Annotated in this window: 50 protein-coding genes (2 of these 50 only partly in view); 27 read left to right on the top strand and 23 right to left on the bottom strand. The window is 60.6% G+C overall.

The window, feature by feature from the left end:
- On the top strand, window positions 1-515 hold the 3' portion of the coding sequence (locus ACEWMW_RS07525; RefSeq protein WP_409413267.1) for an SDR family NAD(P)-dependent oxidoreductase. The gene continues 232 nt to the left of window position 1, outside the view; only the last 515 of its 747 coding nucleotides appear in the window; its start codon lies beyond the left edge, outside the window; the stop codon is at window positions 513-515.
- On the opposite strand, the gene ACEWMW_RS07520 is transcribed toward ACEWMW_RS07525, so the two are convergent.
- From ACEWMW_RS07520 to ACEWMW_RS07495, 6 genes are read right to left on the bottom strand one after another with little or no spacing between them, the layout of a single operon-like run.
- Window positions 512-1,129, bottom strand: coding sequence for an isochorismatase family protein (locus ACEWMW_RS07520; RefSeq protein WP_409413266.1), 618 nt, complete (start codon window positions 1,127-1,129; stop codon window positions 512-514). The two genes, ACEWMW_RS07525 and ACEWMW_RS07520, sit on opposite strands and share 4 nt — an antisense overlap.
- Window positions 1,129-2,328 carry a CaiB/BaiF CoA transferase family protein gene (locus ACEWMW_RS07515; protein ID WP_409413265.1) on the bottom strand — a complete coding sequence of 400 codons (1,200 nt, stop codon included), beginning with the start codon at window positions 2,326-2,328 and terminating at the stop codon, window positions 1,129-1,131. Before ACEWMW_RS07515 ends, ACEWMW_RS07520 begins: the two co-directional genes overlap by 1 nt.
- Entirely contained in the window at window positions 2,325-4,223 is a 1,899-nt protein-coding gene (locus ACEWMW_RS07510) for a hydantoinase B/oxoprolinase family protein (RefSeq protein WP_409413264.1), read from the bottom strand. The genes ACEWMW_RS07515 and ACEWMW_RS07510 overlap by 4 nt, the downstream gene beginning before the upstream one ends.
- Before the next feature lie 3 nt (window positions 4,224-4,226).
- Window positions 4,227-6,284, bottom strand: a complete 2,058-nt coding sequence (locus ACEWMW_RS07505) for a hydantoinase/oxoprolinase family protein (RefSeq protein ID WP_409413263.1) — start codon at window positions 6,282-6,284, stop codon at window positions 4,227-4,229.
- Window positions 6,284-7,228 carry a hydroxymethylglutaryl-CoA lyase gene (locus ACEWMW_RS07500; protein ID WP_409413262.1) on the bottom strand — a complete coding sequence of 315 codons (945 nt, stop codon included), beginning with the start codon at window positions 7,226-7,228 and terminating at the stop codon, window positions 6,284-6,286. Before ACEWMW_RS07500 ends, ACEWMW_RS07505 begins: the two co-directional genes overlap by 1 nt.
- Before the next feature lie 8 nt (window positions 7,229-7,236).
- Window positions 7,237-7,905 (bottom strand): GntR family transcriptional regulator, encoded by a 669-nt coding sequence (locus tag ACEWMW_RS07495; RefSeq protein ID WP_409413261.1) that lies wholly within the window; start codon window positions 7,903-7,905, stop codon window positions 7,237-7,239.
- Between the two features lie 164 nt (window positions 7,906-8,069).
- On the opposite strand from ACEWMW_RS07495, the gene ACEWMW_RS07490 reads away from it, so the two are divergent.
- From ACEWMW_RS07490 to ACEWMW_RS07470, 5 genes are all read left to right on the top strand, one after another.
- Entirely contained in the window at window positions 8,070-8,825 is a 756-nt protein-coding gene (locus tag ACEWMW_RS07490) for an aspartate/glutamate racemase family protein (RefSeq protein ID WP_409413260.1), read from the top strand.
- Window positions 8,822-9,253: a nuclear transport factor 2 family protein gene (locus tag ACEWMW_RS07485; RefSeq protein ID WP_409413259.1), complete on the top strand. Its 432-nt coding sequence runs from the start codon at window positions 8,822-8,824 to the stop codon at window positions 9,251-9,253. The genes ACEWMW_RS07490 and ACEWMW_RS07485 overlap by 4 nt, the downstream gene beginning before the upstream one ends.
- Window positions 9,253-9,651, top strand: coding sequence for a nuclear transport factor 2 family protein (locus ACEWMW_RS07480; protein ID WP_409413258.1), 399 nt, complete (start codon window positions 9,253-9,255; stop codon window positions 9,649-9,651). Before ACEWMW_RS07485 ends, ACEWMW_RS07480 begins: the two co-directional genes overlap by 1 nt.
- Window positions 9,652-9,669: 18 nt before the next feature.
- Window positions 9,670-10,059 (top strand): nuclear transport factor 2 family protein, encoded by a 390-nt coding sequence (locus ACEWMW_RS07475; protein WP_409413257.1) that lies wholly within the window; start codon window positions 9,670-9,672, stop codon window positions 10,057-10,059.
- A gap of 83 nt (window positions 10,060-10,142) precedes the next feature.
- Window positions 10,143-12,662 carry a TonB-dependent receptor gene (locus ACEWMW_RS07470; protein ID WP_409413256.1) on the top strand — a complete coding sequence of 840 codons (2,520 nt, stop codon included), beginning with the start codon at window positions 10,143-10,145 and terminating at the stop codon, window positions 12,660-12,662.
- A gap of 73 nt (window positions 12,663-12,735) precedes the next feature.
- Here ACEWMW_RS07470 and ACEWMW_RS07465 read toward each other — a convergent pair whose 3' ends face one another.
- The 4 genes from ACEWMW_RS07465 to ACEWMW_RS07450 are packed head-to-tail and all read right to left on the bottom strand — an operon-like array spanning window position 12,736 to window position 16,402.
- The gene (locus tag ACEWMW_RS07465) at window positions 12,736-13,632 is read right to left on the bottom strand and encodes an alpha/beta fold hydrolase (RefSeq protein ID WP_409413255.1); all 897 of its coding nucleotides are present in this window, start codon (window positions 13,630-13,632) and stop codon (window positions 12,736-12,738) included.
- A 1-nt stretch (window position 13,633) separates the two neighbouring features.
- Window positions 13,634-14,956, bottom strand: a complete 1,323-nt coding sequence (locus ACEWMW_RS07460; RefSeq protein WP_409413254.1) for a spinster family MFS transporter — start codon at window positions 14,954-14,956, stop codon at window positions 13,634-13,636.
- Between the two features lie 2 nt (window positions 14,957-14,958).
- A complete protein-coding gene (locus tag ACEWMW_RS07455) occupies window positions 14,959-15,633 on the bottom strand; it encodes an NADPH-dependent F420 reductase (protein WP_409413253.1) in 675 nt (224 codons plus the stop codon).
- 16 nt (window positions 15,634-15,649) lie between these two features.
- Entirely contained in the window at window positions 15,650-16,402 is a 753-nt protein-coding gene (locus ACEWMW_RS07450; protein ID WP_409413252.1) for a DUF3108 domain-containing protein, read from the bottom strand.
- 51 nt (window positions 16,403-16,453) lie between these two features.
- On the opposite strand from ACEWMW_RS07450, the gene ACEWMW_RS07445 reads away from it, so the two are divergent.
- A complete protein-coding gene (locus tag ACEWMW_RS07445; protein ID WP_409413251.1) occupies window positions 16,454-17,701 on the top strand; it encodes an MFS transporter in 1,248 nt (415 codons plus the stop codon).
- 66 nt (window positions 17,702-17,767) lie between these two features.
- On the opposite strand, the gene ACEWMW_RS07440 is transcribed toward ACEWMW_RS07445, so the two are convergent.
- From ACEWMW_RS07440 to ACEWMW_RS07420, 5 genes are all read right to left on the bottom strand, one after another.
- The gene (locus ACEWMW_RS07440) at window positions 17,768-20,311 is read right to left on the bottom strand and encodes a TonB-dependent receptor (protein WP_409413250.1); all 2,544 of its coding nucleotides are present in this window, start codon (window positions 20,309-20,311) and stop codon (window positions 17,768-17,770) included.
- Window positions 20,312-20,449: 138 nt separating this feature from the next.
- On the bottom strand, window positions 20,450-21,415 hold the full coding sequence (locus tag ACEWMW_RS07435) for a quinone oxidoreductase family protein (protein ID WP_409413249.1): 966 nt from the start codon (window positions 21,413-21,415) through the stop codon (window positions 20,450-20,452).
- Complete coding sequence (locus tag ACEWMW_RS07430; protein WP_409413248.1) at window positions 21,415-22,671, bottom strand: MFS transporter; 1,257 nt, start codon at window positions 22,669-22,671, stop codon at window positions 21,415-21,417. The genes ACEWMW_RS07435 and ACEWMW_RS07430 overlap by 1 nt, the downstream gene beginning before the upstream one ends.
- The gene (locus ACEWMW_RS07425; protein ID WP_409413247.1) at window positions 22,668-23,693 is read right to left on the bottom strand and encodes a VOC family protein; all 1,026 of its coding nucleotides are present in this window, start codon (window positions 23,691-23,693) and stop codon (window positions 22,668-22,670) included. The genes ACEWMW_RS07430 and ACEWMW_RS07425 overlap by 4 nt, the downstream gene beginning before the upstream one ends.
- The gene (locus ACEWMW_RS07420) at window positions 23,690-24,622 is read right to left on the bottom strand and encodes a VOC family protein (RefSeq protein ID WP_409413246.1); all 933 of its coding nucleotides are present in this window, start codon (window positions 24,620-24,622) and stop codon (window positions 23,690-23,692) included. Before ACEWMW_RS07420 ends, ACEWMW_RS07425 begins: the two co-directional genes overlap by 4 nt.
- A 138-nt stretch (window positions 24,623-24,760) precedes the next feature.
- Between ACEWMW_RS07420 and ACEWMW_RS07415 the strand changes: the two genes are divergently transcribed.
- Genes ACEWMW_RS07415 through ACEWMW_RS07405 form a run of 3 tightly spaced genes read left to right on the top strand, consistent with a single transcriptional unit; the run spans window position 24,761 to window position 26,518 of the window.
- Entirely contained in the window at window positions 24,761-25,330 is a 570-nt protein-coding gene (locus ACEWMW_RS07415) for a hypothetical protein (RefSeq protein ID WP_409413245.1), read from the top strand.
- The gene (locus ACEWMW_RS07410) at window positions 25,327-25,983 is read left to right on the top strand and encodes a tetratricopeptide repeat protein (RefSeq protein ID WP_409413244.1); all 657 of its coding nucleotides are present in this window, start codon (window positions 25,327-25,329) and stop codon (window positions 25,981-25,983) included. The genes ACEWMW_RS07415 and ACEWMW_RS07410 overlap by 4 nt, the downstream gene beginning before the upstream one ends.
- A 40-nt stretch (window positions 25,984-26,023) precedes the next feature.
- On the top strand, window positions 26,024-26,518 hold the full coding sequence (locus ACEWMW_RS07405) for a c-type cytochrome (RefSeq protein ID WP_409413243.1): 495 nt from the start codon (window positions 26,024-26,026) through the stop codon (window positions 26,516-26,518).
- A gap of 18 nt (window positions 26,519-26,536) precedes the next feature.
- Here ACEWMW_RS07405 and ACEWMW_RS07400 read toward each other — a convergent pair whose 3' ends face one another.
- The 3 genes from ACEWMW_RS07400 to ACEWMW_RS07390 all read right to left on the bottom strand — a co-directional run bounded on the left by ACEWMW_RS07400 (window position 26,537) and on the right by ACEWMW_RS07390 (window position 29,788).
- Window positions 26,537-27,685, bottom strand: a complete 1,149-nt coding sequence (locus ACEWMW_RS07400; protein ID WP_409413242.1) for an SO2930 family diheme c-type cytochrome — start codon at window positions 27,683-27,685, stop codon at window positions 26,537-26,539.
- The gene (locus ACEWMW_RS07395) at window positions 27,685-28,920 is read right to left on the bottom strand and encodes a parallel beta-helix domain-containing protein (RefSeq protein WP_409413241.1); all 1,236 of its coding nucleotides are present in this window, start codon (window positions 28,918-28,920) and stop codon (window positions 27,685-27,687) included. The genes ACEWMW_RS07400 and ACEWMW_RS07395 overlap by 1 nt, the downstream gene beginning before the upstream one ends.
- Window positions 28,921-29,029: 109 nt before the next feature.
- Complete coding sequence (locus ACEWMW_RS07390; protein WP_409413240.1) at window positions 29,030-29,788, bottom strand: SDR family NAD(P)-dependent oxidoreductase; 759 nt, start codon at window positions 29,786-29,788, stop codon at window positions 29,030-29,032.
- A gap of 161 nt (window positions 29,789-29,949) precedes the next feature.
- Here ACEWMW_RS07390 and ACEWMW_RS07385 point away from each other — a divergent pair, with 161 nt between their 5' ends.
- Window positions 29,950-31,650, top strand: coding sequence for a solute:sodium symporter family transporter (locus ACEWMW_RS07385; RefSeq protein ID WP_409413239.1), 1,701 nt, complete (start codon window positions 29,950-29,952; stop codon window positions 31,648-31,650).
- On the opposite strand, the gene ACEWMW_RS07380 is transcribed toward ACEWMW_RS07385, so the two are convergent.
- The 3 genes from ACEWMW_RS07380 to ACEWMW_RS07370 are packed head-to-tail and all read right to left on the bottom strand — an operon-like array spanning window position 31,643 to window position 34,596.
- On the bottom strand, window positions 31,643-32,569 hold the full coding sequence (locus ACEWMW_RS07380; RefSeq protein ID WP_409413238.1) for a TauD/TfdA family dioxygenase: 927 nt from the start codon (window positions 32,567-32,569) through the stop codon (window positions 31,643-31,645). The two genes, ACEWMW_RS07385 and ACEWMW_RS07380, sit on opposite strands and share 8 nt — an antisense overlap.
- Window positions 32,562-33,515 (bottom strand): aldo/keto reductase, encoded by a 954-nt coding sequence (locus ACEWMW_RS07375; RefSeq protein WP_409413237.1) that lies wholly within the window; start codon window positions 33,513-33,515, stop codon window positions 32,562-32,564. Before ACEWMW_RS07375 ends, ACEWMW_RS07380 begins: the two co-directional genes overlap by 8 nt.
- The gene (locus tag ACEWMW_RS07370) at window positions 33,508-34,596 is read right to left on the bottom strand and encodes a Gfo/Idh/MocA family protein (protein WP_409413236.1); all 1,089 of its coding nucleotides are present in this window, start codon (window positions 34,594-34,596) and stop codon (window positions 33,508-33,510) included. The genes ACEWMW_RS07375 and ACEWMW_RS07370 overlap by 8 nt, the downstream gene beginning before the upstream one ends.
- A gap of 294 nt (window positions 34,597-34,890) precedes the next feature.
- Between ACEWMW_RS07370 and ACEWMW_RS07365 the strand changes: the two genes are divergently transcribed.
- Complete coding sequence (locus tag ACEWMW_RS07365) at window positions 34,891-37,785, top strand: TonB-dependent receptor plug domain-containing protein (protein WP_409413235.1); 2,895 nt, start codon at window positions 34,891-34,893, stop codon at window positions 37,783-37,785.
- A gap of 68 nt (window positions 37,786-37,853) precedes the next feature.
- Here the strand turns inward: ACEWMW_RS07365 and ACEWMW_RS07360 are convergent, their stop codons facing one another.
- Complete coding sequence (locus tag ACEWMW_RS07360; RefSeq protein WP_409413234.1) at window positions 37,854-38,894, bottom strand: alpha/beta fold hydrolase; 1,041 nt, start codon at window positions 38,892-38,894, stop codon at window positions 37,854-37,856.
- 143 nt (window positions 38,895-39,037) lie between these two features.
- On the opposite strand from ACEWMW_RS07360, the gene ACEWMW_RS07355 reads away from it, so the two are divergent.
- From ACEWMW_RS07355 to virB11, 11 genes are all read left to right on the top strand, one after another.
- The gene (locus tag ACEWMW_RS07355) at window positions 39,038-40,894 is read left to right on the top strand and encodes an outer membrane protein assembly factor BamB family protein (protein ID WP_409413233.1); all 1,857 of its coding nucleotides are present in this window, start codon (window positions 39,038-39,040) and stop codon (window positions 40,892-40,894) included.
- Complete coding sequence (locus ACEWMW_RS07350) at window positions 40,894-41,994, top strand: VOC family protein (protein WP_409413232.1); 1,101 nt, start codon at window positions 40,894-40,896, stop codon at window positions 41,992-41,994. Before ACEWMW_RS07355 ends, ACEWMW_RS07350 begins: the two co-directional genes overlap by 1 nt.
- A gap of 29 nt (window positions 41,995-42,023) precedes the next feature.
- The gene (locus tag ACEWMW_RS07345; RefSeq protein ID WP_409413231.1) at window positions 42,024-42,647 is read left to right on the top strand and encodes a TetR/AcrR family transcriptional regulator; all 624 of its coding nucleotides are present in this window, start codon (window positions 42,024-42,026) and stop codon (window positions 42,645-42,647) included.
- Window positions 42,648-42,789: 142 nt separating this feature from the next.
- On the top strand, window positions 42,790-43,380 hold the full coding sequence (locus ACEWMW_RS07340) for a lytic transglycosylase domain-containing protein (RefSeq protein ID WP_409413230.1): 591 nt from the start codon (window positions 42,790-42,792) through the stop codon (window positions 43,378-43,380).
- Between the two features lie 7 nt (window positions 43,381-43,387).
- Window positions 43,388-43,687, top strand: coding sequence for a TrbC/VirB2 family type IV secretion system protein (locus ACEWMW_RS07335; RefSeq protein ID WP_409413229.1), 300 nt, complete (start codon window positions 43,388-43,390; stop codon window positions 43,685-43,687).
- Between the two features lies 1 nt (window position 43,688).
- Window positions 43,689-43,985, top strand: a complete 297-nt coding sequence (locus ACEWMW_RS07330) for a VirB3 family type IV secretion system protein (protein ID WP_409413228.1) — start codon at window positions 43,689-43,691, stop codon at window positions 43,983-43,985.
- 27 nt (window positions 43,986-44,012) lie between these two features.
- Window positions 44,013-46,439, top strand: coding sequence for a VirB4 family type IV secretion/conjugal transfer ATPase (locus ACEWMW_RS07325; RefSeq protein ID WP_409413227.1), 2,427 nt, complete (start codon window positions 44,013-44,015; stop codon window positions 46,437-46,439).
- A complete protein-coding gene (locus ACEWMW_RS07320) occupies window positions 46,436-47,599 on the top strand; it encodes a TrbL/VirB6 family protein (protein ID WP_409413226.1) in 1,164 nt (387 codons plus the stop codon). Before ACEWMW_RS07325 ends, ACEWMW_RS07320 begins: the two co-directional genes overlap by 4 nt.
- On the top strand, window positions 47,596-48,378 hold the full coding sequence (locus tag ACEWMW_RS07315) for a TrbG/VirB9 family P-type conjugative transfer protein (RefSeq protein WP_409413225.1): 783 nt from the start codon (window positions 47,596-47,598) through the stop codon (window positions 48,376-48,378). The genes ACEWMW_RS07320 and ACEWMW_RS07315 overlap by 4 nt, the downstream gene beginning before the upstream one ends.
- Entirely contained in the window at window positions 48,378-49,484 is a 1,107-nt protein-coding gene (locus ACEWMW_RS07310; RefSeq protein ID WP_409413224.1) for a TrbI/VirB10 family protein, read from the top strand. The genes ACEWMW_RS07315 and ACEWMW_RS07310 overlap by 1 nt, the downstream gene beginning before the upstream one ends.
- 7 nt (window positions 49,485-49,491) lie before the next feature.
- A complete protein-coding gene (gene virB11 / locus ACEWMW_RS07305) occupies window positions 49,492-50,517 on the top strand; it encodes a P-type DNA transfer ATPase VirB11 (protein ID WP_409413223.1) in 1,026 nt (341 codons plus the stop codon).
- Window positions 50,518-50,590: 73 nt separating this feature from the next.
- Here the strand turns inward: virB11 and ACEWMW_RS07300 are convergent, their stop codons facing one another.
- Window positions 50,591-51,748 (bottom strand): FAD-dependent monooxygenase, encoded by a 1,158-nt coding sequence (locus ACEWMW_RS07300; RefSeq protein ID WP_409413222.1) that lies wholly within the window; start codon window positions 51,746-51,748, stop codon window positions 50,591-50,593.
- A 219-nt stretch (window positions 51,749-51,967) separates the two neighbouring features.
- On the opposite strand from ACEWMW_RS07300, the gene ACEWMW_RS07295 reads away from it, so the two are divergent.
- From ACEWMW_RS07295 to ACEWMW_RS07280, 4 genes are all read left to right on the top strand, one after another.
- Complete coding sequence (locus tag ACEWMW_RS07295) at window positions 51,968-53,053, top strand: carotenoid oxygenase family protein (RefSeq protein ID WP_409413221.1); 1,086 nt, start codon at window positions 51,968-51,970, stop codon at window positions 53,051-53,053.
- Complete coding sequence (locus ACEWMW_RS07290; RefSeq protein WP_409413220.1) at window positions 52,986-53,465, top strand: carotenoid oxygenase family protein; 480 nt, start codon at window positions 52,986-52,988, stop codon at window positions 53,463-53,465. The genes ACEWMW_RS07295 and ACEWMW_RS07290 overlap by 68 nt, the downstream gene beginning before the upstream one ends.
- 205 nt (window positions 53,466-53,670) lie before the next feature.
- Window positions 53,671-57,207, top strand: coding sequence for a bifunctional proline dehydrogenase/L-glutamate gamma-semialdehyde dehydrogenase PutA (gene putA, locus ACEWMW_RS07285; RefSeq protein WP_409413219.1), 3,537 nt, complete (start codon window positions 53,671-53,673; stop codon window positions 57,205-57,207).
- Window positions 57,208-57,452: 245 nt separating this feature from the next.
- On the top strand, window positions 57,453-57,671 hold the 5' portion of the coding sequence (locus tag ACEWMW_RS07280; protein WP_409413218.1) for an autotransporter assembly complex protein TamA. It continues 2,088 nt past the right edge of the window; 219 of the gene's 2,307 nt are visible here — the first part of the coding sequence; the start codon lies at window positions 57,453-57,455; the stop codon falls past the right edge of the window.

Below are 57,671 nucleotides of genomic sequence, written 5' to 3'. Positions count from 1 at the left end.
TGATCGGAGCAGCCTATGCCGAGTTCGGACGGGTCGACATTCTGATTAATAATGCTGGAATGGGGCCAGCCTGCCCCAGCCATGAAGTGACCGAGCAGCTGTTCGACTCCGTACTGAACCTGAATTTCAAGGGGCCGTTCCGTCTTGCCAGCCAGGTCGGCAAGCGCATGGCTGATGGCGACGGCGGCTCGATCATCAATCTCAGTTCGACCGCTTCGCTTCATGCGGTCCCCGGCGTCGTGCCATATGGCAGTGCCAAGGCCGCGATCAACGCGATGAGCATGTCACTTGCGCGCGAATATGCACCCAAGGTCCGGGTGAATACGCTGGTGCCGGGGCCATTCCTGACCGACATCGCCAAAGCGTGGAGCGAAGAGGCGAGAGAGACGCAGCCCGTCGCCATGGGCCGTCCCGGCAATCCGGACGAGATCGTAACAGCGGCGTTGATGCTGGCCAGCCCGAAATCAAGCTACACCACCGGCGCGTTGGTGCAGGTGGACGGCGGCCCTCGCTAATTCGGTAACAGTGCCTCGACCTGATCCGAAGTAATGATCTCGGCATATTTCGCGCCCAGATCGTGCAGGTTCGCATTCTGGATCGCCTCGTCCCGGTCGCCGCAGGCATCCGCAACCGTGAACGGCACATAGCCATATTGCATCGCATCGAGCGTGCTGGCGCGAACGCAGCCGGAGGTCGAAAAACCAACGAGGAACAGGGTGTCGACGGCATTATCCCGCAGCCATCGATCGAGATCGGTGCTGAAGAATGCGCTGGGATACTGCTTGGTGATGACCTTCTCGCCGTCGCGCGGCTGCAGCACCTCCGGGAACGCGCCGAGCGGCGAGCCCTGAAGAAACACCTTGAGCGCAGGGATTTTGCGGAAGAACACGCCGCCGTCGCTACCATCCGGCTTGTAGGCGACATTGGTGAAAGCGATCGGCAGGCCGCGCTCGCGGAACAGTTCAAGCAGATCAGCCATTTTCGCGACAGTCTCGTCACCCGTCTCCAGCAATAGCGGCGAGCCGGGCTCGGTATAAGCGACAACCGGATCGACCAGCAGCAGTGCCGGATTCTCGCCGGGCGGCAAATGGCCATCGAATGCCTCGTTCCAGCCGGGGGTGCCGCTCATCAGATCGCGCCAGCCGCAGCGAGCTCGCCCAGTTCCGCCTCGGCCATGCCAAGCACTTCCTCGAGCACCTCGGCATTATGCTGTCCGGGAGAAGTCGGCGCGACGCGCCGCACGCCGGAAGGAGACTTGGACATGCGCGGAAAGGCATTCTGCATCTTCAACTTGCCGTGGCCCTCGGTCTCGACCTCGATAATCGCTTCGCGCGCCTTGAAGTGCGGGTCCTCCAGCATGTCCTTGGCAGTGTATACCCGCCCTGCTGGAATCGAATGCTTGATCATCAGCGCATCGACCTCGTCGATGGTCAGCGTGCCGGTCCATGCATTGATCAGGAGATCCAATTCAGTCTGGTTGACCCCGCGCGCGAGGTGGGTGGCGTATTTCGGGTCGTCCGCCAGTTGCGGCATCTCCATTGCTTCGGCCAGGCGCCCGAAAATTCGGTCGTTATTCGCCCCGATCATGAAAGGCCCATCCTTGCAGGAATAGACGTTTGACGGCGCAATTCCGGGTAGAATCGAGCCCGAACGCTCGCGGATGAAGCCATTATAATCGTATTCCGGGACCAGGCCTTCCATCACCTGCAGCACCGCTTCGTAGAGTGCGGTGTCGACGACTTGGCCTTCGCCGGTTCTTGCGCGGTGGTGCAACGCTGCCAGGATGCCCATCGTGCCATACGTTGCGCAAAGGGTATCGCCGATGGAGATACCCATTCGCGCTGGCGGACGATCGGGCTCACCCACAACGTAGCGCCAGCCACCCATCGCCTCGCCGATCCCGCCAAATCCGGCACGGTCGGAATAAGGGCCGTCCTGCCCATAACCGGACATGCGGGCGATGATCAGGCCCGGATTGATCTTGTGCAGCTCCTCAGGCGAGAGACCCCATCTCTCCAGCGTGCCCGGCTTAAAATTCTCGACCAGAACATCTGCATTAGCGATGAGCTTGCGCGCGAGCTCCTGGCCTTCGGGAATGCGCAGGTTGCAGGTCACCGAACGCTTGTTGCGCGCGATGACTTCCCACTGGACCTTTTCGTCGCCCATGCCCCATAACCGCATGGGATCGCCTGCACCCGGCGGCTCCAGCTTGATAACATCCGCGCCCATGTCGCCCAGCAGCTGGCCGCAGAATGGGCCGGCGAGCAGCTGGCCCATCTCGATCACGCGAATGCCGGCCAAAGCACCCGGTGAACTTGCGATACTCATTCTGCAGCCTCGGCAAATCGCGGCCGGTTGTTCCATTCGGGCTGGATCGGAGCGGGCAGGCCGGTTTCCGCTTCGCAATTCGCCCTTAGGGCATCGATGCCGGGGCCATAATCGAACAGTGATACGTCCCCGCGCTCGGACTCCATTTTTTCGCGCAACGACAAGGTTGCGCTTTCGTCGATCACTCCCTCTTCATCGGCTACAACTCCGTAGTCGCGCGCACCCTCGGGTGTGACCAGACCTTGCCGGATTTCCAGACCGACAAGTTCAGGATCACGCTCAAGCGGATCGCCCCAGCCGCCGCCGCCCCAGGTGATGAAGTGCAGCAGGTCGCCTTCCTTGACCGGAACATCTTCGATCTTGTTGCCGACAATCTGCGTCGATCCATCGGCTTTCTCGATAATCTTCTTTGCACGCATCCCCGGATGCCCACCATTCACGCCCCAAGGCGGCACGAACCAGCGATCGTCATGGATCGCGATATGGCCATCAGCCAGGAACCGGTATGTCATATGGATGCCGTTGCCGCCGCGGTGGAGACCGGCCCCGCCGCTGTCCGGCTCGGTCGAGTAGCGCTCGATCCGCATCGGGAAATAGCGCTCGAGAAACTCGTTCGGGACATTGGTAAAGCCGGGCCAGAGCGAATGGCCATCCGGGCCATCGCCCAAGGGCCGGCCGGGTATGCCGCCGAAGCCGATCTGGAACAGCTGGAACCATTCGCCCTGGCTGCTCTCACGATTGTCCCAGCCGGAATAGAACAAGTGCGGCGATGAGCTGAAACCCGCAGCGTTGAGGAACTCAGGCGTACCCTGCCCAAGCAAGCCGCCAAGGATGTCGAAAATCCGCCCGAGCGCATGGGTGCGGCCGGATAGTGCGGCAGGAAATTGCGGCTTGAGCAGCGATCCTTCGGGAATGCGCACTTCGATTAGATCGTAGAAGCCATCGTTGAAGAGGATCTGCGGGTCGAAGACCATGATCATGTAGATGCCGAAGAACATCTTGAACATGTTCTCGTTAAGGAAGAAATTGATGGAGGCGGCGGATTGCGGGTCCGTGCCGTCGAAATCGAGGATCACCTTGTCGCCTTCGCGCCACATGGTGCATTTGATCTTGTAGGGGCCGAAGCCCTTCCCGTCGTCGCAGATATAATCCTCGAAGCTGGCCTTCTCCTCGGATACCGCCATGTTGATGAGCGATTTCATCGCGCGATAATTGCGATCGAGAAGCTCCTGCGTTGCCGAGACATAGACATCGTCGCCAAAGCGCTCGGCCATTTCGATAACGCGATTGGAAGCAACCCGGCATGACGCAATCAGCGCATTGAGATCGGCTTGGCACCAATCCGGCTTGCGCGTCTGGTGCATCACCAGCTTCATCAGATCTTCGTTATATTCGCCCTTCTTCCAGATTTTCACTGGAGGGATGCGTACACCCTCTTCGAAGATCGAGCTCGCTCCGATCGGCATCGATCCGGGGACCATGCCGCCAATATCGCTCTGGTGGCCGAACATCGCAGTATAGGCGATCAACCGACCATCCTTGAACACCGGCAACATCACCAGCCAGTCGTTCGAGTGGCTGACTGCGCCATCGCAGGAATAGGGATCGGACAGGAAGATCATGTCCCCGTCTTCGATCGTGCCATCGAACTGCTTGAGGAAGCCGTCGATAAAGCTGCCGAACTGGCCGACAATCATCTTGCCAGCCGGATCGGCAATTAGCGGGAATGCATCGCCCTGTTCACGAATGCCGGGAGACATCGCGGTGCGGACCAGCGTAGCGTCCATTTCGATACGGGCATTGCGCAGCGCATTTTCTATAATGTCGAGCGTGACGGGATCGATATCGATCTTTGCGAAGGGAGTGGAATTCGTTTCAACGATCTGTGCGGGCATGTCTTATCCCTCCGCTTTCGGATTGATCAGGATGTTGCCGACGGCATCAATACTGGCGACGCAGTCTGCTTCGACCAGGGTGGTCGAGTCCATTTCGGTGATGATGGCAGGGCCAGGAATAATGTCTCCTTGTCGCAGCCGGGCGCGGTCATAGATCACGGCATCGTGTTCCTTGCCATTCATCCATAAGGTATGGTCGCGGATCTTGGCTGCGGATGGGTCGCCGTCGCCTTGCTCCAGCTCGGCGGCATCCAGCTCCAGGCTTTCGCCCAGCGCCACCGCACGAAGGTTCACGATCTCGTGCGGCGTATCCATGTTGAACGTGAACAGCCGCAAATGCTCCTCGTCGAAGCGGGCGAGAATGCCATCGATGCCTTTCTCCCGCAGTGTGTCCTGATTGATGGTTAGCGGCACTTCGAAAGCCTGCCCGGCGTAGCGGACATCAACTTCGAATTGACTCGTGATCGTGTCGGCCGGAATGCCATCAGATTCGAGCTCGGCGCGTGTCTGCGCAGCCATTTCGTCAAGCAGGTCAATCAGTTCCTGAACGTCGGTGTCTTTGGCCAAGCGGCTGAAACTGCGGGCGGTTTCGGTCCGCATCCGCGTAGTCGCATCGCCAAGCGCGCAGAGTACGCCGGGCGAAACGGGGCTGACTGCGGGCCAGCTGCCCATCAGCTTGGCGACAGCATTGACATGGAGCGGCCCCGCCCCGCCAAAGCCCATCAGCGCGAAATCGCGCGGGTCGTAGCCTTGCTGGACCGAGATCATGCGCAGTGCGCCAAACATGTTTTCATTGACGATGTCGATGATCCCCCGCGCCGCTTCCATCAGCCCGACGCCAAGGGCATCGGCGATGGTTTGCACCGCTTTCTTTGCCCCCTCGCGATCAAGCTGGAATGATCCGCCCAGCAGATCTTCCGGTAAGTAACCCAGCACCACATTGGCATCAGTCACAGTGGGCTGCTCGCCGCCCTTGTTGTAGGCGACAGGGCCAGGGACTGCACCGGCGCTCTCGGGGCCAACACGCAGTGCGCCTGTCAGCTCGGGAACATGAGCGATCGAGCCGCCACCGGCACCGACCGTCTTCACATCGAGCGAGGACGCGCGGACCGAGAGGTGCCCCACTTCGGTTGTGCGCACCCGGCGCGGCTCGAGGTTCTCGATCAGCGCGACGTCGGTCGAAGTGCCGCCGACATCCAGCGTGAGGATATTCTTGAGGCCCGCGTTCTTGGCGACCCAGACCGCCCCGGTAACACCGCCAGCCGGACCCGACATAAGGATGTTGACCGGATGGAGTTCTGCCTTCTGGCTGCTCATCAAGCCGCCATCAGAACGCAATAGCGAGAGTTTTCCTGTCACGCCCGCATCGGCCAGCTTGGTGCGCAGGTTGGAGACATAATTGCCGACAACGGGCCGCACCGCAGCATTTGCCACGGTGGACAATGTCCGCTCGTACTCCTGCATCTCGGGCAGCACTTCGTGGCTGAGCGACACGGGCAAGTCGCCTAGTTCCTCGGCCGCGATTTCACCGATCCGTTTCTCGTGCGCACCGTTGAGATAGGCATTCATCAGGCTGACTGTCAGCGCTTCGATGCCTTGACCCTTGAGTTTCTTGAGCGCCGCACGAACTGCATCTTCATCGAGCGGGCGGACTTCGTTTCCTTCGGCGTCCATACGGCCGGGCACATCGATCGTGTCTTCCAGATGCGCCAGGGGTTGCGGCTTGGGCCAAACAATCCACGCGGCAAGGCCTCCGGGCACGAAGCTGCGCGCGATCTGCATTACGTCGCGGTAACCCTCGGTGACGATCAGGCCGACCTTGGCACCTTTGCCTTCGAGCACTGCATTGGTGGCGACTGTCGTCCCGTGGAGGAAGAACTCGATCTCGCTCGCGTCGACTCCGGTCTCCTTCGTCAGCGCATTCACGCCGTTGAGGATGCCTTCAGAGCTGTCATGCGGTGTCGACGGGGTCTTGTGCCGCCAGAACTCACCCGACTCATTGTCGAACAGCAGGAGGTCGGTGAACGTACCCCCGACATCCACACCCAAACGATAGCGCATCAGGCTACATTCCTTTCATCATTCTGTTTTGCATCGGGCTGCGGAAAGCCGCCCGCCTTGCCGACCATTGCGGGGAGATCTTTCTCCATCACCCCGCCAAGCCAGCGATTCATTTCGATCAGTTTGTCGAGGTCGAGACCGGTCGATATCCCGGCGCGTTCGAGCATGTAGACCACGTCTTCGGTTGCAACATTTCCTGCGGCCCCCGGCGCGAAGGGGCATCCGCCCAGCCCGCCGATAGAGGCGTCAACAGTGGTCGCTCCTGCAAGGATTGCCGCCCAAACATTAGCGAGGCCGGTCCCGCGCGTGTTATGGAAATGGACCCGCACGGGCAGCTCGCCAATGGCCGCTTTCACCTTGGAAACGAGGCTTGCGACATGCGCCGGATTGCCGACACCAATGGTATCCGCCAGCGCGATTTCCACAGGGTTTGCCGCGGCGATCTGGGCCGCCATCTCTACCACCCTGTCCACGGCCACTTCCCCGTCGAAGGGACAACCGAAGCTCGCCGCGATTGTCGCCTGGCCTGTGAGGCCTGCCGCCTGTGCCGAACGGATGAGCGACTTGGCGACCTCCACCGATTCCTCGCTGGTCTGTCCCTGGTTGGCGATGCCGAGACCATCGGTGCTGACAGCGACCGCACCGAGCTGGTCTATCCGCCCGGTTGCGATGGCGCGGTCCGCCCCGCGCTGGTTCATGACCAGACCGATGTAGGTCACATCGTCGCGTTCGGGCAGTCCGGCGCAAACTTCGTCGGCATCGGCCATTTGGGGGACAGCCTTCGGATTGACGAAGCTGGTGACCTCGATTCTGCGGGCTCCAGATTCAAGTGCCCGATTGATCAATTCGAGCTTGTAAGCGGTTGAAATCGCGCGTTTCTCATTCTGGAGGCCGTCGCGCGGACTGACCTCGACCATTTCGACAGCCGATATTTCTGTATACATTTTACCGCTCATGCTGCTCCCCGATCCATCGCCGCCAGCCCGTGGTGGGCATCGGCATAGGCATGGAAAGCGCGGTGGATATGCCCTTCCATCACCGATTGCGCCCATGCCCCATCCTTGCGCGCGAAAGCGGACAAAAGATCCTCATGCTCGCTGTGCGAACGATTGAACGCCTCGCGCCCGTAATGCTGCGCAGTGCGCCACACGACCGGTTGTTCGATCAAGGTCCCAAGGAGGCTCGCCAAACGGCGCGAATCCGCCGTTTCGAGAATGATGGTATGAAATTCGCGGTTGCGATCAAGGAACTCCTCGACGTTGGGCTTGGAGCCACGAACAGCCGCATAAATAGCAGAATTACAAGATCTAAGCCGCTCCAAAGTTGCCGAATCCATTCGCTCCGCCGCGCGCCGCGCGGCATAGCCTTCGAGCATCGCACGAAGCTCGAAGGCGTCGGCGACATCGTCGATAGACCAGTCGGCGACAAAGCTGCGCTGCGAATCGGTCTTGCGCACCAGCAGCTCGGATTCGAGCCGCCTGAGCGCATCTCGCACCGGTGTTCGCGAAACGCCGCAACGCTCCGCCAGCGCCTCTTCGGAAAGCTGTTCACCCGGCGCAAGCTCGCCCGACAGGACCATGTCCCGGATCAGATCGTAAGCTTTGTCGGATGCCTTGGCCAAGCGGAGCGTCCCGTTATTCGCGTTTGGGGTTGACCCGCACTTATTGTATACAATAGAGGATCGTCAAGCGCGAAACCGGAATCGGGTAGACCTACTATAGATCTCCCCCAGATCCCCCGGCCAGCGCCCAGACCATTACGCCTTCGAGGGAGACAAGGCCGCTTATGAGCGAGACTAAACGGATCAAGGTGATCGTCCCTATTCCAATGGACGAAGCCGGTGTCGCCAACCGTGCCGAGCAACTTCCTGACGAATTCGTGCGCCCCGGCTTCAAGCCCGAGTTCGAAGCCGTTCGCTGGGGCGCAGCGCTGGGCGATAGCTACCACGACACACTCTTGATGGACTGGACCGTTTTCCAGGCCGGTATCACGGCAGAAGACGAAGGCTATGCCGGCGTGCTGATCGATACCGTGAGCGACAGTGGCATGCGTCCGCTGCGATCGGCGCTTAACATCCCTGTCGTTGGTCCGGGAGAAGCAGCCTTTGCCATGGCGATGATGCTGGGCAAGAAATTCTCTGTTCTCACCATGTGGCCCGAATGGTTTCCGCTCTACCAGAAGACACTGACCGAATACGGCTGGTGGGACCGTGTCGCGTCGCTGCGTTCGATCGATACACGGCCCGATGTGACCGAACTGCTTGAGGGCAAGGAAGAAGTCATTTTCGGTAAGCTCAAGGCCGAGGCCGAAAAGGCCATGAACGAAGACGGCGCCGATGTGATCGTCCTCGGTTCGACCACTATGCACCAATCAGCGCAGTATCTCGACGAGAACCTGCCGATCCCGGTGCTTAATCCGGGTCAGGTCGCTTACAAGATGCTCGAGACACAGATCGAGCTCGGTCTGGTGCAATCGAAGAAGGCGTTCCCGGCGCCTGAAGTCCCCAACCCCGACGGTATTCTCAAAGGATGGTATTCATGAGCGAATGGAGCGAAGGAGGGCCCGGCCAAACGCCCCTGCCCTACCCCTTTTACGTAGATATTGTGACGAAGCGCTATTTCGACGGGGTCGATAACAAGAACCTCGACAAAGTGCTTAACTGCTTCACGCCCGATGCCGTACTGACCGAAGCGACGAGCGAAACAGTGCATCAGGGCCGCGAGGCAATCCGCGCGATGTTCGTCAAGCTGTTCGAGGATTTCGAGCAGATCTGGCATGGCAACTTCGTCCACACGGCGGATCCCGACACCAATACGATCAATTCGCAGTTCACCGTGCTGATCACGCCCAATGGCGGCGACCAGCTGCGCTACGAGAACTGCAACCGGTTCTACCTCAAGGATCGCCTGTTCCACCGCGTCTATGTCTACATGAGCGGTGACAACCTGCTGAAGGAAGGAGATGCCTGATGCAGTACGCCCCCACCATGAGCCGTGACGAGCTGATCGAATTCGCGACCAAGACCTACTTCGGCAATGTCGATGCAAAGAACATGGATGCGGCGCTCGCCTGCTTCCATGATGAAGCGTTGTTCTGCGTACAAACCGATTTCACCCGCCATAGCGGCAAGGGCGAGATCAAGCGCATGTTCGACGACTTCTTCGGCGCCTATGAAACGATCATTCACCGCGATTTCATCTGCACCGTCGACGAAGCCAATGGACGCATCTCGGCCTGCTTCGTCGCCGAACTGCACGATGCAGACGGTAATGTGACGCTGCTCAACAACACCAATTTCTGGCGCTTGCGCGATGGTAAGTTCCAGGAAGTATACGTTTACATGAGCGGGGCCAATGTCCTGACATGAGCCGGGCAGTGGCATGACATGGCACTTGGGCACCAGAATCTCGTCGACATCGCCGTCGATGGCTATTTCGGTTCGGTCGCGCGCCGCGATACGGACAGGATTGCAGAGATCCTTGCGCCCGAATGCATCATGCGGGTCGTTTCGGCGGGGATCGTTTATGATGGCAAACCGGCAATCCTCGAACATTTCGAGGATTTCCTGGGCTCCTACGACCGGATCGAATTCGAGGGGTTCAATCCGACCGCGGACGAGCGTACGCAGAAAGTGGCCGTCCGCTTCACCATCATTTTGCATGATGGCGCAGAGAGTCTGACAATGACAAATTGCAACTTCTTTACTCTCGACCTTCAAGGAAGATTTACCGAGATCGCGATTTATATGTCCGACCTTCCCGACAAGGGCTTCTGATTTCAACCCGGCAGCACGAACACGCTGCCTGAAAATAGTGATCAAGGCGGCAACAGGGGCCGCCGAAATTGAAGGAAAAACCAATGAGGATTTCCCGTTATCTTACCGCCGCTTCGGCAGCTACAATCGCCTTCACCGCCAGCTCCGCGCTGGCTCAGGACACGCAGGACGGCGTCAGCAATGACGAGCCCGCAAGCGATGTCATTATCGTGACTGCGCGTCGCCAGTCGGAAACGCTCGCCGAAGTGCCAACCGCGATCACGGTGTTCAGCGCCGATGCGATCGACAAGGCAGGTATCGAGCGCGCGGACGATTTCGTCCAGCTCACTCCCGGCGTCACCATCGTGACCGGTACGGCCGAAGCCGGCGATACGCAGATCAACATCCGCGGTATCAACGGCGCACGCGATGCGGAAAGCTCCGTCGCGCTGGTGGTCGACGGGATCCTCAAGACCAATACCGCACAGCTCAACCAGGACCAGGGGACGCTGCGCCAGATCGAAATCCTGAAAGGTCCGCAGGGCGCGCTTTACGGACGTAACGCTGCAGCAGGCGCGATCGTGATCCAGACGCTGAAGCCCAGCGATGTGCTGGAAGGCGGGGTAACGCTCAGCGCTGCTGAAGACGAGACCTACAAGGCCAGCGCCTATATTGCCGGACCCTTCGCGCAAGACGCGGGCTATGTCCTTTCGGCCAGCTACATGACCACCGATGGCTTCTACCGGAACGATTTCCTCGGCTCGAAAACGATCGATGACCAGGAAATCTGGTCGGTCGATGGGCGCTTTATCGTCGGCCTGGGCGAAGCAACCGAACTCGATGTGAAAGCACGCTATTCACAGCTGCGCGGCGCGTCGATCAACTTCAACGCAGCTTTCCATCTTCCGAATTTCGCTGGTGTGAACCCGGATTTCTACGAGGATGTAAACGACCATCCGTTCAACTTCTATTCGAATATCCGCCCGACCAACGAGCAGGATACCTTCGAGGCATCGGCCAAGATCGAACATGAGATGGATGCGGTCACGTTGACCGCGTGGGCGCTCTACAGCGATGTCAGTCAAGCACTGACCGCAGACGGTACCTCGGCAGACTTTGCCCGCTTTACGTTTCCTGCCGGCACCCAGGATTCTATCGATGCATCGAACGCCTGCTTCACCAGCACTGCTGCGCTGACGGGTTTCCCGGTCAATTCGCCGGGCTTTGTCGGTCAGACGCCGGTCCCCTTCATCTTCGACCCGGCTACTGGCTCCACCTTCGGACCATACAGCCCGACAACCTGCGATGGCACGCAGTTCCAGATCCGTGACCAGAAAGATATCAGCGCGGAGATCCGCCTGGCTTCAAACACCGGCGGTCCGCTCGAATGGCAGGTCGGTGCCTATTACCTTCACATCGACCGCGAAGTGGGCGTGAGCCTGGGTGCAGACCTCGGCCAAGGCATCATCGAGCAGCTCTACAATGCGCCGGGAACGTCCAATCCGACGACGCAGCTCTACAACGATGAATTCAACACCGATGTCTACGCGGCATTCGCATCGGTCGACTGGGAAGCCAGCGACCGGCTCGATATCGGTGTGGCACTGCGCTACGATATCGAGGATCGCTCGGTCTCCAACCTGGTGCCCAATGCGGTTGACCCGTTCACCGGAGGACCCATCAATCCGGGCCAGGCTTTCGGTGCGATCCCCGACCAGTCGGAAAGCTTCAAACAATTGCAGCCGAAGGTTTCGCTGCGCTATGAAATCAGCCCGTCGGCCAATTTCTACGCCAACTGGGGCATCGGATTTAAGTCCGGCGGCTTCAACAACCAGGGCGCTTCGGCAATTGTCGACCAGGCTTTCAACCAGTTCATCGGCACCAATGTCCTGATCGAGGATGTGTTCGATAAAGAACGCTCGAGCGCTTTCGAAGCCGGCATCAAGGGCGACTTCCTCAACGGTCGGATCACCTACGACCTTGCCGGTTACTACACCGAAATCGACGACATGCAGTTCTTCGAATTCTTCGTCGGCGCGTTTGGCCTGCTGCGCGTCGTCTCGAACATTGACGAGGTCGAGGTCTACGGCGCCGAGCTGAATCTCACCGCCGAGATTATCGACGGGTGGGACATCTTCGGCTCGGTCAATGTGACCGAGAGCGAGATCAAGGAAAACCTCTCGCGCCCGATCACGGTCGGCAACCAGTCGCCTTATACGGCCGACTACACGATCAACATTGGCACGCAGATCGACCAGCCACTGAACGACAGGCTCAACCTTGTCGCACGCGCAGATTATCGCATCACCGGGCCGACCTGGTTCCACACTGTGCAGGACGATCCCTCACCCACGCTGTTCAGCGGATTGCTGCCAGGATCGGCGCTGATGCTGCCCGCCTTCGTGGGTGATGCTGAATATTCGATCACTGAGCGCGAGGCATTCGGAATCCTCGATGCGCGCATCGGGATCGAAAGCGACAACTGGTCGATCACGGCCTTTGCCGAAAACCTCACAAACAGGAAGTACCTCAACGAAGTCATCCCGGCGATTGAGTTCGGCGGGTCCTTCGTGTCGCCCGGCGGATTGCGCCGGTTCGGAGTGGAACTGGGCTACAACTTCTAGACCGCTCCCCGATAACCAAGCAGGGGATCGCACCGGAAAGCCGGGCGGTCCCCTTCTTCTTTGCGTCGGCGATCTATTGGTCGAGGTGGGCGCGGATGCGCAGCGCCAGTTCCTCGGGTGCCGCTTCGAAAAGGCCGAAGCCATATTGCGGCAAGTCGAGCCGCTCGGTATCGGGTATTGCAGTCTGGACACGCAGGCTGCTTTCCCACAGATCATCGCGCGGCCGCACGAATAGGATCGGCGCGGCGACTTCGCGCAGCGCTTCGATGGTCCGGTAGCGCAGGGCCGCTCGCGCGCCCCACCACGCGGTGGAGCCATTGGCGATCTTCTGGTCAAACCAGCGCCGCACCGAGGCATCATCCTGCCCAGCGCCCGCCCATTGCTGCGAGCTGCGCCACGATGCCGCCACTGCATCGCCCTGCGCGTCGAACGGTTGCGGCCAGGGCTGTGCCTCGAACGCGGCAGACTCTTCGGGTGTGAATGCCGGTATGCCGACCAGCACCAGGCGGTTCACCCGTCCGGGATGGCGCCGCGCGATCTCGATAGCGATAGCCGCACCGGTATGATATCCGAGCAGATCGACTTTGGAGAGACTCTGGCTGTCGAGAAAGCGCACCATTGCATCGGCATAGTCCGCAATTTCAGGCGCTTCCGGAGGCAAATCGGATTCGCCGAAGCCGGGCGTATCGGGCGCATAGACCAGCCGGTCCGCGCCTATTTCGGCCATGAACTCGACGAACACCTGGCTCGAATTGGGACTCTGGTGGAACAGGACGAGCGGCGGCTTGTCTGCCTCTTCCCCCGCGCGGCGGAAATGGATTTGCGAGCCACCGATATCGGCGAAGTGCCGCGATACCTCGGCCGGGCGATCCTCGAACCGCGAACGATCCGCCGGCTCTCCCGAGGCTCCTGTCGGCATAAGCGCGAATGCGGCTGCTCCCAGCACAAGGCGAAATGTCTTGCCAATCACTCTAAGCAGCCTCCGTATCCGAACCCGACCATTCGTCGCTTTCCTGCGATGCAGCGCGGTAGGGCCCGCGCACCAACCAGAGCAGCACAAGCGAAATCAGTGACGACGCAATCGCAACGATCGCTATCGACCAGTGCAGCATCGCCTCGTCGTAGAATATCCGGTCGGTCACCAGCGCCACCGCCGTCGGGCCGATGGTCAATCCCAGGATTGATATGGTGAAAAGGTACAGCGCCACCGTCTGCGCTCTCAGCTGGTTGGGCGTGACCATCACGATCGCGGTGGTCCCCGCGACGGTTACGGTCGCCGGTCCTATGCTCGCCGTCGCGATCATCGCCAATGCCCATTCGCCGCTGGGCATGAGGGGCACAAGGATCAGGCCAGGCAGACTGATCGCGGTTCCGAGCAGTGCCGAACGGATCGGCGCATCGCGCACGCCCTTCGCAAACCAGTGGTCGGTGAGCCATCCTCCGCCAAGCGCACCGAGCGGTCCGAATGTAAGCACCACGATGCCATAGCCGATCCCGACATCCATCCGGTCCCAGCCGTGCTGGCGCACCAACATCTCCGGTATCCAGGTGAAATAGGCATAGCCAACGATGGTGGTGACCGACATGCCGAGGAACAGCGGCACGTAAAGACTGCCGCGCTGCATCAGATAACGAACGGCGTCGCGAAGCGGGATCGCCCGGCCCTGGTTCGCCAAAGATTCTCGCCGATCAGGTTCGCGCACGGTCAGCATCAGCAGCACGACCAGAACACCCGGCAGCGCAACGAGCAGGAAGACATACTGCCAGCTCTTCAGCGTGCCGAAGATTGGCAAGACGGCAGGCGGCGCCGACATAACGTATCCGATCACCAGCCCGCCAACGACCATCGCTAACCCGGTCCCAAGCGAGATACCCAGATTATACGTCGCAATTGCGCGCGAGCGCTCCTTGCGCGGGAAGATGTCAGAAATGATCGACAGCGCGCTGGGCGTAAGCGCGGCCTCGCCTACTCCTACGCCGATCCGCGCCGCGAACAGCTGCATGAAGTTGCCGGCCAGTCCGCAGGCGGCGGTCATCGCGGTCCACGCACTGGCGCCTGCCATGATGATCTTCTTGCGGTTGGCGCGGTCAGCCAGCCGCCCTAGCGGTATGCCCATCACCACATAAAAGATGCCGAACGCCAGCCCGATCAGCAGGCTGATCTGGGTATCGCTGAGGTCGAAATCCGCCTTTATCGGGCCAATCAGCAGGGCAAGTATCTGGCGGTCGAGAAACGAGACCAGATAAGCGAAGGTCAGGACACCTACGACATACCAGCGATAGGCCTTGCTCACGGCTAACCGGCTGCTCTCACGCCCTTGCTTTCGCGGGGGCTGGAGGCAGTGCGCAGAAAGAATTCAAATGCGTCGCCCATGCGGCCCTGCAGGTACGGCACGAGGTAGAGCGCCGCCATGCCTTCTAGATATCGCGCCATGCGGATCGGGCCGACATCCATGGTTTCGAAACCGAGCGCCTTGGCAAGCTCGGCGACTTGCGCCTTCGCATCATCATCGCCCGCCAGCATCGTCGTGACCGGCCCGCCTGCAATCGCGGGGTTGGCGACGATATGAAAGCCGACTGTGTTGAATGCCTTCACCACTTTCGCACCGGGTTTAGCGGCGGCAATTTCTTCGCCCGACGAGCTGTCCGATGCCAGGGTCATCAATCCGCCGTCACCCATTGTAAGCGCATTGGTGACGTCGATCACAATCTTGCCATCGAGCGAACCGGCCTGATCGAGTACATCGCCAAGCCCCGCATAAGGCATGGCGAGCAGGACGATATCTGCGCCCTCGCAGGCCTTGCCAATCGATGAAGCCGAGCCGCTGCCGCCGAGGCCTCCAACCAAATCCTGCACGCTTTCGCCCGCAGGATCGCGGCTACCATAGACGACCGTGTGGCCCAGTTCGGTCAGCCGCGGCCCAAAGGCACCGCCCATCCGTCCGCTGCCGATAATTGCTACCGTACTCATTGTCGTCACTCTCCCTTTACCCGGCATCGCCGGGAATACGTTCCAATTCAGTCAATTCGTAATGCGTCATCATGTAGCCGCCGACTTGCGCCTTAAGCAGGATGTAGTCGCCATCATCGGTGACCCAGATATCGTAAACCGGATGATCGCCATCAGCCGATCCTTCAGTGTTCTTCGAGCGGTCGCCGTAGCAAAAATGGAGCGCATCGAAGGTGCCGGCCGCAACCGTCAACTCTTCGCGTCCGATGAACTCGACAATCATTCCGGCATCATGCCAGACCAGTTCCGGGCCGGTGGCACCGCGATGATCGAGCGAGGTCATCAGGAATTCGTCGAACACTTTTACATGCGGACCCCGTGCAAGATCGAGCGAATGCAAGTGCCAGGCGTCGCCCTGGATTGGGTGCGCGCCGAACAGCTCGCCCGGCCGGGAATAATCGATGCGCTGCGAGATACGCCCACCGTTGGCCAGCCAGCCTTCGCAAATGGCGTGATCATCGTGAAAGCGATACCAGCTCGATCCCGAGGTCTCGTCGCCAACCGCCAGCCGCACGAATCCGTCGCGCGTAATCCAGTCTTTATCGAGGGTCAGCACGACGTCGCGCATCACATTCGGGGCGTCATCGATTTCGCAATGCGCGCGGATAGTGCGGCGCCCATCACCATGCTTGGTGATCAGGAACTCCTCTCGCCCGCGCTCGGCATTGGCGCGCTCGGGCTTGCGGCTGGTGTAAAGCACCCGGCCGCGAATTGTTTCATGTGGACGCATTGAGTTTCAAGCCATATTGTCCGGACAAATTATTCCTAAAGAGAGGTGCCCATGAAAGCAACACGCGCGGACCTCATCCGTTGGCGGCAATCGGGTGCCGGAGCACTGGGCAACGCCTTGCAAGGCGGCCTGATTTTCTGGTCCATGGGCCTTTACACCTCGACCTTCGAAGATGAGTTCGGCGCGCCGCGCGCCCGCATCACCCTGATTGAATCCTTCCTTTCGATCGGTGCCAATCTGATGTCGCCGTTCGTCGGCTACTTCGTCGACAAATGGTCCGCGCGCGCGATCATGGCGATGGGCGCTGCGATGCTGGGCTTCGGCTTTGTCGTGCTGAGCCAGGCCGGGACACTGATCCACACTTACACCGCATTCCTGATCTTTCTGCCGCTGGCCGCTTTGGCGCTCGGAGTGATGCCCAGTTCGACCATTATATCGCGTTGGTTCCGTAAGCGGCGTGGTTTGGCGCTCGGCATTTCAGTATCCGGCAGCTCAATCGGCGGGGCCATCTTTCCGATCATCGTGGTCGGCCTGTTTGCCGCCTTCGGCTGGCGCACAGCGTTCCTGATCATGGGGGCCTCCCTATTGGTGGCGGTGCCGTTTCTGTATTGGCTCGTGGTCGACCGGCCCGAGGACGTCGGGCTCGAGCAGGAAGAGGAAGGCGATGCGGCCGGCCAGGAATTGACCGCAGTCGACCAGGTCGACTGGTCGATCCGCGAGCTGCTCACCACAGGGCAATTCTGGCTGCAAACGCTGATTTCGGCATCGCTGCTGGCGGTGACGCTGGGGCTCCTCGCCAATCTCAGCCTGCACGCGAAGGACATGGGGCTGTCCGGCACGCAGACCGCTACGTTGTATTCAATCCTCGCCTTCCTGTCCTTCGGCGGAAAGATCGTGATCGGTGCACTGTTCGACAAGCTCGGGCTGCGCGTCACCGGGCTGATTGTCGCAGCGCTGATGGTGACCGGGCTTGTGATCATGTATTTCGCTTCCACCGCGCAAGCGATCACGCTCGCCTGCATCCCGATCGGCCTGGCATATGGCGGGGTGACGCCGATGTGGACCAATATGATCGCGCGCGGGTTTGGGGCAAAGAGCTATGGCCGGGCAATCGGCGTGATGAACCCGCTCCACACGCCGATCACTGCCAGCACGGCGCCGCTGGCCGGCTATATCAGCGACACGACCGGATCCTACGAATTGGTGTTCCTGATTTACATCGGTCTGGTGTGCTTTGCTGGCCTGTGTATGACCCGGCTGAAACCGCCTCAGCATAAGAGCCTCGAAACCACCAGCTAGGCGGCTGACCAAAGAAAAAGGGCGCATCTTGCGATGCGCCCTTTTCGTGTTGGTTGTCCGCTTCGATCAGAAGTCGGCGATGACCCTGAGGCCAACGGTCCGCCTGTCCTGCGGCGTTACGGCCACGCCTTGGAATGCAGTCAGCGTCGGGAAGAATGTCGGCGTAGAGAAGTCGGTCCAGCGTGCACCGGCTGCCCAAGCATCCTCGTCGAACAGGTTGCGGACGAAAGCTTCGATCCGCATGCCATCCCGTTCAAGTCCAACGCGTGCATTCACCAAGAAGTAATCTTCGGTAAACGCGAGGTTGGACTCATCGACGAAAGCCTCTCCGAAGTAGATCACGTCGCCGCGCGCGTACCAGTCCCAATCCTGCGTGAAGGTATCGGTGTAAGTGGTGGAGAAGTTACCACTCCATTCTGGGAAGCGGGGTTGCTGGTTGCCCTGCTGGTCCGAGAAACCGGCAAACGGCTCAACGAAATTAAATTCGTAATCCGTGTACTCATTCTTGGCCCAAGTCACATTGAGTTGCGCAGTCCAGTTGTCCGACAGGACAGCACTCGATTCAAGCTCAATACCGTAGAGCTCCGCTGAGCCCGTCGTGAGAGTATTGCGGCTGTTGAAGAAGGGAGTGAGGCCACCCATGCCGTCGTCGATCTGGGCGACATCGCCAAGCTGTACGCCTGGGAATGTACAACCTTCTTCGCCAAGCTTTGCAGCGTCGCAGGTCTCATTGATTACAGCCGTGCTGCGGCCCTTGATGTTTTCCCATTCGTAGTAGTAGGCTGACAGATTGATCTGCAGCTTGTTGCCCATGAGCGATTGCTTCAGCCCAATTTCCCATGCGTCCAGCTTTTCTTCCGGAAGGATGACAGAAGCAGAAGGCAATTGTGCTTGGTATTGCGCAAGCTCCTGCGCGTCAGCAGCCGAGAGGAAGGTATTGATGTCTCCCTGCAGAATCCCTTCCGCATAACTGAAATACAAGTTCGTATCGGGATTTGGCTGATAACGCAGGATAAAGCGCGGCAGGAACGCCTTTGACGTCAGATCGAGAGCAGAGTCGTCGACCCCGCCCGCGGTAGGGACACCGCCCTTGGTCAGCGTGTCATCCTGATAACGACCTTCGAGGATGAGCGTTAGTGTGTCGGTTATGTCGAAATCGACGGCACCGAAGATACCGAGAACTTCCGAAGTGTCGGTCTGCGTGAAGGAGTTGGGGAAGAACAGCGGAATAACGCAGTCGGCATAATCGAATGTCTGCGCAAATACGAAACATCCGGTCGAAGCGTCACCGCCACCGCCACTCGTAATGAAATCCTGCTCATAATAATTGATGCCAACCATCCAGCGAAGACGCTGATCCTGAGGAGAGGTAAAGCGAGCTTCAAACGTCTTGTCTTCGATTGATTGCGGATCGCGCGAGAACCAACCGATATTGTCAGTCAGGTCGAAGTCACGGATCCAGTTGACGCCCTGCTCATTGAGGGCAGCAAGTACATCGATCGAATAACCGCTATCGAACTCATAGCCGATCTTGGCACTGTAGCGCTCAGTCCGACGTTCCATACCGACCCGATCGATCGACGGGACGCCCGGTGGCAAAGTCGCGTCAGCAATCGAGTCCAGAAAGAACTGAGTGACGGCGGTATTACTCGAAATGATGGACCCACCGTTTTCGGTCAGCGCATCGTCAGGACCAGGGAGCCCGCCACAGATGTAATTGACCGGCATTGCTGTTTCACCCGCACCGGTCGTGACGGTGGTTCCTGTGCAAGTGTCATTCAAGCGGCCTGCCACGAATGCGCCGGCTGGTGCTCCATCGCTGTCTTCAGTGTAGGACGCACGAAGCTTTACATAAAGATTGGGTGTGGGCTCCCAATAGACGACACCGTTGAGGGCCATTGTTTCCTCGTTGCCCAGACGGCCGCCATCGTTGGCCACGTAATGGCCACGCTTGTCGTAGTAGCGACCAGATAAAGAGATGCTCAACTGGTCCTCAATGACGGGAATTTCGACGATGCCCGAGAGGTCGAACGTACCGCGACTGTCGACCGAAGTTTCCACCTGGCCGTTGAATTCTGTCAGACTCGGATTGCGGGTGATGAAGTTTACCGCACCACCGAAAGTGTTGCGGCCGAAATAGGCCGATTGCGGACCTTTGATAACTTCGACGCGCTCAACATCCACCAACGAGTTCGAAGTACCGCCATTGAGAATATAGACGCCATCGATGAAGAAGGCGCCTGTCGCAAAAGTCGGCGAGAACTGCGAAGTACTCATTCCGCGGAAACGGAGCTGAGTGTTGTAGCGTCCCGGCTGTTGGCCACCTTGGTTGGAGAACTGGAAACCCGAAGATTGCAGCGAGATATCTTCCAGACCTTGGAAGCCTGCATCTTCGATTGCTTCCTCGCCATAGGCCGTGATTGCAACCGGAACTTCCAGCAGCGTCTCTTCGCGCTTACGCGCCGTCACGATAATGGTGTTGCCGGAAATTTCATCGGCATCGGCGATCGTCGTGTCCTGCGCATCCTGAGCGAATGCGGGGCTGGCCGCGATGCCGAGCGCCAGCGGAGCGGATGCACACATTAGTAGATTGCGCGAAGAAAATTTCATCAATGCCTCCCAAAAAGCCACCCGAATGCTGGATCGCACACCCAACCCACTTCAGGCCATAGTCGACGCTTTCTAATTCAGAGAATTTGTCCAGACAAGCATAATTTGTCCGGACAAGTTGCATTCCTGCATCACTTTCTAGATTTCCAGAATAATCTTCCCGAAATGGTGCCGCTCGCCGACCATTTCGTGCGCCCTCACCAACTCTGAAATCGGAAGCACCGTACTGACGATGGGCTTGAACGTGCCGTCGGCGAACTTCGGCAATGCACGCTGACGGAATGTATCCATCGTCACCGGAATGAACGCGGGGCTGGTCGAGATACTCATCGAAAGCAGCTGGAGGTTGTGCGTCCCGATGATCAGGTTGATGGTTATGTCCTTGCCCGATGTCGAGCCGTATAGCGTCACGCGCCCGTCCATGCCCATGCAGGCCATCAGCGCCTCGGCGGTTTCCTGGCCGATCGTCATCATGCCGACGCCGCAGCCCTCGCCGCCGGTTTCTTCGGCGATGCGCGCGGCCATGTCTTCGGCCTTGTAATTGATCGCAAGATCGAGGCCGTATTCTGCGGCCTTGCCCAGCTTTTCGTCCTGGCTCGCGGTACCGGCCACCCATGCGCCCGCTTGCTTCGCGATTTGCAAAGCCGCGCTGCCGACGCTCGACGCCACCGCTTCGATAATCACGCGCTCGCCGGCCTGCAGCCGCGCCACGGTATGCAGCGCGTGCCAAGCTGTCAGCCAGCCGACCGGAATGGCCGCGCCTTCGACATAGGTAAGGTTGTCCGGCAGCTTCATCACATGGTCCTTGTGAATTGCCACCTTCTCGGCATGGGCACCGCGCGCCCTGCCGAATACCCGGTCACCAACCGCATAACCTTCGACATTCGCGCCCACTGCATCGACGTCCCCCGCGGCCTCCATGCCCATCACGAAGGGAAGCGGCTGGCCCGAATAGGTCCCGGCGCGCATGCGTGTTTCGGCAAAATTGATCCCGCTGGCCCGCACATCGATCACCACCTCATCGGCGCCGCATTCGGGATCGGGGAGGTCTTCCCACAACATATTCTCCGGGCCGCCAAACTCGTGAACGATGAATCCTTTCATCACTTTGATCCTTTCTCGAGAAATGTCTGAACCTCTTCGACTTCGAGCCCCGATGGGACGCGCGCGAGGAGGAAATAGAGCAGGCCGGCCAGGAACAGCGGCGTCCCGACTACGACCGACAAGCCGATGTCCCAGCCATAGCGTTCGGCAATGAACGAGGCGGCGAGCGGCCCCGATGCCGAGCCCAGGGTCACCGCGAACGAGCCGCAGAACGCCACACCGGTTGCGCGCAGGCGGGTCGGAAAAATCTCCGCGACATAGGCAAATTTCGCCGCTGCCGTGCCATAGAAGAACATCGCCATGAGCGAGTAGGCGGCAAGCGACGCAGCAAACCCTGTCGGCCCCCAGATAAGGAATTGGAAGGCAAAGGATCCTGCCAGCGTCCAGATCACCACCGTGTCCCGCCGGTTGAGGACGAATTCGCCCACGTATGCCGCGCCGATATAGCCCAGCACGCCGACGAGGTTCCCGATCCCGATGAACAGCGAATAACCTTGCGGATCAAAACCGCGATCTTCGGCCAGGAAGCTCGGCAGCAGGAAGATCGATCCGGCGTAGGCCCACACGAACAGGAACTGCGCGAAGAACAGGATACTGGTGCGCCGCGCCATGCCTGGTGCGAAGAGATCGCGCACGCGCGCCTTGTAACTGCATTCGGACGCGCGCTGGAAACGGGCCGGTTCGCGGATGACCCGGTTGATCACGAAAATGAAAGGGATGCTGATCAAGCCGACAAGGAACAGCATACGCCAGCCGTAATCAGTAAGGATCCACGCCGCCCACAACGAAGCGACAAACCATCCCAGCGGATATCCAATTTGCAGCAGGCCAAGGAAGAAGCCGCGCCAGCGCGCGGGAAATTCCTCGGAAACCACCGCGCCTGTGACCGGATAGCTGAGCCCCCCGACCGCAATTGAGCTTCCCCGCAGCACCGACAAAGTCGCCGGATTGGGTGCGAACATATGCAGCGTCACAAGCAGCGATGAACCGATGAAGGAAAGTTGGAACATTCGCCTGCGCCCAAGCCGGTCGGTCAGAACCGCCAGCGCGACGATCAGTAAGCCTCCCAGCACGAAGGCGGTGCTCACAATGCCCATCACCCCGGGTAGCGAGAGACCGAATTCTTCGCGGATCTGCGGGATCGCGTAGCCGAACAGCGCCAGGTCCATCTGCGCGAAGGCATAGGCGATCAGGCAGACTACAAACGCCTTCGTGGGATAGCCTTTAAGGCTCGCGACAGACGCCGCTTCGTTCACTCGGGTTGCTCGCTGACGGTCCAATAGACGCCGTCCGGCGCATCGAAGCAGATCGATTTCTCACCGAACTCGTTGTCGCATACTTCAGTGATGTTTTGTGCTCCTGCACTGGCAGCAGCCTCCCTGAATTCGGCAATGTCGCGCACCCGGTAGCTATAGCAGCCCAGCCCCCGCGCCCCGATGCGCGATATGTCGCGCAGGTCCTTTTCGCCGCTATAGGGCGAATAAACCTGCAGCATTCCCCCCGGGCTGTCGGGGTGGACGAGCCGCTCGATGCAGAAGGTCTGACCATCGTCCAGCTTCAGCGCCTCGATCGTAGGTGCTTCCTCCCCGCTATCATGCGCTTCGCCGTTGGCCATTGTGACGAGACCGAATACTTCCTTGTAGAAATCGGTCGAAAATCCTCCGACCGGCTGGACGATATTGGCGTGCGTTCCTTCGGTGTTCTGGAACGGGAGGTTCTCTGCAAAGGTTCCGAAACCGGGCCGCTCGAAACCGACCCGCTCGACAAAGGCCAGCCGGAATTCATCGCCCAGAGCCACGAACTCCCTCAAGCCCATGAACGGCGCGGCAAGCGAGATTTGCGGTTCGGGCCAGGCGAAAGCCGCCCGCACCAGGGCGGTCAGCGACCAGTCATGATTGCCCTTGATCTTTTCGCCATGGATCGCCTCGCTGACACGCATACCGTCACGGACATAGATCCCCATCCATCGCCCGCCGACGTCGATCGCCTTGGCGCTCCCCAGCCCTTCGTTTGCCAGCTCGCTCCAGAATTGAAGCCGGACATATCCCGTGTCGCATGTATCGCAGCCTGGATGGGCGAGCTTGACCGACTTGAGGTCCGACGCGTGGCCATAGAGCGCCTTGGCCTGCGCCGCATGCAGTTCACCCTCCGCAACCGGTTCAAACCCGAAATAGGCCCAGAATTCGAGCATGCGGTTGAAATCGCCCGCCGCATGGCCGTGGATGAAATCGTGTATGCCGGATATTGCCATCGGTTCAGGCGCCGGTTCGTCGGTCATTTCGTCTCTCCACCATCAACGCATTCCAGCCACTCACCCGCTGCACCAATCGCCACCGCAGCGCGCCGTCCGTTGTAGGGAGCGTGCGTTATAGGCTTGGGCGGAGATCTCCATTCGAGATCGATGGCATCTAGATTGTTTACCGCGACACTCACCATGGCGATACCCGGCGGCAGCTCGCCGTAGCGGCGTGGGCGCGCCCGTGTCTGTTCGGGATAGCCATCGAGCTCGAACGAATAACTGCGCGCCAACCGAGCGGATGACAGTGGGTAGCGCGTCTCTCGCGGCAGGCCGAGCGCGCGCGAAAGGACGGTAATCGGAAAGTCGCTTTCGCCAACGATCTCCTGCCCCAGATCGGCGTAGAAGCGCTTCATGGCATCGTGATCCGGGCCGCCCGCAACCATGATGAAGCCGCGATCGACCGGACAGTTCGCCGTTCCGAAGAATTCGGCATAATCGCCCTTCAGCCGCGTCAGGTAGAGTATCTCTCCCGAGGGGCCCTGCACCTGCATTGCGCGGGCGTTGGGATTGCCGCCAAGATCATAGGGCATGCCGATCACTTCGAAAGTCGAAGCTGCTAACCTCTCGGCCATCGCATCAGGGTCCTGAACCAGCAATTCGGCCGCATTCCAGCCGTGCGTCTGCAGCGCAGCATAGCCTTCGGTAGGTTCGGCCTCGACAAAGCGGAGCGCGAAGTCTGCACCGCTTTCCGGCTGCATCAACAGCAGCGGGGCGCCTTCCATTGCCGGGCAATCCCACGTCTCGGCTTCCGAAGCGCTTACAGCTCGCCGTTCCAGATCCCGATAACCAAATGCCTCGCCATAGGCGCGGGCCGTCTCGCCGATATCATCGACGATGATGGTCACCGCCAGAACATGATCAAGCGAGGCTATGAATCTCTCCTGCAATTTTCGGACAGTCCCGGCCACATTTTGAGGCTGGATATTTGTCCGGACAAATGTGTATACAGCTCCATCATCCGCTGTAAAGCGCACCGATCCGCAACAGGAGTGATCCGAGTGAAGCGCACATCGCAATTGGGAATTTTCGCCACCACCGCCTGCATAATGGCAGCAACTTTGATGCCTGCGCAGGTGCAGGCCAAACCGACCGCTTGCGACTATGCGGCAGCGCATCCGGACGATCCCGACAAGGTCCTGCCGGGCTTCGAGCGGTCCGAGATCGACCTCGCGGCAGCAGAAACGACTTGCCGCGAAGTGCTCGAAGAGATGCCGGATCACGCGCGCACGAACTACCTGCTGGGCCGCGTGCTGTTCTACCAGCAGCGGCAGAATGAGGCATTGCCGTTTCTCGAAGCGGCTGAAGACGCTGGCTATCGTCAGTCGATCTTCGTGCTCGGCTATATCGACAAGGAAGGCTTTATCGAAAGCGCCGATGCCTGCCGCGGCCTTGACCGCTTGCGCCGCGGCGTTTCGCTCGAGCATCCGTGGTCGGGCTATCATGTCGTCGACGGAACGCTTTCCGGGAAGTTCGACGATTGCGACAGCCCACCAGAACGCGCCGAGCTGCAACGCGCCATGGCGCTTGTGAGCGAGAATGTGACCGTCGCCGCATCGGAAGGCCGCGTCGAAGCTCTGATGAGAAAGTTGGCAGATGCCGAAGGGAGTGAGGGATGATGACTATCGATCTGAAGCAAGCCGCGCTGGCGCTCGTCGCGATTGCAGGGTTGTCGGCACCGCTAGCCGCGCACGAAACCGTGACCGTCGGACCCTACGAGATCACCACTTTCGATCCCGCCAACCATTCGCAGGAGCCGACCGAATGCGACAAGTTGGCGTCGCATCCGGAAGACCCGTTCAGCGTGTGGGAAGGCAAGTCGAGCTCGAGAGATATCGACCTGCCCGCTGCGATCGAGGCCTGCCGCAAGGCAGTTGAAGCCGATCCGGCAAATCCGCGGCTCAATTACCAGCTGGGGCGCGTCTATGGCTATTCGCAGCGCGGCGATGAAGCCATGCCCTATCGCAATGCAGCGATCGAGGGCGGCTATCCACAGTCGCTTTTCGTGATCGGTTACATCTACATCGAAGGTATGAATATCGAGCAGGACGTGTGTCTCGGTGCCGAACTGATGCGGCTTTCGGCCTTCGCCGGTCGCTTCGCCGGGCAGGTCGGCTTTCCGCACTATGTGCTTTCAGGGCGGTTCGATGATTGCCCGGTCACCAAGGACACGGACGAGATGCTCGGCATGCTGGCTGCGGCCAAGCCCCAGGGTTTCTACCAGAACCTGCTCGTGGCCTCGTTGAAGGAACGGGTCGCCTCAGCCGAGTGAGCGCTGTATGGCAGGCACCAAGAAACGGAGTGATGATAGAATGACCAAGCGTTTTCTGGCCTCGGTGGCCGCGGTTTCAACGCTTCTCGCCGCCTGTTCAACGGGCGAGAGCGAGCCTGCGGAAACGGGTGAAACTGCCGCCGCGCCTGCGGAACCGACCGACACGGCGGACTCCGGCGCAGATCTTGATCCGATGGCGACAAAGGACGGGATCGCATACGCCAGCCTCACCGGCGATGCCGCAGCCGGCAAGATCGTATTCGCGCAATGCCGCAGCTGCCACGTGACCGACCCCAATATCAATCGGACCGGTCCTTCGCTGGCAGGTATCATCGGCGCACCCGCGGGAGTGGTACAGGGTTACAACTACACCCCTGCCAATGCGAACAGCGGTATCGTTTGGACCGAAGAGCAGATGTATGTTTATCTCGAGGACCCGCGGCGGACGATCCCTGGCACCAAGATGGCCTTCGCCGGCCTCAAGGATGCCCAGAAGCGTGCCGATGTGATCGCCTATCTCAAGGACCCAAGCTAGGGTCCTAATCCTGGGCGTTCAGGAACACGCCCCCGGCATCTCCGATATCCACTGGTCGATCAGCGCGACCCCTTCGGTGTGCGCCAGCGAGCGTCCGAGCTCGGGCATCATGATCGAAGGGTCGGTCGATTCCATGCGGAAGTGGAAGATCGATTCGTCCGGCTTGCCTGGCACTATTCCGTAGAGCCTGCCGCCAGTGCCCTTGCCCGCTGCGATCGGCAGCTTGCACAGGCCGAGCGACTGCGCGACCGGCGCATCGTGTTCAAGCAGCAGGCCGGACGTATCCGCCGGGCCCACGCGATTGTGGCAATGCGCACAATTGATATCGAGATAGGCACGCGCGCGTTCATCGAGGCTTGCTGATCCATCACTCCATACCGCAGCGCGCGGCGCTTCGCCCGCATCCGGCGCGCCGCTCAGCAGACCCGCCGTAGTCCACGCCGCCAACTGGTTTTGCGCGCCGTCACGATAAGCAAAGGCCTTGTTCAGATGGCGTGCTTTCGGCCCAATCGGTTCGATCTTTTTGGTGGTCGCATTGGTCGCATGGCAGCCCGCGCATTGGTTGGCATTGGGGACGATGTAATTGAAATCCTGCGCGCTGTCCCCGCTCGCCATCCTCAACCGCTGGGCATCGCCGGTGCGTTTGAGTACCGCGTCGGTCTGCTCTTCGTTCCAGACATAAGGCAGCGCGACCCAGCCTTCCTCGCGGTGGATCAGCAGCCGCGTTTCGATCAGCTGGACATCGGACAGGACAAAGCCGTCCTTGAGACGCTCCGCCGTCCGGTCATCCTCCTTGAGGAGATCGCCGTCGCCTACCGGATAATAAAATGTCTTGGAGATCACCGTCCCGACGGGAAAATCGAAAGTCTCTCTGGCAGCGTAGTTCGCCGACTGCCCTTCGGGCAGCCACACCGTGCGCAGCTTGTGCGCATAATCGGTGAAGAGCGAGGAATTGAGATCGTAAGCGGTCACGCGGTCATTGAGGCTAAGCGCACCGTCGCTCACCCTGAGCAGGTTCCAGTCGCTCAGCCTCTCGGGATTACCCTCGGCATGGAACACGGGTTCGCTCGAAGCAGTCTGCACCGCATCGCCGCCGCTCTGGGAGCAAGATGCAAGCAGCAGCGCCGCGCCAATCGCCGCGCTGACAAGGCGAACCCTCGCAAACATTATTCCGCCAGCGCGAGCTCGACCGCAGGCAGCTTGGGCAGCGTGCATTTGTGATCGCTAATATCGTCACTGGGGTTCTCATTGCCGTTCTGATTGTCGACATTGATGATCCCGGCATCGCCATTATCGATGCAGATCCGCTGGTCTTCGGGCAGCTTGCCGTTCACCAGCTTGCGCTTGTTGACATAGCCATCCCACAGCACATCGGGGAAGCTGCCCGTCGGTCCATACATCGCGGTCTTGAGCGTTTTGAGGTCGAGCCCATCGGGCGAAGATCCGCCGCCCGAAAGCTCGTTGCCGTGAATGAAGATCGCTTCGGGATAGGGATCGTATCCCGCCACCGCCTCACTCTCCGAATAGTTGGTTGAGTAGACGCTCGAGATGATGATGTTGGCGGTATCGTTGTCACGAATCTCATTCTCGAAGATCTCGACCTGGTCATGCGAACTGACCACAATACCCGATCCCGCCGGAACGCTGGCCACTGCGGTACCTTCGACCCCGAAATTGTCGGTATTGTTTTCGTAGACCTTGTTGTTGAACACGCGCGTGCGAATGCCTTCCTGCGGGAGGTTTGGCATGTTGAACACGAGGATGCCGCCAGTGTTGTTGGTGGCGACATTGTCATAGACATCGGCATCAACCGTGTTTTCGATCTCGATCCCGGCGACGTTGAATTCGGCGCGGTTGTTTCTCACCACCACATTCTTCGACTGGCCAACGTAGATCCCCGCATCGGAAGCGCCGATCGCGACATTACCTTCCATCAGCACATTGGTCGTCTGTACCGGATAGATGCCGTAGGCTCCGTTCTCGGTCTTCGGGCCGCCGGTCCATTCGGTCCGTACGCGGCGAATGATGATGTTCTCGCCTTCGGAGACCTTGAGCGCGTCACCCTTGCTGTCTTCGATCGCGAGATCTTCGATGGTGAAGTCGCTGGCGGTGACCAGCAGACCTTCCGCGCCCGCGACCTGCGGCTTGAAGGTGAGGATTGTCTTGTCCATCCCCGCGCCGCGGATGGTAACCCCGTCAACCGTCAGGCTGAGGCCGCGGGTGAAGGAGAACACACCTTCGGGGATATCGATCACATCGCCGGGCTTGGCATCGAGCAGCGCGGTCTGGAGCGTTTCCTCGTAACTCGGATCAGCCTCGACTATCCCGTCTTCGCTTGCCGAACAGGCAGCCAGCGCGGCTGACGTCAGCGCCGCAAAGCCAAATTTTACCAGCTTTCTCATCTTCCCTCTCCCCGAGCGCGTTTGCGCAGCGCTCGCTCAATCCGGCGAGAGGATGAAACTGTAGCGCCGCCTTGGCAAGGGGCATTGCACTTGCCGCTACGGCATCCGTTCAGATCGGATAGACCAGGTGCCCCCCATCAAGCACCAGCTCCTGTCCGGTCATGAAATCGCTTTCCTTGGAAGCGAGGAAGACTGCGATGCCTTCCATGTCGTCGAGCTGGCCGAGCCGCCCGATCGCCGTGCGGCGCTCGGCAGCTTTCTTGACCACATCGCCGCCTTCCATCGACATGTCGGTTTCGACGAAGCCCGGCAGGATGGCATTGGCGCGAATTCCCGCCTGTCCCAATTCGACAGCGAGCGCCTTCACAAGGCCCGAAACCGCCGCCTTGGTCGCGGAGTATCCCGCCGCGCCGCCCATCCCCATATGTGCGGCAATCGATGCAGTGACGATGAGCCGACCGCCCTGCTGACGCTTCAGCATATGATCGGTGACCGGCGCAAAGGTCTGCACCACGCTCATCAGGTTGAGGTCGATGGTCTTGAGCCAGGTCTCACGGGTCGTCTTGTGCGACATGCCGCGGAAACCGCCTCCTCCCGCATTGGCGAAGCAGCTGTCGACCTTTTCGAAACGCTCAAGTGTTTGCGCGAATGCCTCGGCGATTTGCGCCTCATCGGTCACATCGCAGACATAGCCCTCGGCGTCACCGCCCAGCTCGCGAAGCTCGGCAACGGCAGCCTCGTTCTTGTCGGCCTTGCGTCCCCAGATCGCGACTTTCGCGCCCGATTTCACCAGCCCGCGTGCATACGCAAGGCCGAGCCCGCTGTTGCCGCCTGTTATCAGGGCGACGTGCCCACCGAGATCGAACATGTGTACTCCTATAGGACGCGACTGCGCTGATTATTGACGAACATTCCAATAAAGGTCAATTGTAAGCGCGTGATCTATTGCCGAGACCGCCATCAGTCCTGCCTTGAGGAACCTCTCCACCCCTCTGGGCAATCCGGCCATGCTGCGATACCGCTCGGCTGATGGACGGCTCGCTCCTCTTCACGCTGGTCAGTTGTGTCGCCGTGATGGCGTTGATCGCCTGGGTCAGCTGGCTCAAGACGCGCGGCACGGTAGAAACGCGCGACGGCTACTTCCTCGCCGGGCGGGGATTGGGCGCAGCCTTCATCGCCGGATCGCTGTTGCTGACCAACCTTTCGGCCGAGCAGCTGATCGGCCTCAATGGCTCCGCCTATGGCTACAATCTCTCGAGCATGGCGTGGGAAGTGACCGCAGCTGTGGCCACTGTCGCCATGGCCTTCCTTTTCCTGCCGCGGTACCTTGCGGGCGCCTTCACCACCCTGCCCGAATTCCTCGCCGACCGTTTCGATGCGGGTGTCCGGCGCATGTCGGTGCTGCTGTTCATGCTCGGCTACGGGCTGGTGACGATACCCTCAGTGCTCTATTCGGGCTCGATTGCAGTTATGACGTTCTTCGATGTGCCGACCTTGTCGGGCCTTGAGACGTTTCCATCCCTGCTGCTGACAGTCATCGTAATCGGGCTGACCGGCTCAGCCTATGCCGTGTTTGGCGGTCTCAAGGCCGTGGCCGTATCGGACACGCTCAACGGCATCGGCCTGCTGTTTATCGGCTTGCTGGTCCCGATATTGGGCATCATGCTGCTAGGCGAAGGCAGTTTCGCGGGCGGCTTCGAGCGGCTGCTGTCCGATCATCCCGACAAGCTCAACGCGATCGGCTCGGCGAGCGATCCCACGCCATTCGGGACGATCTTCACCGGCATGATCTTCGCCAATCTATTCTATTGGTGCACCAACCAGTATGTGATCCAGCGGACGTTGGGTGCAAGGTCGCTGGCCGAAGGACAGAAGGGCGTGCTCGCTTCGGGCTTCTTCAAACTGTTCGTGCCCTTCATGATGATGATCCCGGGAGTGATCGCGTTCCATCTTTACGGCGCCGGGTTTGCGACCATCGACCTAGCCTATCCGCGGCTCGTCGAAGATGTTTTGCCGGCCTATCTGACCGGCGTCTTCCTCGCGGTCTTACTGGGGGCGGTGTTCAGTTCGTTCAACTCGCTGCTCAACAGTGCGGCGACATTGTTCACGCTCGATATCTACGCGCCAGCGCGCAAGCAGGCGAGCGAGCAGCATCTTGTGCGCGTCGCCAAGATCGCCAGCGTGGTGATCGCACTGTTTTCCTTCGGCGCCGCGCCTTTGCTCTACTTTGCCGAAGAGGGGCTTTGGCAAGTCGTGCGGATATTCACCGGCTTCTACAATATCCCGACGGTCGTGATCGTGATCATGGGGCTGTTCACGCGCCGCGTTCCCGCGCTCGGGGCCAAGCTGGTGATTATTTTCCACGTCATTGCCTACGGCCTGCTGCGCTTCGTCTTCGACGAGGTCGTAACCCTGCACTTCATCCACCAATATGCGGTTCTGTTCGTGATCGAGGTCGGCATCATGCTCGCTGCCGGATATTGGCGGCCACGTGCGGAAGCCTATCAAGCGAAAGTTACACCGCAAGTCGATATGACACCGTGGCGGTTTGCCCGCCCGGTTGCCTTCACGCTGCTATCCTGCGTTGTCGCGCTCTATATCGTCTTCTCACCCATCGGATTGGCGAGCGGCGAACCGTTGGAAATGACGTTCGGTATCTTGATGGCACTGCTTGTGGCGGCAAACCTGATGGCGTGGTGGATGGCGGGGCGGAAACCCGCGATCAGCTAATCAGCGAAGCCAGTACGCGCCGTTTTCCCTCGAATGGATTGCGTCCGTGCATCACAGCGAAATTGTCGACCAGCACGACATCACCTGCTTGCCAGGCGTGGTCATAAGTCAGCTCTTCCGAGATCGCGATGGCAGCCGCCATGTCCGCGCCTGTGATCGGCACGCCATCGCCGAAAGTGACCGCGCGGGCGGGATCGTTCCGGCTATCCGACCAGCCGCAGAATGCCGCGATCAGCTGATTGAAGAAGCTCTTGCGGCCGTCGCCGAGATCGCGAACCGCAGGCAACACCGGTGTCGTCGCGCGCATGCTGTCATCCTCGCGCCATTCCCATTCATAGCCGAGAGCCGCCAAACGCGCCTCGGCAGCATCCTGCGTCTCGACCCCCAGAGTGCTGCGCCAGCTGCGGCCCTGCCCAGAACTCGCGTCGTCCGCGCCGGGCATGACATTGGCATAGCGCACACCGCGCTCTTCGAACGCCTGCGCCGCTGCCGGGTCGCGCTCAGTCATTTGTTCGAACAGCAGGTCGGATCGGCACAGCGGCGTGGCCCCACCTTGCTCAGCCGCGATCTCGCAATAGAAGAACAACTTAGCCGGATAGATCGGTGTCTGCGCCATTTCGTGGTGGAGGTAGATCGTCGTAGTCGGAGGCGCTTCATTGGCGGTGAAGACGCGCTCGGTCACGTTCACCCGTACTGCATTGCTGAGCGATTCCGCATAGGTGAAACCGGGCTCGCCATAGGCCTCGACCGCCGCGTCGAAGCTGACCGCTTCGGCCACATCGAAGCCGCGAAACAGGACTGCGCCTTTTTCCGCCAATTGCGTATCTACTGCGTGCTTCTCTGCAGCCATAAAGCGGGCCAGATCGCCCTTGCCTTCAAATGTCGCGGGTGTGCTGTCCATCGCAATCGCCTCAGTCATAGATCGGGTGGAACGTGCCAAAGGCTGCTTCGCAGAACACGCCCGGATCGTTGAACCGGCGGTTGCGGTTGAGCGCGGAGATTGCTTCCATCTCATCATCGCTCAATTCGAAATCCCCGATCGCAAGGTTCTCGCGCATCCGTTCCGGCTTGGAAGTCTTGGGAATGATCGAGGTGCCGCGCTGGACACCCCAGCGCAGCACAACCTGCGCCGGCGTTTTTCCATGCGCATTCGCGGCCGCTTTCACCGCTTCCTGCTCGAGGACGCTTTCGCCTTCGCCCGCCATGTCAAGCTCGACATAGGACAGCGCGCCGAGCGGCGAGAACGCAGTGACGCCGATACCGTATTCGCCCGCAAGACGGAGCAGTTTTTCCTGCGTCAGATAGGGATGCGCCTCGATCTGGAGGATCGCGGGTTTGATCTGCGCATAGGTCATCAGGTCATGGATGAGCGCAGAACTGTAATTGCACACGCCGATCCGTTTTGTGAGCCCCTTGCCGACCAGTTCTTCCATCGCGCCCCAGGTCTGATGCAACGGCACTCTTGCGCGCTTCATCCCCGAGTTGCTGGCCGGATCGTGCACCCATTCGGGCGGATAGCGCACGTCGATTGGCACATACTCGAGCGCGATCGGGAAGTGAATCAGATAAAGGTCGAGATAATCGACCCCCAGATCCTCGAGCGATTTGCGGCACCCCTCCTCGACATGCTCGGGCGCGTGGAAAGTGTTCCAGAGCTTGGAAGTGATCCACAGCTCTTCGCGCGAGACCAGGCCGTCGGCGATCGCGCGAGCGATACCCTGCCCGACCTCGATTTCATTCCCATAGTCCGCCGCGCAATCGAGATGGCGATAGCCTGCCAGGATCGCCTGGTAGGCAACGTCCGCCGTCTCCTCGCGCGCAACTTTCCAGAAACCGAAACCGACGGGTGGAATTGATTCAGGCACCGAGGCCTCCTTCTTCACTAAAATCGAGTTCGACCGGCTGGCCGGTGGCTATCGACTGCTGGGCAGCGGCGCCCATCTGTACCGAGCGCAAGCCATCGATCGCGCTCACTTGCGGCGGGAGGCCTTCGATCAGGGCACGCTGGAAATGCTGGAGCTGGAAATAGGTTGCGCCGTGGTGATCGCCGGCCGACAGCGCATTGGCAGGTGTGTCGACATGCTCGACCTGCGGCCCTGAGCGATCGCGCGGTGACCAAGTGACGTCAGCCGCCGGGATGGTTACGTCAAGCCTGCCTTTCTCGCCCAGCACGTAGATCTCTTCCTGCTGCTCCGCCCCCTCGGCAAACATGCACAGATCGAGCACCGCACGCGCGCCGCCCGCAAATTCCACAGTAACCAAAGCGTTGTCGAGGATGTCCGGCACTTCGCCGCCATATTGCTCGTCGAGATGGTTCACGTCCTGCGCGCCGCTGGCGAAGATCCGCACCGGCTCGTCGCGCAAGGTATGGCGCATAAGATCGAAGAAATGGCAGCATTTTTCGACCAGTGTGCCGCCGGTGTTGCGATTGAAGCGGTTCCAGTCGCCCACCTTGGGGAGGAATGGGAAGCGATGCTCGCGGATATACATCATGCGCGGATTTCCAGGCTCGCCAGCGTGGACGCGATCGACGAAGCGAGTGACCGGCGGCATGTAGCGATACTCCAGCCCGACCCAGAAAAGCGCGGGATAGTCGCGGGCGAGGCGCGCGATTTCTTCGGCATGCTCAACCGTGGTGCATAGCGGCTTCTCGACCAATATCGGTAGCGCGCGCGGCATCACCGATTGCAGGATCCCGAAATGCGTGTGATTGGGCGCAGCGATAATCAGCGCATCGGGCCGCGCATCGGCGAGCATGCCCTGCATATCGGAGTACAGCGCGACCTCTTGGTTGAGCGATGCAGCAAGCTTTTGGGCATGATCGCGCGAAGCTTTGTCCGGATCGGCTATTGCCACGAGCTCGGCTTCGGGCACGAGCGCGATATTGCGCATGTGCTCGCGCCCCATCATGCCGCAGCCGATTATTGCGTAGCGAGACGAACTCATGGGCGGTTCATATCAAGGGTCGTGGCATGAGAGACACAATCGTGAACTGCTTTCGTTTCCTGGCTATGGGTGCATTGTCTTCGCATGTCATTTGGTGCAGCTTTGCTCTCGGGAGTCAAACGCCGTTCTGTCTTTTATTGACTATTTGTCAAATTATATTGACTGGCGGCTGGAGATGCAGCAGTTTCCCGATTGCAAAGTGGGGAATTGCATCTGTTTAGTTGAGGGGAGGATACCTTGAAGAAATCAATGCTCCGTTGCACGAGCGCGCTTAGCGCCGTTGCACTTACCGCCATGGGTTCAACCACCGTATTCGCGCAGGATGCGCAGGATGCAGGTGTTGAAGAAGACAACACGATTGTTGTTACCGGCTCCTTTATTCGCGGCACACCTGAAGACGCGGTGCAGCCGGTCGATACCTACAGCAGTGAAGACCTCGCAGTGGCAGGGATATCTTCCCCGCTCGAGTTCATTAAGGACCTTCCGCAAGTCGGCAGCGTCGTCGGTGACACCAACCAGTTTTCGACCGCCGCGCAAGGCGTGCAGGGCTTTGGCTCGATCAACCTGCGCGGCCTCGGTCCGAACCGCACGCTTGTGCTGTTCAATGGTCACCGCACGCTGACCGCTCCGGGCGCAGTGGGTGCTGGCTTCGGTGATACGAACTCCATCCCGCTGTTCGCGCTTGAGCGGATCGAAATTCTCAAAGACGGCGCCGCAGCAACCTATGGTTCCGACGCGATCGCGGGCGTGGCCAACTTTATTACGAAGAGCGATTTCGAAGGGATTGAAGTCCAGGGCGACTACGAGTTTATCAGCGGCTCGGACGGCAACTGGACAGGGTCAATTCTTGTCGGCAAAAACTTCGGCAATATGAACATCATGGCGGGTGTCGGCTGGCAGCATCGTTCTGAATTGCCGACGACCGAACGCGATTATGGCTTCCAACCGTATGATGTAAACCCGGCGGCTTGGTCAGCACTGGCTACCCCGGGCCTGTTCGTCGTCAATTCTGGTATCGGTGGGATCGAGATTGGCAACGGCGTTGCCCTTGCTCCCGATGTCGGGTGCGGCGATTTAGGCGGCGTTCCGGATGGAGTTGTATGTCGCTTTAGCTTCATCCCCTTCGATAACCTGGTCGAGGACGAAGATCGCTACCAAGGCTATCTACAGGCCGATATCGACCTGTCGGATACATTCCGGTTCCGCGGCGAATTTACCTACGCGCGCCTCGAGCTGGACAGCATTGGCACTTCGCCGGGATATCCACCGCTACAGGGCCCAGGCGGCGCGCGCGTTGGCGGGGGCTTTCTTGTCTCGCCTGCCAACCCTGGAGTGGCACCATTTGTGAATCAAACCGGTCTTACCGCCACGCCCGCGTTCATTTCCGTTAATGCGTGGCGACCGTTCGGCTGGCTGGGCAATCCTCGCGACGAGCGTGGTTCGGGCCGCCAGTTCGGCAAGAACGAAGCCATGCGCTTCTCTGGGACTTTCGAAAAAGATCTTTCCGATACCGTTCAGGCGCAGTTTTCTGCGACGCTGATGGCCTATGATCGCCGAGCAAGTTCTCCGGGTATCGTGGGCTCGCGCCTGCAAGACGCGCTGCTCGGCTTTGGCGGCCCCGATTGTACTGGGACGACGCCGGGCGAGAACGGTTGCCAGTGGTTCAACCCATTCACCAACGCCGGACCTGAGAACCCGGTATTTGGTCTGCAGAATCCGTTCTACGTTCCAGGCGCTGAGAATTCGGTCGAACTGGTCGAATGGCTGCAAATTGAAAACGGCAACCAACAGACCGAGGATACGGCCGTATTCGACTTGATCTTCACCGGTGAAGCAGGACTGGATCTGGGCGGCGGGCCAATTGGTTGGGCTGCCGGTGCGCAGTATCGCACTGTGACCTTTAACAATAAGCCGCTCAACATTACCGGTAACTTGGACGTCAATCCCTGCCCTGTTCTGGGCCAGACGGATTGTAGTGAAGCTCTCCAGGGCGCGGGCTCTTTCATCTTCCTGGGCGGCCAGCGCAATCTCGAAGTTTCGCAGGATGTGAAGGCCGTTTTCGCTGAAGTCCTCGTACCGATCAGCGACACTCTGGAGATCACCGCAGCCGCACGCTTCGAAGATTATGGGGGCTCGATCGGCTCCACCTTCAATCCAAAGGGCGCGATCCGCTGGGAACCTACCGATTGGTTGGTTCTGCGCGGCACTGTCGGGACGACCTTCCGTGCGCCGCTTGCTTCACAGGTCTCAACCAATGCGGTGACATCGCTGGCTGGTCTTGCCGCTGCAAACGGGAACTTCAAGGCAGTCGATATTGCCGGCAATCCCACCACGCTTGGACCTGAGGACGCGTTCACCTTCAACGTCGGCGGGGTGGTCAACTTCGGTGGCTTTACCTTCTCAGTCGACTACTGGAGCTTCGATTTCGAAGACGAGATCACGACAACCGATGGACAGGCGATCGCATCTTCGGTCATCTCGATCCCAGTCGTCGATCCTATGACCGGTACCACCACGGTCTTTGCAGACTGCGCCAATCCCTTCGTGCCGCTTATCACCTTCGATGGCGGCGTTTGTACGCAAGGCGTCACAACTGGTCTCAATATCTCGCGCGTATTTACGCAGTGGGTGAACGGGCCGGGCACCAAGACAACAGGTCTTGACTTCGAGGCGACCTACCAGACCGAACTGGGCAATGGCACGCTATCGCTGGGCGCGGCGGCTACCCACGTTTTGACCTACGAAGTCGGCGACTTCTTCCTCGACGGTCAGCTCTTGAGAGAAGGCTTCGATGCTGTGGGCCTTGCCAACCTTGACCGTGCCCCCGGTACGATCGCTGCGTGGCGCGGCAACGCTTACGTCAACTACAATATCGGCGGCTTTAACGCCCGCTACGGCTTCCAATACGTTGACAGCGTTCGCGATGAGCGCTGCGACGGACTGGAGTTCTGTGCCACCACAAGTTTTGGCGGCACTAACTTCGGCCGCGTTGTAGACAGCTACAAGCAGCACGACGCGCACTTCGCCTACGAATTGCCAATCGATGCGATGGAAGTTCAGCTGCAGTTCTCGATCGAGAACTTCACGAATGAAGATGCTTCCGAAGCGAGGACGCCGCTGGGCTACAATCCGTTCACGGGTAACCCGCTGGGCCGCACTTGGAGGCTCGGAGCTAAAATCAAGCTCTAGGCTTTAGCCACACCAATAGCGAAAAGGGCGGGCAGAAATGTCCGCCCCTTTTTTTGGAAGTCCGTGAACTACTCGCCGGATTGGTCTGCCAGAAAATCCTTGATCGCCTGCGTCGTGAGCTCGGAGTCTTCCATCGTCACCCAGTGATTGACGCCGGGTATCCGGACCGTCTCGACCATCGGTTCGACAACTGAAATCCGGTCAATCAATTCATCGACGAAAATCTGATCCTTATCGCCCCAGATGAACAGCCCGGGCATGGCGATCCGCTTGTCCGGCCCCGGCCACATGTCCTCATCCGCCACGGCATCGAATGCCGGGATATTGGCGCGGTACCAGTGCATCGCCGCGTGGAGCCGCTCGTTGCTCGACAAATCGGCGTGAAACAGCGCGACCTCCTCCTGCGTGAGATCGCCGCGTTCGGCCAGCGCCGCATAGGAACGCTGCGCCACGACTTCGGCCGCGTTCGTCGCTTGCAGCATTTCTAGCGTCGTCACCTTGAAGCGCTGCATGTATTCGGTGCGGCGTTGCTGCTCCGGGTCGTTTCCGACATAGTTTAGCATGTGGTTGAGCGGCGGCGCGCTCATGCCGACCACCTTGTGCAGCCGGTCAGGGTAAGCCTGCGCATAGGACAGCGCGAGAACCGAGCCCCAATCGTGTCCCATCAGGATGTATTTCTCATCACCGCCGATGTGCCGCGAGAAGGCATCGAGCTGCGCTGCCAGTATCGCGATATCGTAATGCTCGAGACCCAGCGGTTTCGCCGACAATCCGCTTCCCAAACCGTCGACAGCGACGACGCGGTACTCGCCCTTGAGCGCCTCCATCTGGTCGAACCAGCTGTACCAGAAGCTCGGGAAGCCGTGATACAGGATGATGAGCGGCCCGCTCCCCGCTTCGACATAGTGCAGCCGCGTTTCGCCCTCGCCGAAGTAGCCTTCCGTGTAGCCGATATCGCCAACCCGGTTAGCGTTCGCATGGATGACTGCCGGATCGGGCGCTTCTGCCTGCGGCTTGGCTACCGCCGCTGCGGTCTCCCCGCCAACACCATGCATACAGCCTGCCAGCGCAAAGGCGGCAAATGCCGCGGACAATCCCAGGTATCTCATATCAACTCCTCTTGTCCGCCCGCCCTTGCAAAGCTCTCATCCTCCGTTATTGTAATAATAGTCAACAAGAATCAATCCCGCGATGGTGGGCTGCCAAGTCTTCCGTTGCCAAATGAGCGCCGCGCATGATGCGAACACGATCCTTGTCCCTGCCGACCTTTCTCGTCTTTCTGGCGGCGCTGTCGGCATGCGGGCAGGAACCGAACCCGGACGCACCGCACACAGAAGAAGTCGCCGCGCTCGGAGAGAATCCGGCTGAAGCACTCTATCAGGAGCATTGCGCCGCTTGCCATGACAGCGGCCAGACTGAAGCGCCGACCAAGGCGGCGATCCGCAACGCGACCATGCAATCGCTTGTCGAAACAATGACTACCGGCGTGATGCAGCAGCAGGCCGCCAATATGTCGCCCGCCGAAATCCGCATCCTGGCCGATTACCTCGCCATCCCCAGCGGAGTGGACGCGCAAGCGAATGCCGAGGCGCATATGTGCGAAGATCCGCTCAAGCTGTCGAAGCCGCTGTGGAACCGCTGGGGCAACAACCGCAAGAACCAACGCTTCCAGACGCTGGCTAATGCGGGTCTCGGAATAGTGGATGTGCCAGATCTGGAGCTCAAATGGGCGTTCGGCTTTCCCGGCTCCGCCCGCGCGCGCTCGCAACCAGCTGTAACCGAAGATGCAATCTATATCGGCAGCCAGAGCGGCCTGTTCTACGCGCTCAACCTCGAAAGTGGCTGCGTGCACTGGACGTTCCAGGCCGACGCCGAAGTTCGCCACGCTCCGACGATAGCGACCGGCGATGACGGAAGAGCAAAAACACTGTTTTTCGGCGATTTCGATGCCAATCTCTACGCAGTCAGCGCCCGCACAGGAAAGCTGATCTGGAAGCGAACGCTCAAGGACCATGCCGCCGGCACAATGACGGGTTCACCCACGCTGCATGATGGGCGGCTCTACGTGCCGATGTCCTCGACCGAAGTGATCAACGCATACTTGCCCGATTACGAATGCTGCACATTCCGCGGCGGGGTACTCGCTGTGGAAGCCAAGTCAGGTAACACAATCTGGCGCTACTATACTGTCGAACAACCTCAGCCGACGGGCGAAAACTCGGTCGGCGCGCGCCGCTTCGGGCCTTCCGGCGCACCGGTCTGGAACAGCCCCACAGTCGATGACGAACGCGGCCTCATCTATTTCGGCACCGGGGAAAACTACTCTTCCCCCGCCAACGACAAGAGCGATGCGATCATCGCGCTCGACCTCAACACAGGGCAAGAAAAATGGGTCACGCAGACTATTGCGGGCGATGCCTGGAACGGCGCGTGTGGCCGCTTCAGCACGCAGGTCAATTGCCCTGAAGAGGACGGCCCCGATTTCGATTTTGGCGCGCCGCCGATCCTGCTCAAGCTTGCAGGCGGGAAGGATATCCTGCTCGCAGGCCAAAAGTCGGGCATGATATATGGGCTCGACCCGGATGATGGCGGCGCGATCCTGTGGGAACGCCGCGCAGGCATGGGCGGCTTCAACGGCGGTGTGCACTGGGGCATGGCGACCGATGGCACGGCGCTTTACGTCGGTATTGCCGATACGCCCGGCAACAAGTTCGCGACCGGCCCCTCGCGTCAGGGCCTTCATGCCTATGATCCAGCGACGGGCGAACCGTTGTGGAGCAGGTACGAGCCCAACGTGTGCGAAGAGAACGAGCACCGTTGCCGCACCGCGCTTTCCGCACCGCCCACGGTCATTCCCGGCGTGATCTTTGCCGGTGCACTCAATGGCATCCTGCGCGCCTATAGTTCGCGCGATGGATCGATCCTGTGGAGCCGCGACACGCGGCGAGAGTTCGAAACTATCAACGGCGTCGAAGCGCGCGGCGGATCGATCGACTCTGCCGGGCCGGTCGTCGTAGCCGGGCACCTGATCGTGAACAGCGGCTATGACAAATTTGCCCAGATTCCGGGCAATGTGTTGCTGGTCTACGCACCAGCAAGGAGGGAATGATGATGCTACGCACCGCGACCTTGGCAGTCCTGGGCTCCATGCTCGCAGCCTGCGTCCAATATGCACCGGAGGCATCCGCGCCGGTGGCCGCAGCACCGGCCGAAGACACGCGCCGGATCGTGCAGTCTGATTTCTTCCGCCCTGAAAGCCTGGGTGACACGCGCATCAAGGGCGTCCGCCATATCGGCAAGACCGTCTCTAACATCGATGAAACGCTGGCGTTCTACCAGCCGGCGGTGCCGTTCGAACTCGCGGCTCGCTATCGCATCGATGCATCCGAGTTGTTCCATGCGGAAATGATGGATGGCGATCATGGCGAAATCGAGATCGCACTGATCCGCACACCGACTGTATTCCTGCAGCTGGTCGATTTCGATCCCGATTCTGCTGCTGAACCCTACGCCAAGCCGGTGTATGGCCCCGGCTACACGCATATCTGTTTCCAGTCGCCGGCGACTGCCCCGGCCTTCGGCAGGTTTCTCGATCAGGGCCTCACGCTCGTTTCGCGCAACGCACCGGTCGATCTCGGCGGCTACGGCGTTACCTATGCCTATGGCCGCGATCCCGATGGCACGATGATCGAAAACGAGACCATGGACAGCCCGCGCCGCGAAGATTCCGCATGGATCACGCATATCGGCGGCGCGACCTCGAACGTTGACCGCATGGTCGAATTCTACACCAAGTTCATCGGTTATGGCGCGCGTAGACGGGGCGAATACTCCAATTTTCCCCGCATGGACGATGTCGCCGGGCTCAATGGCATGGTGGTTCGCAGCAGCTGGTTCGTATTGCGCAATCTCGAAATCGAGTTCTGGGAATATATCGAGCCGGCAACACCCGTCCGCGACGAGCCGGCCAATGTCGACCAGCTCGGCTACAACATGACCGCTTTCGAAGTGACCGATGCGGATGCAGAAGCGGCGCGCCTGGAAGCGCTTGGCATCGCCATGCTCGGCCCGGCCATCGAGAGCCATGGCTGGAAGCTTTACTATGCTTACGACCCAGACGGGAATGTGATCTCGATCCAGGAAAATATCTCTGCACAAAGTTCGGAATCGATCGACGACATGATGTGGATCGATCCGACCACATACTAGGCTAGGTTTCGCCAATCGTGGGGAGCACCGTGAGCAAAGCTGGCACCAATACGGGCAAGAGACGTCGCTTCAGTCCGGAGAAACGCAAGTCTCTGATCCTCGACCATACGGCCGAGATCGTCGCGCGCGACGGTGTCGCAGTTCTGACTATGGAGCTGATTGCGCAGGAAGCTGGCATCAGCAAGTCGCTGGTCTACACCTATTTCGACAATCTGACCGACCTGCTGCGCGCCTTGCTCAAACGCGAATTGAAAGCGCAGCGCGAGCTACAATTTCGCGAGGCCGAAGCCGCGCCCAGCCTCGAAGAGCTGGTGCGCGGCGTCACCCACCAATACCTCAAATACATCGCTGAACGCGGACTGATCATCGAGCGGCTCCAATCTGAGCCCACTGTCTCTCGCGGGAGCGATCCCACCGCCTTCAAGCGCGGCGATGCGGTTGAATATATTGCGAAAATCGTCGCCTCATCGTTCGATCTGCCGATAGATCTCGCGCGCGCAGCCTCCGATATTTCATTCGGCATCCCGGCTGCAGCAGGCGCCTACCTGTTGCACAGCGAGGCGAGCCTGGCGGAAGTCGAGGAAATCACCGTTGCCATGATCCTAGGCGCGTTGGAAGCGCTCGAAACCCGCTTCAGCTCCTCGGGAGAATAGGTAGGGCAATCGACTGGGGCAGTCAGGACGCAGCCTTTGCCCACACTGCTTCGGACAATCGGAATTCGCTGAGCATAACTCATCGCGCTTCATGTCGCGCTCGTCCGGATTGGGATAAGTTTCACGGCATGAGGAGGGTGCAGTGATTCTCTCGCGGTTGTGTTCGTTCTGCCTGCTGGTGGGATGCGGTGTATTTGCGAGTCCTGCCCTTGCCGATGTGCTCGAGATCGATGGCGAGAAGGCGCGCTGGGTGGCCGGCGGTCCGGTGGCTGCCATGCCGATCTCCACGTTTGCATCCCCTGAAGACATCGATTTTGCCGCGCGTTCGGTCCCGCTTGATTACAGCGCGAAAGTCGCCGAGCTGGCGGCAAAGTATGATCTCAGCCCTGCATTGATCGAAGCGCTGGTATGGCAGGAGAGCCGCTGGCGCGCCGATGCGGTGTCGCCCAAAGGTGCGCAGGGCTTGGCGCAGCTGATGCCTGCGACCGCGCGCGAGCTGGGCGTCGATCCGCGCGATCCCTATGCCAACCTCGAAGGCGGCGCGCGGTATTTGCGCGCGCAGCTCGACCGGTTCGATGGCGACCTCGAGAAGGCGCTGGCGGCCTATAATGCCGGGCCCGGCCGGGTCGAACGCGCGGGCGGCATTCCGCGGATCGCCGAGACCCAGAACTATGTGGCGGCGATCATGACCCGCCTTTCCAGCCATACCGCCTCCAGCCATTCGACGGAGTGACGACCAGATGCTTGCCCGACTTCGCCTGACATTTCTCGCCCTCATGATGACACCGTCTGCCGCGCTCGCACAAGCGACCGATCCGCAAGGCTCTGGCCCGATTGTGGGTGCGCTGATGTGGCTGCAGGGTACGCTGCTCGGTAATGTGGCCACCGCTGTTGCGGTCATGGCTGTCGCCGCGGTGGGTTTCATGATGCTGACCGGGCGGCTCAACTGGCGCTTCGGCGCGACTGTGATCATCGGCGTGTTTATTCTCTTCGGCGCGGCCTCGATCGTTGCCGGGATCCAGGGCGTGGCGGCGAGCTGAGATGAGCAATGCGGCCACCCCCTTGCTGCGGCACCCTGTCCACCGCGCGCTCACGCGGCCGCAGATGTTTGCCGGCGTGACCTACAACTATTTCATCATCAACGCGGCGGTGACGACCGAGCTGTTCCTGATCACGGGCAGCTGGTGGGCGCTGCCTGCTGCCTTCGCGGTCCACACCGTGGGCTATTTCGCATGCCTGCGCGAGCCGCGCATCTTCGATCTCTGGCTGACCAAGGTCAGCAAATGCCCGCGTGTGAAGAACTACAAGCGCTGGGGCTGCAACAGTTACGCCGCCTGACGGGCGCGCGGAAAGGACATGGGACGCATGAGCAAGTGGAAAGGAGCAGCGGCGTGGAGCGCGAAGGAAGCGCGCGCTGGCGACCGGCTGCCTTATGCACGCCTGCTCGACGAGAGCACGATCCTGCTGCGCGATGGCTCGGTGATGACAGCGATGCAGGTCCCCGGCCTGCTGTTTGAGACCGAAGACACCGAAGCGCTAAATGCCCATGCCGCAACCCGCGAAGTGGTGCTGCGCTCGACGCTCGATGCGCGCTTCGTCCTCTATCACCACGTGATCCGCCGCAAGGTCGAAGTCGAGCTCGACAGCCAATTTCCCGATCCGCTGAGCCGCCACATCGACGCGCGCTGGAAGGAGCGGCTCGGTTCGGGATCGCTGTTCATCAACGACCAGTTCGTGACCCTGGTCCGCCGCCCGGCGCGCGGCAAGGCGGGTCTCGCCGAACGCGCTGCCAGGATGTGGTCCCGGAAAGGCCAGCGCGAAGCGGAAGCCGATCCCAAGGACGTGCGCTCGCTCAAATCGGCCGCAACCGGTCTCATCGCCGCGCTGCAGCCCTATGGCGCGCAGCTGCTGGGCGATTACGCGGGCGCGAACCGCAGCACCCATTCGGAGATGCTCGAACTGCTCAGCGCGCTCTACAACGGCGAGATGCGGCCGGTGAGGAGGCCCGCCGGCGATACCGATATCGGCCAGATGCTGCCCTATCGCCGCGCGAGCTTCGGGCTCGATGCGATGGAGCTGCGTGGTTCAGGCGAGCCGGACTTCTGCGCCGTGCTGGGCCTGAAGGATTATCCCGAAGCGACCAGCCCCGGCATGCTTGACGCGCTGTTGCGCCTGCCGGTCGAGATGGTGGTTTCTGAGAGCTATGCCCCCGCCGAACGCCAGACCGCGCGCGAGCGGATGGACCTTTCGATCCGGCGCCTGCGCTCAGCCGACGAGGAAGCCGCCGCCGAACGCGCCGACATGCTGGTCGCTCGCGACGAGCTCGGCAATGGCGGCGTCGGCTTCGGCGATCATCACCTCACCGTACTGGTGCGCGAGAGCGATCTTGCCCGGCTCGACGAGGCCTGTGCATCCTGCGCCGCCGCGCTGGCCGATACCGGTGCGATCGCGGTGCGCGAGGACACCAATCTGGAGCCCGCCTTCTGGGCGCAGTTGCCCGGCAACGAAGGCTATATCGTGCGCCGCGCGCTGATCTCTTCGGCCAATATGGCAAGCTTCGGAAGCCTCCACGGTTTTGCGCTGGGCAAAGCCGAGGGCAATCACTGGGGCCAGGCGGTCACGCTGCTGCAGACCACCAGCGCGACGCCGTTCTTCTTCAACTTCCATCACGGTGATTTGGGCAATTTCTCGGTCATCGGCCCCTCGGGATCGGGCAAGACCGTGGTGATGAACTTCCTTGCCGCGCAAGCGCAGAAGTTTGCCCCGCGCACGATCCTGTTCGACAAAGACCGCGGCGCCGAGCTGTTCGTGCGCGGCATCGAGGGCCGCTATGAACGCATAACGCAGGGCCAGCCATCGGGCTTCAACCCGCTTTCGCTGCCGGATACACCGGCCAACAAGGCGTTCCTGCGCGATTGGCTGGCCGTGCTGCTCGAAGCGAGCGGCCCGGAAGAGCTGGCGCTCATTTCTGGCGCGGTCGATGCTGCCTATGCCAATGACGCCTCGCTGCGCCGCCTCAGGCATTTCAAGGAGCTGCTCGCGGGCGCGCGCCGCCCACAGCCGGGCGACCTTGCCGATCGGCTTTCGGCCTGGATCGGGGACGGCGAACACGGCTGGCTGTTCGATAACGAGATCGACAGTCTCGATCTCACCCGCCGCGTGCTCGGTTTCGACATGACCGCGCTGCTTGAAGCACCGCGCCTCAGAACACCGGTGATGATGTATCTCTTCCACCGGATCGAGGAACGGCTCGACGGTGATCCGACGATGATCCTGATCGACGAGGGCTGGAAGGCGCTCGACGACGAGGTGTTTGCCGCGCGCATTCGCGACTGGCTCAAGACCTTGCGCAAACGCAATGCCCTGGTCGGCTTTGCCACGCAGTCGGCGCGCGATGCGCTGGAAAGCCGGATCGCCACCGCGCTTGTCGAGCAGACCGCCACGATGATCTTCATGCCCAACAGCCGCGCCCGCGCGGAAGACTATTGCGACGGCTTCGGCCTCACACGCCACGAACTCTCGGTCATCCGATCGCTGCCCGCGCATTCGCGCTGCTTCCTCGTTCGCCAGAGCGATGCCAGCGTCGTCGTTCGGCTCGACCTGTCGGGCGCGCCCGAAGTGCTCACCGTGCTTTCGGGGCGCGAGCAAAGCGTGCGGCGGCTCGACCTCCTGCGCGAAGCGGTCGGCGATGCCCCTGCCGACTGGTATCCCGCGCTCACCGGCCATGGCTGGCCCGCAGGAGCCAATGATCTCGACGAGGGCGAGCTCGCCTTCGATAAGGCCGCCGAATGAGCGCGGCCTGCGATCAGGCTGCCGCAGAAGTTGGCACCGGAGTGGGCGCAGCGCTTCGCGCGGTCGATTGCACCGCGGCTGAGATGACCGCGAGCGCCTTCGGGCGGCTGTTTGCCTCGGGCGGCACGCTGGGAACGGCGCTCACGATCCTTCTGACGCTGTTCATTGCCTTCTTCGCGATCACCCTGCTGCTAGGCCGCACAAACCTCTCGGTGCGCTCGCTCACCCCGCGCATGATTACGCTCGGATTGGTGCTGACCTTTGCGACCAGCTGGATCGCCTATCAAAGCGTCGTCTGGAACCTCGCCTCCGGCGCGCCCGACCAGCTCGCGACCATCCTTGCCGGCAGCGGCGAGTCCGCGACGCAGACATTCGCAGCCAAGATCGATGTGGTCTTCCTCGCGATTCAGGAAGCAACGCAAGGCGAGCAGGATTTCTCGGCCTTTTCGCCGCCCGGCCTGATGTGGCTCGGAGCGATGCTGTTCCTGCTCGGCACCGTCGGCGTGCTGGTCACCGCGAAGATCGCACTAGCGGTGCTGATCGCAATCGGTCCGGTATTCGTGGTCATGGCGCTTTTTGGCGGCACGCGCGGCCTGTTCACCGGTTGGCTCAAAGGTCTGGTGATGCTCGCGGTGGTGCCGATCTTCGTCGTGCTGGGCGGCTCGCTAATGCTCGAGCTTGCTGTTCCGATCCTAGCCGCACTAACCGCCACGCCCGGCATGATCGACCCGCAAGCAGCGATGGCTTTCTTCATGATCGGCGCAGTGCATGCTGCGCTGATGGTCATGATGCTCAAGGTCGCCGGGACGATCGTGGCCGGGTGGAGCGTTTTCGGCCTCGTGCCCGACAAGCAAATCGCCGGAACGGGCCAGGCGGCATCTTCCCCAACCGGCCATGCCTCCTCCGCCGTCCAACCGCTCAATTCTTCCCCGGCCCAGGCGTCAACTGGCCGCGCCATCCCGGCTGCGGCAATGGCATCCGCGCCGCCTGCCGCCAATGACAGCGGATCTGCCGCCGATACGCGCAGGTCTGGCGCGGTCTGGCGGGCATCTACCCCCGATCTCGCGAGGTCTAACCCCGGCGCCGCACCATCACGCGCGCACGGCATCGGCAACCGGTTCCGTCCTGCAAACACCCCCCGAACGGAGAAGTTCACATGACCCGCGTGGCCACTATCGCCTTGGCGTCACTCGTATTTCTTGCCGCTAGCCCGCCCGCCCTGGCGCAGGATCCGCGGCTCGTCGAGCTCGCCTATGACGAGAGCCAGGTCGTCCGCGTCGACGGCAAGGCCAAGGTCCAGGCGACGATCGCTTTCGGCGACGACGAGCGGATCGAGAACGTCGCGATCGGGGATTCGCAAAGCTGGCAGGTCACCCCCAACAAGCGCGCCACGCTGCTGTTCTTGAAGCCGCTGACCACGACTGCCAGCACCAATATGACCGTGGTCACTTCGCGGCGCACCTACCTTTTCGATCTCGTCGCAAGTCCGCGCGCCAATCCGGTCTATGTGCTGCGTTTCACCTATCCGGATGAGCCCGAAGCCGCGCTGCAACTGGCCCAAGGCGCGAATGACGACGAACTCGCCGCCGCCAGCGCGCCCGAACAGATTGTCGATCCCGCCGATCTCAATTTCGCCTGGAAAGGCACCGGGGATTCCAACCTGCTCCCTGGTCGCAGCTATGATGATGGCTGGTCGACCTACCTTTCATGGCCCGAAGGCCGCTCCGTTCCAGCGATCCTGGTCAAGGATTTCGAAGGCACCGAAGGGCCGGTCAACTTCACCGTGCGCGGCGATACCATCGTGGTCGATGGCGTCCCGCGCGAGATTGTGCTGCGCGCCGGGAAAGACGTGGCGACGCTGGTCAATCAAGGACCGCCGCGCGCCGAACGTGCGCTGCGCGGCGATGCGGCCCTTGCTGCCAATATGGGAGCCAACTGATGCGACTGGCCATGCGCCTGCCCTCGCACAAGACCTCCGATGGCCTTGCTAGCGATATCGACCCGCGCGACACCGCAACGCCTGATGTTACCGATCTGGCCAACCGCGTTGCCCATCCTGCTGTTGCACGCAGCGGCGGCAAGTCAGACACGGCCGGATTGCTTGCCGGTATCGCCATCGTGGGCCTTTTGGGCGCGGTAACATTGTGGAGCATGAACGCCGCCCGGGTCGAACCGCCGCAGGGTGTGGGCGGACAGCGGGCCGCGCCTACGCCTGAGCCGCTCCTCATTCCGTCCGAAGCGGTCACGATCGTTCAGCCACAGCCTGAGCTTGCGCCAGTTGCAGCGCCGGCAGGCGCGCCCGCACCAACCCAGCAGTTAGTGCCAGCAGGCAACCCTTACGCCTCGCCCACGGTCGTGTTCGACGCAAGTTCGCTACCCGTTGCAAGCGCCGCCACTGCTCCTGTCACTGAAGGCGCCGCTGCCACGACGGGCTCAGCCTCCGATTTTGCGAGCCGTATCGGCGGCGTCGGCGGCGCACCCGCGCAGGCCAAGGCGATGGTCAATCCGCAAACCACAGTCACGCAGGGCACGCTGATCCCCGCCGTGCTCGAGACCGCAATCGACACCAACGTACCCGGCTACGTGCGCGCAGTCGTCAGCCAGGATGTGCGCAGCTTCGATGGCAGCAGGGTCCTCGTCCCGCGCTCCAGTCGCCTGATCGGTCAGTACCAGAGCGGCATGCAAGGCGGGCAAAAGCGCGCCTATGTCATCTGGACCCGCCTCATCCGGCCTGATGGGGCCTCAGTCCAGCTGGCCTCGCCCGCGATCGGATTCGACGGCACGACAGGTCTTCAGGGCAAAGTCTCGGGCGACGGTTTCTTCAAGCGCTTCGGCTCGGCCATGCTGCTCTCGGTCGTCGGCGGTCTTTCGACGATTGCCTCGGGCGGAACTTCGGTAGTCTTGGGCGGGGCAGGCCAAAGCGCGGCTGCGACGGCGGCCCAGCAGGATGGTGCCCGCGGCCCCACGGTGCGCGTACGACAGGGCGAGCCAATCCGGATCTTCACCGCGCGCGACCTCGACTTCACCCAAGTCACGCCCGACTGACCGGCAAATGACCGCAGATATCCATTCCCTTCCGGAAAGCACACAGGGCCAGCGCAGCGTCTATCTCGATGCCTATCTCGCGCCGTTTCGCGAATGGCTAGAGCGCGACACCGTTACCGAGATCCTCGTCAATCGCCCCGGCGAAGTATGGATCGAGGACGCGTCACAGCCGGGAATGCAGCGGATCGATCGACCGGATATTGATGACCAGCTGGTCCAGCGTCTTGCCGAACAGGTAGCGCGCGTCAGCCACCAGGGCATCAACCGAGAGCATCCGCTATTGGGCGCGACCTTGCCTTCCAAAGGGAATGAGGGGCGCGCGCGCATCCAGTTCTGCGGACCGCCGGCCAGCCGCGAGCACTGGATCATGGCAATCCGCCGCCATCGCCGGCTCGACTTGCCGCTCGATGCCTATGATGCCGGGCCGCTCACCGCACCTTCACCCCGGGCCCTGCCCGATGCACAGGCCGAGCCAATCGCCTACTTGCGCGAGGCGATCCGCCAGCGCCGAACGATCCTGATCAGCGGCGGCACCTCGACCGGCAAGACAACTTTCTTGAACGCCATGCTGCAGGAAATACCCGAGCACAAGCGCGTCGTCCTTGTCGAGGATACGCCCGAGCTCAAGCTTCCCGGCGCCAATGGTGTAGGCCTTGTTGCCGTGAAGGGTGAACTCGGTGAAGCCAAGGTCACCTCGAACGAGCTGCTCCAGGCAGCGCTGCGCCTGCGCCCCGACCGGATCGTGCTCGGCGAACTGCGCGGCGCGGAAAGCGTTTCCTTCCTGCGCGCCATCAATACCGGTCACCCCGGCTCCTTCTCGACCATCCACGCGAACAGTTTGCGCGGCGCGCTCGAACAACTCGCACTCATGGTCATGCAGACCGGCATCGGCCTCACCCGCGAAGATACCATACAATACGCCGCATCGGTCATCGACATCATCGTCCAACTCGAACGCGACGAGAACGGGAGACGCGGCATCGCGGCTGTTGCTGAGAGCAAGGAAATCATAAGCCGCATAGTGCAGTCCTAAGCGACCCCGCGCTTTGTAATGGCGGAAAGATGCATCGCTTCGCGGCGATCGAGCCGCTATAACTCTTTAAAGATCAACCGAAATCGGCGACTGGATCGAACTCCATCATGTCGCGATTGTTGAGCGGTGCTTTGGCCAGACCGAAGGCATCCGGATCGATCGACTGGGTGACTTCGCCCTGCACTTTCGATGCTTGTTGAACCAGCGTCGTTCGCGGAATCCGCGCGGAATCATACCGCGCGAGAGCAGGGCCGATGTCGCCCCCTTCCTGCTCCAAGGCACGGCCAAGGATATAGCCGTCTTCCACTGCCATAGCCGCTCCCAGGCCGAGAAACGGCAACATCGCGTGAGCGGCATCGCCCAACAAGGCAACTCGCCCCCACGACCATTTGTCTAATGGCGCGCGGTCATACAGACCCCATTTGATAACCTGTCCGCCCTGCTCAATGATGCCGGTCACATCTTTGTGCCAGCCTGCAAAGGCGGCGCGCAGTTCGCCGATTGGAGCTTCCTGAGACCAACCCTCGGGTGCCTGCTCGTCGGTTTCGACCAAACCAACCCCGTTGACTATACGGCCTTTCGCCATGGTGTAGCGATTGAACGTGCGACCCGGCCCGATGAAGATGGCGCTGCGCCCATGCGACAAGAAAGGGCGTGCCGCCTTTATCGGCACGAGGAATCGGTAAGCAACGTGATTGGTGAAACGGGGTTCATCGCCTGCACGCATGAGCGTCCGGACCCGCGACCTGACGCCGTCGGCCCCGATCAGGAGGTCCCCTGAAGCTAACGAGCCATCGGCAAATTCGGCCGTGACCCGCGCGGCATCCTGCCCAAGGTCCACCAGCCGCTGGCCCGTGTGGATTTGCGCACCGGCGGCGCGCGCGGCGGTGCTCAGAACTCGCTGGAGATCGACCCGGTAGATATGCCGAACGATATTGGCCTCGCCATCATCGGGCAGTCCCTGCCCCGGGTCTTTTGCCCCCATCAGGATCTCACCGCTCCGGAAATGGACAAAGGGCGGGTTACCAGCAGGGCAAGCCGATGCGGCGACATGGCGCTGCAAATCAAGCGCCCGGAACACGTGCTGCGCGCCGAAGCCAAGGGTGAGCCCCGCGCCCACCTCGCCAAGTTCCGTCGCGGCCTCATGGACCGAAACTTCGAACCCTGCCCGCGCCAAAGTGATCGCTGCAGTCAACCCGCCCAGACCGGCCCCGATTATCAGTATCCGCATCGAGGCAATGCTCGCACGCAGCCAGTGACAATGCAATCTAGGCTGAGATACACTGGATCAATCGCCCCCGCGAAGTGCAACCAATGATGGTTGCCCAAGGCTGCAAAGCTTTCTCCGGGGCCGCGAAAAACGTTAGCAATACAATCTTGCTGCTGCCGGCTACAGGAATATGATAGTGTGAAAGAGGCGATGCCGCCATTTGGAACCACGGAGCAACAGATGCCAGCTGAAATCGTCGAAACCATCAGGACCACGATCCAGCCCAATGATCACCCCTATATGAAAGGGGCATGGCGGCCCACTTTCAACGAGTGGAACGCGACCTTCGCAAATGGTGACGCCGAAGTGATCGGCGAAATCCCCACGGATATCGAAGGTGTCTATGTCCGCACGGGCGAGAACCAGATCCACGAACCGATCGGGCGCTATCACCCGTTTGACGGCGATGGTTTTCTCCATTCGATCAGTTTCAAAGATGGCAAGGCGAGCTACCGCAGCCGCTTCGTGCGCACCAAGGGTTTCGAGGCGGAAAAAGAGGCAGGTCGTTCGCTGTGGGCAGGTTTGATGGAGCCGCCGCACAAGTCGACCCGTCGTGGCTGGGGGGCGCAGGAATGGCTCAAGGACAGCTCGTCGACCGACGTGGTGATCCATGCCGGCAAAATCCTCTCGACCTTCTACCAGTGCGGCGAGGGATACCGGCTCGATCCCTTCACGATGGAGCAGCTTGGTACCGAGGGGTGGGTGCCGCTCGATGGTATCTCGGCGCATGCCAAGCTGGACGAGGCGAACGGCGAACTGATGTTCTTCAACTACTCCAAGCACGCGCCCTACATGCATTACGGAGTTGTCGGAGCAGACAACAAGCTCAAGCATTACGTTCCGATTCCGCTGCCGGGGCCGCGCCTGCCGCACGACATGGCCTTTACCGAGAACTATTCGATCCTCAACGACATGCCGCTGTTCTGGAACAAGGAACTTCTCGAGCGCAATGTCCACGCAGTCGAGTTCCATCCGGATATGAAAACGCGCTTCGCGATCATCCCGCGCTACGGCCAGCCGGAAGACATTCGCTGGTTCGAAGCAGAACCGACCTACACGCTGCACTGGCTCAACGCGTACGAGGAAGGAGAGGAGATCGTACTCGACGGCTATTTCCAGGAAGAACCGCAGCCCAAGAGCTATCCTGACGCGCCCGATGGGCTCGAGAGAATGATGGCCTATCTCTCGCAAGGCCTTGATGAAGCCCAAGCTGCACCGCTGGCGCTTCAACCTCAAGACCGGCGAAACCACCGAAGAACGGCTTGATGACCGCATCCTCGAGTTCGGGATGATCAACCAGAAATTCGCCGGGCGGAAATACCGCTACGCCTATAGCGCCATCCCGGAACCATACTGGTTCCTGTTCAAGGGGATCGTGAAGCACGATCTGGAAACCGGCGAGAGCTGGTCTTACGAACTTGGCGATGGATGCTACGCCAGCGAGAGCCCCTTCATTCCGCGCATTGGCGCCACGGAGGAAGACGATGGCTACATCATCACCTACACCTCCGATGTAAATACAGACCGCTCCGAATGTATCATTCTTGATGCCAAGGACATCGAAGCCGGGCCGGTGTGCCGGATAATCCTGCCAGAACGTATCTGTGCCGGGACACATTCGACCTGGGCCAATGCCGACGATATCGCGATGCCGGAGAACGAAGTCCTGGTAGCGTGACATGATGACTACGCGACCGCTCGAATAGACGGGGCGCCGATCGGCCCAGAGCCCTGTTGCTACGGGCGATTGATGTTTGCCCTGTGGCCAAGCGGCACAGGCAATGCCGATGCATCTTGATTTGCAAACCGGGAGGCGTAGGTGCTCGATATGATTACCGGCGCCGGGGATATACGCCAGCGCAGAACATTCAGCGATGGAAGCCATGTCTGGGACCGGCCTTGAAAAACCTTTTTCGCGTTTCGCCCCGGCAGCCGGCGAAGCGACGCCGCTACGCTCAGCGATAACCGCTGCCTATCGCCTGCCCGAACCGGAAGCCGTGCGCCCTCTGCTCAAGGCAGCAAGCTTGCCGGAACGTGATCGCGAAGCAATCCGCGAGCTGGCATTGGAACTGGTGACGCGACTTCGCAGGAAAGGTCAGCAAGGCGGGGTGGATGGCCTGGTAAAGGAATACTCGCTTTCGAGTCAGGAGGGCGTCGCCCTCATGTGCCTGGCCGAAGCGCTGCTGCGGGTTCCAGACAATGCCACGCGCGACGCGCTGATTCGCGACAAGATCGCGCGCGGTGACTGGCGTTCGCACATCGGCGATGATCGCTCGGTGTTCGTCAACGCCGCGACATGGGGTCTCGTTGTTTCAGGCAGGCTGGTGACGCCAGTCAAGGAAGACAGCCTTGGCGCTTCGCTAACCGGGCTGATCAAGCGAGCGGGCGAGCCGGTGATCCGCAGCGGCGTCAACATGGCAATGGAGATGATGGGCGAACAGTTCGTGACCGGCGAGACCATTGCCCAAGCCCTTAAACGCGCCCGAGAGCAGGAAGAGCTCGGGTTCTCCTACAGTTACGACATGCTCGGCGAAGCGGCGATGACGATGGCCGATGCAGAGAGCTATTATGAAGACTACGAGCGTGCGATCCATGCCATCGGCAAGGTCGCGAATGGCCGCGGCATTTACGAAGCACCGGGGATTTCAATCAAGCTTTCGGCGCTGCATCCGCGTTATGAGCGCGCGCAGCTTGACCGGGTTATGGGCGAATTGTTGCCACGAGTTCGTGAGCTAGCCTTGCTTGCCAAAGGATACGACATCGGGCTCAATATTGATGCTGAAGAGGCCGACCGGCTGGAGTTGTCGCTCGATATCGTCGAGGCTTTGGCGATGGAACCGGAACTCGCCGGCTGGCAAGGACTCGGGTTCGTAGTGCAGGCCTATGGCAAGCGTTGCCCCTTTGTGATCGACTGGATTGTCGACCTTGCGCAGCGATCCGGCCACCGGATCATGGTCCGGCTGGTCAAGGGGGCCTATTGGGATAGCGAGATCAAGCGTGCGCAGGTCAATGGACTGGCCGACTTTCCGGTGTTTACGCGCAAGGTCCACACCGACATAAGTTATATCGCCTGCGCCAATAAACTGCTCGCAGCACGCGATCACGTCTTCCCGCAGTTTGCGACGCATAACGCGCAGACACTGGCGACAATATACCAGCTCGCGGGGCCGGAATTCACGCTTGGCGATTATGAGTTCCAGTGCCTCCACGGCATGGGCGAGGAGCTCTACGAAGAAGTCGTGGGTCCGAAAAAGCTCAATCGGCCTTGCCGCATTTACGCCCCGGTCGGCACGCATGAGACGCTGCTCGCATATCTCGTGAGGCGCCTGCTCGAGAACGGTGCGAACTCCTCCTTTGTCAACCGCATTTGGGACGAGGACGTGCCGCCAGAGGAATTGACGCGTGATCCAGCTAGGGAGGCTGTCGCGATCGAACCGGTCGGCGCGACGCATCCGCTAACCAAGCTACCGTACGACCTATACCCGGACCGGAAGAACTCGCGCGGCCTCGACCTCAGCAACGAGAATGTGCTGGCAGAGTTGGCCGATATGCTGAGCGCCAGTGCCGAGGTCCACTGGTACGCTGCTCCAAATCATGGCGGGAACGGCGATACCAAGGATGTACGCAATCCAGCGGATCGGCGCGACGTCGTCGGGCAGGTCACTTGGGCGACACGCAACGAATGTGGCACCGCTGCCCAACGTGCCCAAGCCGCCTTTGCGGACTGGTCGGCTACCCCGGTAAACAGCCGCGCAGCCATGCTCGAAAAAGCTGCCGACCTGCTCGAAGCACAAATGGAAGAATCGCTCGGGCTGATTATGCGAGAAGCAGGTAAGTCCGCCCCCAATGCGATCGCCGAAGTGCGCGAAGCTGTCGACTTCCTGCGTTACTACGCGCAGCAGGCGCGTGAGCAGCTGAGCGGCGCTCAAGCGGTCGGCCCGATAGTCTGCATCAGTCCATGGAACTTCCCGCTCGCGATATTTGCCGGCCAGGTCGCAGCAGCGCTGGTCGCAGGCAACACGGTTCTGGCGAAACCAGCGGAGGAAACCCCGCTGATCGCGGCCCGGATGGTTGCGATCCTGCATGCGGCCGGAGTGCCCGCGGAAGCGCTACAACTCATTCCCGGCGCTGGCGAAACGGGTGCTGCGCTGGTCGCTGCCCCCGAGACTTGCGGGGTCATATTCACCGGATCGACCGAGGTGGCCAAGCTGATCCAGCGCCAGCTAGCTGAACGGACGCTACCCGATCGATCGCCCATCCCTCTCATTGCCGAAACCGGCGGGCAAAATGCCATGGTGGTCGATAGTTCGGCGCTGCCCGAGCAGGTGGTACGCGATGTCATCGCCAGCGCCTTCGACAGTGCGGGGCAGCGATGTTCGGCTCTGCGTATTCTCTGTGTGCAGGAGGACATCGCCGACGAATTGATGGAGATGCTGCGCGGAGCTCTGGCAGAACTTCGCATTGGCCCGACTGACCAGCTGCGCAACGATGTCGGACCAGTGATCACCGCAGAGGCACGCGACGGGATCAGTGCGCATATCGAAGCCATGCGCGAGGCGGGCCACGGGATCGAGCAACTCGCGCTGGACGAGAGCAGTCAGAACGGGACTTTCGTCGCACCCACGATCATCGCCATCGACAACATCGACCAGCTTGGCCGTGAAGTATTCGGTCCAGTGCTGCATGTCCTGCGCTACAAGAGACGCGATCTTTCCAAGGTGATGCAGCAGGTCCGCGATACCGGCTATGGCCTCACCTTCGGCCTGCATAGCCGGATCGACGAGACCATCGCGCAGGTCACTGCCGCAGCCGAAGTCGGCAATGTCTATGTCAATCGCAACGTAATTGGCGCGATCGTCGGTGTTCAGCCCTTCGGTGGTCGCGGTCTGTCGGGAACCGGCCCCAAGGCGGGCGGTCCGCTGTATCTCGGGCGCCTTGTAAGAGGACTATCGGATATCGCGCCGGAAATCGGCGAAGTTACGGAGCTGCCCGGCCCTGTTGGCGAGAGCAACCTCTACTCGGTCCATCCGCGGGGCCAGGTGCTTCTGCTTCCCACAAGCGTGGACGGCCTGGACGCCCAGATTGATATCGTCCTTGCTACAGGCAATAGCCCGATCATCGAAGAGAGCCGGAAAATGCGGGAATTGGCGAAAGAGCTTCCGCCTGCCCGGGCCGCGCAAATCGAATGGATCGCCAATTGGCGCACCTCCGATCCCTTTGCCCAAGTGCTGATCGAAGATTCGGGTCGAAGCATTGTTCCGCTACTTGAGGATATTGCTGCAAAGGACGGACCCATCCCGATTGTCCAACTGGGCGGCGAAGGCCTACCGTACCGCCGAGATTGGCTGCTCGAAGAATTCTCGGTATCGATAGATACGACCGCAGCGGGCGGTAATGCGAGCCTGATGGCGGTCGCCTAGCTGCTCTGTGTGACAAACCGGGATCGGCTTCATTCCCTGGCCATGAGCGGGCGACAAGTGCGAAATACGAGACGATCCCAACCGTCTTCCGTCAAAGCACCATATTCGCGCTTGCGCCTGCTATCGCTTTGCGCGAGTATGGCGCGGCATCAACTAAGGCCTTGAATTCTACAAGATGTTGCCAGTCCTTGAGGGATGCAGCGTGTCGATAAACAGGCTTGTCGTCACGGGTGAGGGTCGAGTGAATGCTGGCTTACCGATTGCGAGACGCTGTTAGCGCTGCGAGGCGGATCGCATTCGTGGGCGCTTGTCTCGCGACATTGTCGGTTGAGGCTGTTGCATCAACGCAGGACCGGCAGCAGGAAGAGGCAATCCCAGCCCCTGAGCTTTCACCACCTCCGCTCCCTGCCGATACTGAACTTCCCGAGATCGAGGAAATCATTTCCGACGAGGAGTTTGCCCAG

The sequence above is a fragment of the Litorerythrobacter xanthomarinus genome (assembly GCF_046254955.1).
Taxonomy (GTDB): Bacteria; Pseudomonadota; Alphaproteobacteria; order Sphingomonadales; family Sphingomonadaceae; genus Qipengyuania_C.
The sequence above is the reverse complement of the archived record's forward strand: the minus strand, read 5'-3'. Positions and strand labels throughout refer to the sequence as shown.

Bases quoted from the DNA above. Each gene is read 5' to 3' on its own strand.
- ACEWMW_RS07520 (WP_409413266.1), bottom strand. From the start codon at position 1,129: ATGAGCGGCACCCCCGGCTGGAACGAGGCATTCGATGGCCATTTGCCG.
- ACEWMW_RS07515 (WP_409413265.1), bottom strand. From the start codon at position 2,328: ATGAGTATCGCAAGTTCACCGGGTGCTTTGGCCGGCATTCGCGTGATC.
- ACEWMW_RS07510 (WP_409413264.1), bottom strand. From the start codon at position 4,223: ATGCCCGCACAGATCGTTGAAACGAATTCCACTCCCTTCGCAAAGATC.
- ACEWMW_RS07505 (WP_409413263.1), bottom strand. From the start codon at position 6,284: ATGCGCTATCGTTTGGGTGTGGATGTCGGGGGTACGTTCACCGACCTC.
- ACEWMW_RS07500 (WP_409413262.1), bottom strand. From the start codon at position 7,228: ATGTATACAGAAATATCGGCTGTCGAAATGGTCGAGGTCAGTCCGCGC.
- ACEWMW_RS07490 (WP_409413260.1), top strand. From the start codon at position 8,070: ATGAGCGAGACTAAACGGATCAAGGTGATCGTCCCTATTCCAATGGAC.
- ACEWMW_RS07485 (WP_409413259.1), top strand. From the start codon at position 8,822: ATGAGCGAATGGAGCGAAGGAGGGCCCGGCCAAACGCCCCTGCCCTAC.
- ACEWMW_RS07480 (WP_409413258.1), top strand. From the start codon at position 9,253: ATGCAGTACGCCCCCACCATGAGCCGTGACGAGCTGATCGAATTCGCG.
- ACEWMW_RS07475 (WP_409413257.1), top strand. From the start codon at position 9,670: ATGGCACTTGGGCACCAGAATCTCGTCGACATCGCCGTCGATGGCTAT.
- ACEWMW_RS07470 (WP_409413256.1), top strand. From the start codon at position 10,143: ATGAGGATTTCCCGTTATCTTACCGCCGCTTCGGCAGCTACAATCGCC.
- ACEWMW_RS07455 (WP_409413253.1), bottom strand. From the start codon at position 15,633: ATGAGTACGGTAGCAATTATCGGCAGCGGACGGATGGGCGGTGCCTTT.
- ACEWMW_RS07450 (WP_409413252.1), bottom strand. From the start codon at position 16,402: ATGCGTCCACATGAAACAATTCGCGGCCGGGTGCTTTACACCAGCCGC.
- ACEWMW_RS07445 (WP_409413251.1), top strand. From the start codon at position 16,454: ATGAAAGCAACACGCGCGGACCTCATCCGTTGGCGGCAATCGGGTGCC.
- ACEWMW_RS07440 (WP_409413250.1), bottom strand. From the start codon at position 20,311: ATGAAATTTTCTTCGCGCAATCTACTAATGTGTGCATCCGCTCCGCTG.
- ACEWMW_RS07435 (WP_409413249.1), bottom strand. From the start codon at position 21,415: ATGAAAGGATTCATCGTTCACGAGTTTGGCGGCCCGGAGAATATGTTG.
- ACEWMW_RS07425 (WP_409413247.1), bottom strand. From the start codon at position 23,693: ATGACCGACGAACCGGCGCCTGAACCGATGGCAATATCCGGCATACAC.
- ACEWMW_RS07415 (WP_409413245.1), top strand. From the start codon at position 24,761: ATGGCAGCAACTTTGATGCCTGCGCAGGTGCAGGCCAAACCGACCGCT.
- ACEWMW_RS07410 (WP_409413244.1), top strand. From the start codon at position 25,327: ATGATGACTATCGATCTGAAGCAAGCCGCGCTGGCGCTCGTCGCGATT.
- ACEWMW_RS07405 (WP_409413243.1), top strand. From the start codon at position 26,024: ATGACCAAGCGTTTTCTGGCCTCGGTGGCCGCGGTTTCAACGCTTCTC.
- ACEWMW_RS07400 (WP_409413242.1), bottom strand. From the start codon at position 27,685: ATGTTTGCGAGGGTTCGCCTTGTCAGCGCGGCGATTGGCGCGGCGCTG.
- ACEWMW_RS07395 (WP_409413241.1), bottom strand. From the start codon at position 28,920: ATGAGAAAGCTGGTAAAATTTGGCTTTGCGGCGCTGACGTCAGCCGCG.
- ACEWMW_RS07390 (WP_409413240.1), bottom strand. From the start codon at position 29,788: ATGTTCGATCTCGGTGGGCACGTCGCCCTGATAACAGGCGGCAACAGC.
- ACEWMW_RS07385 (WP_409413239.1), top strand. From the start codon at position 29,950: ATGGACGGCTCGCTCCTCTTCACGCTGGTCAGTTGTGTCGCCGTGATG.
- ACEWMW_RS07380 (WP_409413238.1), bottom strand. From the start codon at position 32,569: ATGACTGAGGCGATTGCGATGGACAGCACACCCGCGACATTTGAAGGC.
- ACEWMW_RS07370 (WP_409413236.1), bottom strand. From the start codon at position 34,596: ATGAGTTCGTCTCGCTACGCAATAATCGGCTGCGGCATGATGGGGCGC.
- ACEWMW_RS07365 (WP_409413235.1), top strand. From the start codon at position 34,891: ATGGGTTCAACCACCGTATTCGCGCAGGATGCGCAGGATGCAGGTGTT.
- ACEWMW_RS07360 (WP_409413234.1), bottom strand. From the start codon at position 38,894: ATGAGATACCTGGGATTGTCCGCGGCATTTGCCGCCTTTGCGCTGGCA.
- ACEWMW_RS07350 (WP_409413232.1), top strand. From the start codon at position 40,894: ATGATGCTACGCACCGCGACCTTGGCAGTCCTGGGCTCCATGCTCGCA.
- ACEWMW_RS07335 (WP_409413229.1), top strand. From the start codon at position 43,388: ATGCTTGCCCGACTTCGCCTGACATTTCTCGCCCTCATGATGACACCG.
- ACEWMW_RS07330 (WP_409413228.1), top strand. From the start codon at position 43,689: ATGAGCAATGCGGCCACCCCCTTGCTGCGGCACCCTGTCCACCGCGCG.
- ACEWMW_RS07325 (WP_409413227.1), top strand. From the start codon at position 44,013: ATGAGCAAGTGGAAAGGAGCAGCGGCGTGGAGCGCGAAGGAAGCGCGC.
- ACEWMW_RS07320 (WP_409413226.1), top strand. From the start codon at position 46,436: ATGAGCGCGGCCTGCGATCAGGCTGCCGCAGAAGTTGGCACCGGAGTG.
- ACEWMW_RS07315 (WP_409413225.1), top strand. From the start codon at position 47,596: ATGACCCGCGTGGCCACTATCGCCTTGGCGTCACTCGTATTTCTTGCC.
- ACEWMW_RS07310 (WP_409413224.1), top strand. From the start codon at position 48,378: ATGCGACTGGCCATGCGCCTGCCCTCGCACAAGACCTCCGATGGCCTT.
- virB11 (WP_409413223.1), top strand. From the start codon at position 49,492: ATGACCGCAGATATCCATTCCCTTCCGGAAAGCACACAGGGCCAGCGC.
- ACEWMW_RS07300 (WP_409413222.1), bottom strand. From the start codon at position 51,748: ATGCGGATACTGATAATCGGGGCCGGTCTGGGCGGGTTGACTGCAGCG.
- ACEWMW_RS07295 (WP_409413221.1), top strand. From the start codon at position 51,968: ATGCCAGCTGAAATCGTCGAAACCATCAGGACCACGATCCAGCCCAAT.
- ACEWMW_RS07290 (WP_409413220.1), top strand. From the start codon at position 52,986: ATGAAGCCCAAGCTGCACCGCTGGCGCTTCAACCTCAAGACCGGCGAA.
- putA (WP_409413219.1), top strand. From the start codon at position 53,671: ATGTCTGGGACCGGCCTTGAAAAACCTTTTTCGCGTTTCGCCCCGGCA.